The 56,524-nt window shown below is 61.2% G+C and carries 56 protein-coding genes and 1 tRNA gene (1 of these 57 only partly in view); 14 read left to right on the forward strand and 43 right to left on the reverse strand.

The window, feature by feature from the left end; all coding sequences use genetic code 11:
* Both B3M53_RS13780 and B3M53_RS13785 read left to right on the forward strand, forming a co-directional pair.
* On the forward strand, positions 1 to 1,245 hold a 1,245-nt coding region (locus tag B3M53_RS13780), incomplete at its 5' end, for a zinc-dependent metalloprotease (protein WP_286800716.1).
* A 173-nt stretch (positions 1,246 to 1,418) separates the two neighbouring features.
* Positions 1,419 to 2,912, forward strand: coding sequence for a S10 family peptidase (locus B3M53_RS13785; RefSeq protein WP_286800718.1), 1,494 nt, complete (start codon positions 1,419 to 1,421; stop codon positions 2,910 to 2,912).
* Positions 2,913 to 2,987: 75 nt separating this feature from the next.
* Here the strand turns inward: B3M53_RS13785 and B3M53_RS13790 are convergent, their stop codons facing one another.
* The 9 genes from B3M53_RS13790 to B3M53_RS13830 form a co-directional block, all read right to left on the reverse strand.
* Entirely contained in the window at positions 2,988 to 3,518 is a 531-nt protein-coding gene (locus B3M53_RS13790) for an adenine phosphoribosyltransferase (protein ID WP_028284521.1), read from the reverse strand.
* Positions 3,519 to 3,693: 175 nt separating this feature from the next.
* Entirely contained in the window at positions 3,694 to 4,023 is a 330-nt protein-coding gene (locus tag B3M53_RS13795; protein ID WP_286800720.1) for a UrcA family protein, read from the reverse strand.
* 575 nt (positions 4,024 to 4,598) lie between these two features.
* Positions 4,599 to 6,188, reverse strand: coding sequence for a lysine--tRNA ligase (locus B3M53_RS13800; RefSeq protein ID WP_286800723.1), 1,590 nt, complete (start codon positions 6,186 to 6,188; stop codon positions 4,599 to 4,601).
* A 118-nt stretch (positions 6,189 to 6,306) separates the two neighbouring features.
* On the reverse strand, positions 6,307 to 6,999 hold the full coding sequence (locus B3M53_RS13805) for a hypothetical protein (protein WP_286800725.1): 693 nt from the start codon (positions 6,997 to 6,999) through the stop codon (positions 6,307 to 6,309).
* Positions 6,983 to 7,180: a helix-turn-helix transcriptional regulator gene (locus B3M53_RS13810; protein ID WP_286800729.1), complete on the reverse strand. Its 198-nt coding sequence runs from the start codon at positions 7,178 to 7,180 to the stop codon at positions 6,983 to 6,985. The genes B3M53_RS13805 and B3M53_RS13810 overlap by 17 nt, the downstream gene beginning before the upstream one ends.
* A complete protein-coding gene (locus B3M53_RS13815; RefSeq protein ID WP_286800731.1) occupies positions 7,177 to 7,584 on the reverse strand; it encodes a hypothetical protein in 408 nt (135 codons plus the stop codon). The genes B3M53_RS13810 and B3M53_RS13815 overlap by 4 nt, the downstream gene beginning before the upstream one ends.
* 33 nt (positions 7,585 to 7,617) lie before the next feature.
* Complete coding sequence (locus B3M53_RS13820) at positions 7,618 to 7,860, reverse strand: hypothetical protein (protein WP_286800733.1); 243 nt, start codon at positions 7,858 to 7,860, stop codon at positions 7,618 to 7,620.
* 328 nt (positions 7,861 to 8,188) lie between these two features.
* A complete protein-coding gene (locus tag B3M53_RS13825; RefSeq protein ID WP_286800735.1) occupies positions 8,189 to 9,658 on the reverse strand; it encodes an amidohydrolase family protein in 1,470 nt (489 codons plus the stop codon).
* A gap of 142 nt (positions 9,659 to 9,800) precedes the next feature.
* Positions 9,801 to 10,436, reverse strand: a complete 636-nt coding sequence (locus tag B3M53_RS13830) for a peroxiredoxin (RefSeq protein WP_286800736.1) — start codon at positions 10,434 to 10,436, stop codon at positions 9,801 to 9,803.
* Between the two features lie 117 nt (positions 10,437 to 10,553).
* Between B3M53_RS13830 and B3M53_RS13835 the strand changes: the two genes are divergently transcribed.
* Positions 10,554 to 11,051 carry a SixA phosphatase family protein gene (locus B3M53_RS13835; RefSeq protein WP_286800737.1) on the forward strand — a complete coding sequence of 166 codons (498 nt, stop codon included), beginning with the start codon at positions 10,554 to 10,556 and terminating at the stop codon, positions 11,049 to 11,051.
* Positions 11,052 to 11,110: 59 nt separating this feature from the next.
* Complete coding sequence (locus B3M53_RS13840; RefSeq protein WP_286800738.1) at positions 11,111 to 12,682, forward strand: glycosyltransferase; 1,572 nt, start codon at positions 11,111 to 11,113, stop codon at positions 12,680 to 12,682.
* 68 nt (positions 12,683 to 12,750) lie between these two features.
* On the opposite strand, the gene B3M53_RS13845 is transcribed toward B3M53_RS13840, so the two are convergent.
* The 5 genes from B3M53_RS13845 to B3M53_RS13865 all read right to left on the reverse strand — a co-directional run bounded on the left by B3M53_RS13845 (position 12,751) and on the right by B3M53_RS13865 (position 16,498).
* On the reverse strand, positions 12,751 to 13,413 hold the full coding sequence (locus B3M53_RS13845; protein WP_286800739.1) for a YqaA family protein: 663 nt from the start codon (positions 13,411 to 13,413) through the stop codon (positions 12,751 to 12,753).
* A 385-nt stretch (positions 13,414 to 13,798) separates the two neighbouring features.
* Complete coding sequence (locus B3M53_RS13850; protein ID WP_286800740.1) at positions 13,799 to 14,239, reverse strand: hypothetical protein; 441 nt, start codon at positions 14,237 to 14,239, stop codon at positions 13,799 to 13,801.
* 314 nt (positions 14,240 to 14,553) lie between these two features.
* The gene (locus B3M53_RS13855) at positions 14,554 to 15,165 is read right to left on the reverse strand and encodes an RHS repeat-associated core domain-containing protein (protein ID WP_349678854.1); all 612 of its coding nucleotides are present in this window, start codon (positions 15,163 to 15,165) and stop codon (positions 14,554 to 14,556) included.
* 166 nt (positions 15,166 to 15,331) lie between these two features.
* Positions 15,332 to 15,405: transfer RNA gene (locus B3M53_RS13860), tRNA-Gly, on the reverse strand.
* A gap of 70 nt (positions 15,406 to 15,475) precedes the next feature.
* Positions 15,476 to 16,498, reverse strand: a complete 1,023-nt coding sequence (locus tag B3M53_RS13865) for a 2'-deoxycytidine 5'-triphosphate deaminase domain-containing protein (RefSeq protein ID WP_286800741.1) — start codon at positions 16,496 to 16,498, stop codon at positions 15,476 to 15,478.
* Positions 16,499 to 16,677: 179 nt separating this feature from the next.
* On the opposite strand from B3M53_RS13865, the gene apaG reads away from it, so the two are divergent.
* Positions 16,678 to 17,070 carry a Co2+/Mg2+ efflux protein ApaG gene (gene apaG, locus B3M53_RS13870; protein ID WP_286800743.1) on the forward strand — a complete coding sequence of 131 codons (393 nt, stop codon included), beginning with the start codon at positions 16,678 to 16,680 and terminating at the stop codon, positions 17,068 to 17,070.
* Between the two features lie 19 nt (positions 17,071 to 17,089).
* The gene (locus B3M53_RS13875) at positions 17,090 to 18,547 is read left to right on the forward strand and encodes a TrkH family potassium uptake protein (RefSeq protein ID WP_286800744.1); all 1,458 of its coding nucleotides are present in this window, start codon (positions 17,090 to 17,092) and stop codon (positions 18,545 to 18,547) included.
* On the opposite strand, the gene B3M53_RS13880 is transcribed toward B3M53_RS13875, so the two are convergent.
* The 8 genes from B3M53_RS13880 to B3M53_RS13915 form a co-directional block, all read right to left on the reverse strand.
* A complete protein-coding gene (locus B3M53_RS13880) occupies positions 18,544 to 19,296 on the reverse strand; it encodes an ABC transporter ATP-binding protein (protein ID WP_286800745.1) in 753 nt (250 codons plus the stop codon). The genes B3M53_RS13875 and B3M53_RS13880 overlap by 4 nt on opposite strands.
* Before the next feature lie 4 nt (positions 19,297 to 19,300).
* Positions 19,301 to 20,119: an ABC transporter permease gene (locus B3M53_RS13885; protein ID WP_286800747.1), complete on the reverse strand. Its 819-nt coding sequence runs from the start codon at positions 20,117 to 20,119 to the stop codon at positions 19,301 to 19,303.
* Between the two features lie 53 nt (positions 20,120 to 20,172).
* Complete coding sequence (locus tag B3M53_RS13890; RefSeq protein WP_286800748.1) at positions 20,173 to 21,435, reverse strand: hypothetical protein; 1,263 nt, start codon at positions 21,433 to 21,435, stop codon at positions 20,173 to 20,175.
* A gap of 14 nt (positions 21,436 to 21,449) precedes the next feature.
* A complete protein-coding gene (locus tag B3M53_RS13895; protein ID WP_286800749.1) occupies positions 21,450 to 22,040 on the reverse strand; it encodes a hypothetical protein in 591 nt (196 codons plus the stop codon).
* 114 nt (positions 22,041 to 22,154) lie between these two features.
* A complete protein-coding gene (locus B3M53_RS13900) occupies positions 22,155 to 22,652 on the reverse strand; it encodes a GrpB family protein (protein ID WP_286800750.1) in 498 nt (165 codons plus the stop codon).
* Complete coding sequence (locus tag B3M53_RS13905; RefSeq protein WP_286800751.1) at positions 22,652 to 23,635, reverse strand: Hsp33 family molecular chaperone; 984 nt, start codon at positions 23,633 to 23,635, stop codon at positions 22,652 to 22,654. The genes B3M53_RS13900 and B3M53_RS13905 overlap by 1 nt, the downstream gene beginning before the upstream one ends.
* A 22-nt stretch (positions 23,636 to 23,657) precedes the next feature.
* Entirely contained in the window at positions 23,658 to 24,842 is a 1,185-nt protein-coding gene (locus B3M53_RS13910) for an aspartate aminotransferase family protein (protein WP_273145382.1), read from the reverse strand.
* 64 nt (positions 24,843 to 24,906) lie between these two features.
* Entirely contained in the window at positions 24,907 to 25,743 is an 837-nt protein-coding gene (locus B3M53_RS13915) for an ABC transporter permease (protein ID WP_160092496.1), read from the reverse strand.
* A gap of 232 nt (positions 25,744 to 25,975) precedes the next feature.
* Here B3M53_RS13915 and B3M53_RS13920 point away from each other — a divergent pair, with 232 nt between their 5' ends.
* Positions 25,976 to 26,533, forward strand: coding sequence for a GcrA family cell cycle regulator (locus B3M53_RS13920; protein ID WP_022700268.1), 558 nt, complete (start codon positions 25,976 to 25,978; stop codon positions 26,531 to 26,533).
* Positions 26,534 to 26,689: 156 nt separating this feature from the next.
* Here the strand turns inward: B3M53_RS13920 and B3M53_RS13925 are convergent, their stop codons facing one another.
* The 5 genes from B3M53_RS13925 to putA form a co-directional block, all read right to left on the reverse strand.
* The gene (locus B3M53_RS13925; protein WP_286800752.1) at positions 26,690 to 27,736 is read right to left on the reverse strand and encodes a ribonucleotide-diphosphate reductase subunit beta; all 1,047 of its coding nucleotides are present in this window, start codon (positions 27,734 to 27,736) and stop codon (positions 26,690 to 26,692) included.
* Positions 27,737 to 27,923: 187 nt separating this feature from the next.
* Positions 27,924 to 28,943 (reverse strand): lipid A deacylase LpxR family protein, encoded by a 1,020-nt coding sequence (locus B3M53_RS13930; protein ID WP_414690724.1) that lies wholly within the window; start codon positions 28,941 to 28,943, stop codon positions 27,924 to 27,926.
* A gap of 50 nt (positions 28,944 to 28,993) precedes the next feature.
* Entirely contained in the window at positions 28,994 to 29,800 is an 807-nt protein-coding gene (locus tag B3M53_RS13935) for a lipid A-modifier LpxR family protein (protein WP_286800755.1), read from the reverse strand.
* A 341-nt stretch (positions 29,801 to 30,141) separates the two neighbouring features.
* Positions 30,142 to 32,022, reverse strand: coding sequence for a ribonucleoside-diphosphate reductase subunit alpha (locus B3M53_RS13940; protein ID WP_286800756.1), 1,881 nt, complete (start codon positions 32,020 to 32,022; stop codon positions 30,142 to 30,144).
* Positions 32,023 to 32,319: 297 nt separating this feature from the next.
* The gene (gene putA, locus B3M53_RS13945; protein ID WP_286800757.1) at positions 32,320 to 35,463 is read right to left on the reverse strand and encodes a bifunctional proline dehydrogenase/L-glutamate gamma-semialdehyde dehydrogenase PutA; all 3,144 of its coding nucleotides are present in this window, start codon (positions 35,461 to 35,463) and stop codon (positions 32,320 to 32,322) included.
* Positions 35,464 to 36,133: 670 nt separating this feature from the next.
* Between putA and B3M53_RS13950 the strand changes: the two genes are divergently transcribed.
* A complete protein-coding gene (locus B3M53_RS13950; protein WP_349678855.1) occupies positions 36,134 to 37,210 on the forward strand; it encodes a glycosyltransferase family 1 protein in 1,077 nt (358 codons plus the stop codon).
* Positions 37,211 to 37,287: 77 nt separating this feature from the next.
* Here B3M53_RS13950 and B3M53_RS13955 read toward each other — a convergent pair whose 3' ends face one another.
* The 3 genes from B3M53_RS13955 to prfA all read right to left on the reverse strand — a co-directional run bounded on the left by B3M53_RS13955 (position 37,288) and on the right by prfA (position 40,084).
* Positions 37,288 to 37,941 carry a DUF4167 domain-containing protein gene (locus tag B3M53_RS13955; protein WP_349678845.1) on the reverse strand — a complete coding sequence of 218 codons (654 nt, stop codon included), beginning with the start codon at positions 37,939 to 37,941 and terminating at the stop codon, positions 37,288 to 37,290.
* Between the two features lie 215 nt (positions 37,942 to 38,156).
* Positions 38,157 to 39,014, reverse strand: coding sequence for a peptide chain release factor N(5)-glutamine methyltransferase (gene prmC / locus B3M53_RS13960; protein WP_286800761.1), 858 nt, complete (start codon positions 39,012 to 39,014; stop codon positions 38,157 to 38,159).
* On the reverse strand, positions 39,011 to 40,084 hold the full coding sequence (prfA, locus tag B3M53_RS13965; RefSeq protein WP_286800763.1) for a peptide chain release factor 1: 1,074 nt from the start codon (positions 40,082 to 40,084) through the stop codon (positions 39,011 to 39,013). The genes prmC and prfA overlap by 4 nt, the downstream gene beginning before the upstream one ends.
* 131 nt (positions 40,085 to 40,215) lie before the next feature.
* Here prfA and B3M53_RS13970 point away from each other — a divergent pair, with 131 nt between their 5' ends.
* Complete coding sequence (locus B3M53_RS13970; protein ID WP_286800765.1) at positions 40,216 to 41,148, forward strand: tetratricopeptide repeat protein; 933 nt, start codon at positions 40,216 to 40,218, stop codon at positions 41,146 to 41,148.
* Here B3M53_RS13970 and B3M53_RS13975 read toward each other — a convergent pair.
* Positions 41,145 to 41,729, reverse strand: coding sequence for a TIGR00730 family Rossman fold protein (locus B3M53_RS13975; protein WP_286800766.1), 585 nt, complete (start codon positions 41,727 to 41,729; stop codon positions 41,145 to 41,147). The two genes, B3M53_RS13970 and B3M53_RS13975, sit on opposite strands and share 4 nt — an antisense overlap.
* Before the next feature lie 182 nt (positions 41,730 to 41,911).
* Here B3M53_RS13975 and B3M53_RS13980 point away from each other — a divergent pair, with 182 nt between their 5' ends.
* On the forward strand, positions 41,912 to 43,048 hold the full coding sequence (locus B3M53_RS13980; RefSeq protein ID WP_286800768.1) for a hypothetical protein: 1,137 nt from the start codon (positions 41,912 to 41,914) through the stop codon (positions 43,046 to 43,048).
* Positions 43,049 to 43,072: 24 nt separating this feature from the next.
* On the opposite strand, the gene B3M53_RS13985 is transcribed toward B3M53_RS13980, so the two are convergent.
* Entirely contained in the window at positions 43,073 to 43,417 is a 345-nt protein-coding gene (locus tag B3M53_RS13985) for an ArsC/Spx/MgsR family protein (protein ID WP_286800769.1), read from the reverse strand.
* A gap of 97 nt (positions 43,418 to 43,514) precedes the next feature.
* Between B3M53_RS13985 and B3M53_RS13990 the strand changes: the two genes are divergently transcribed.
* Positions 43,515 to 44,765 carry a serine hydrolase domain-containing protein gene (locus tag B3M53_RS13990; RefSeq protein WP_286800770.1) on the forward strand — a complete coding sequence of 417 codons (1,251 nt, stop codon included), beginning with the start codon at positions 43,515 to 43,517 and terminating at the stop codon, positions 44,763 to 44,765.
* On the opposite strand, the gene B3M53_RS13995 is transcribed toward B3M53_RS13990, so the two are convergent.
* From B3M53_RS13995 to B3M53_RS14015, 5 genes are all read right to left on the reverse strand, one after another.
* Complete coding sequence (locus tag B3M53_RS13995; RefSeq protein WP_286800771.1) at positions 44,762 to 45,181, reverse strand: MAPEG family protein; 420 nt, start codon at positions 45,179 to 45,181, stop codon at positions 44,762 to 44,764. The two genes, B3M53_RS13990 and B3M53_RS13995, sit on opposite strands and share 4 nt — an antisense overlap.
* A 96-nt stretch (positions 45,182 to 45,277) precedes the next feature.
* Positions 45,278 to 46,420, reverse strand: a complete 1,143-nt coding sequence (gene ispG, locus B3M53_RS14000; RefSeq protein ID WP_286800772.1) for a flavodoxin-dependent (E)-4-hydroxy-3-methylbut-2-enyl-diphosphate synthase — start codon at positions 46,418 to 46,420, stop codon at positions 45,278 to 45,280.
* Positions 46,421 to 46,525: 105 nt separating this feature from the next.
* Complete coding sequence (locus tag B3M53_RS14005; RefSeq protein WP_022700286.1) at positions 46,526 to 47,401, reverse strand: helix-turn-helix domain-containing protein; 876 nt, start codon at positions 47,399 to 47,401, stop codon at positions 46,526 to 46,528.
* 75 nt (positions 47,402 to 47,476) lie between these two features.
* Complete coding sequence (gene ptsP / locus B3M53_RS14010; RefSeq protein WP_286800773.1) at positions 47,477 to 49,783, reverse strand: phosphoenolpyruvate--protein phosphotransferase; 2,307 nt, start codon at positions 49,781 to 49,783, stop codon at positions 47,477 to 47,479.
* Between the two features lie 100 nt (positions 49,784 to 49,883).
* Positions 49,884 to 51,119, reverse strand: a complete 1,236-nt coding sequence (locus B3M53_RS14015) for an aspartate kinase (protein ID WP_286800774.1) — start codon at positions 51,117 to 51,119, stop codon at positions 49,884 to 49,886.
* Between the two features lie 169 nt (positions 51,120 to 51,288).
* Here B3M53_RS14015 and ubiG point away from each other — a divergent pair, with 169 nt between their 5' ends.
* Positions 51,289 to 52,053, forward strand: a complete 765-nt coding sequence (gene ubiG, locus B3M53_RS14020; RefSeq protein ID WP_286800776.1) for a bifunctional 2-polyprenyl-6-hydroxyphenol methylase/3-demethylubiquinol 3-O-methyltransferase UbiG — start codon at positions 51,289 to 51,291, stop codon at positions 52,051 to 52,053.
* Between the two features lie 10 nt (positions 52,054 to 52,063).
* Positions 52,064 to 52,777: a ZIP family metal transporter gene (locus tag B3M53_RS14025; RefSeq protein ID WP_286800778.1), complete on the forward strand. Its 714-nt coding sequence runs from the start codon at positions 52,064 to 52,066 to the stop codon at positions 52,775 to 52,777.
* A 3-nt stretch (positions 52,778 to 52,780) separates the two neighbouring features.
* Here the strand turns inward: B3M53_RS14025 and B3M53_RS14030 are convergent, their stop codons facing one another.
* Genes B3M53_RS14030 through B3M53_RS14045 form a run of 4 tightly spaced genes read right to left on the reverse strand, consistent with a single transcriptional unit; the run spans position 52,781 to position 55,105 of the window.
* The gene (locus B3M53_RS14030) at positions 52,781 to 53,209 is read right to left on the reverse strand and encodes a DUF1178 family protein (protein WP_286800780.1); all 429 of its coding nucleotides are present in this window, start codon (positions 53,207 to 53,209) and stop codon (positions 52,781 to 52,783) included.
* Entirely contained in the window at positions 53,206 to 54,048 is an 843-nt protein-coding gene (locus B3M53_RS14035; protein WP_286800782.1) for a carbon-nitrogen hydrolase family protein, read from the reverse strand. The genes B3M53_RS14030 and B3M53_RS14035 overlap by 4 nt, the downstream gene beginning before the upstream one ends.
* Complete coding sequence (grxC, locus tag B3M53_RS14040) at positions 54,045 to 54,311, reverse strand: glutaredoxin 3 (RefSeq protein WP_286800783.1); 267 nt, start codon at positions 54,309 to 54,311, stop codon at positions 54,045 to 54,047. Before grxC ends, B3M53_RS14035 begins: the two co-directional genes overlap by 4 nt.
* Positions 54,312 to 54,370: 59 nt before the next feature.
* Positions 54,371 to 55,105, reverse strand: a complete 735-nt coding sequence (locus B3M53_RS14045; RefSeq protein ID WP_286800784.1) for a ComF family protein — start codon at positions 55,103 to 55,105, stop codon at positions 54,371 to 54,373.
* A gap of 38 nt (positions 55,106 to 55,143) precedes the next feature.
* Between B3M53_RS14045 and B3M53_RS14050 the strand changes: the two genes are divergently transcribed.
* A complete protein-coding gene (locus B3M53_RS14050; protein ID WP_286800785.1) occupies positions 55,144 to 56,094 on the forward strand; it encodes a methyltransferase domain-containing protein in 951 nt (316 codons plus the stop codon).
* Positions 56,095 to 56,098: 4 nt separating this feature from the next.
* Here B3M53_RS14050 and B3M53_RS14715 read toward each other — a convergent pair whose 3' ends face one another.
* The gene (locus B3M53_RS14715; protein ID WP_349678856.1) at positions 56,099 to 56,272 is read right to left on the reverse strand and encodes a Flp family type IVb pilin; all 174 of its coding nucleotides are present in this window, start codon (positions 56,270 to 56,272) and stop codon (positions 56,099 to 56,101) included.
* A protein-coding gene (locus B3M53_RS14060; RefSeq protein WP_022700297.1) for a (deoxy)nucleoside triphosphate pyrophosphohydrolase crosses the window boundary here: on the reverse strand, positions 56,269 to 56,524 show its 3' portion. 170 nt of this gene lie beyond the right edge of the window; 256 of the gene's 426 nt are visible here — the last part of the coding sequence; its start codon lies beyond the right edge, outside the window; its stop codon occupies positions 56,269 to 56,271. The genes B3M53_RS14715 and B3M53_RS14060 overlap by 4 nt, the downstream gene beginning before the upstream one ends.

Genomic DNA, 56,524 nt, shown 5'->3' on the forward strand with positions numbered 1-56,524 from the left:
ATGTGCAATTTCGCTGAACATCTGCAAATGGAGACGCTGTCCGGCGTCGCCGCCTTGCAGGCGCAAGGCGCATCCACGGTCGAAGTTGACGAACTGATCCGTCAGTCCCTTCACTATCTCGTGATCCACGAGATCGGCCACACACTGGGCCTGATGCATAACATGCGGGCGACTTCGACCATTTCGCTTGAAGACCTGGCGAATGGCGAAACCGTGACCGGCTCCATCATGGATTACCCGGCGCTGAACCTGCCGATGCAAGACGGCGCCAGCGTGCAATACTCCCAGGAAGTCCCGGGACCGTATGACATTTGGGCGATCAGCTATGGCTACACCCCGGATGCGGACGCCCTGCCCGCACTTTTAGAGCAATCGACGGATCCGGCGCTGGCTTTCGGCAATGACGCCGACGACCTGCGTTCGCCGGGCCGCCACTCTGACCCGCGCGTGATGATCAATGACCTGTCGTCCGACCCTGTGACCTGGGCCGGCCAGCGCGTTGAGCTGATCAACGACACCCTGCGTACACTGCCGGAAAACTTCGAGATTGAAGGGGAAACGTATCAGCCTCTTCTGACGAGCTATCTGGTGCTCTCTGGCCAGCGCTTCGGCGCCGCCAATGTGGCCAGCCGTCATATCGGCGGGATCTACAACAACCGCTCGGTGGTGGGTCAACCCGGCGCCGAGACGCCGTTCATCCCGGTTCCTCGCGACACGCAGGAACAAGCGCTCGACGTACTCGACGCCGCTCTGTTCGGTCCGGACGCGTTCGCAGCGGAAGAAGCCTATCTGGATCATCTGCAACGTCAGCGGCGCTTCTTTGATCATTTCGGCAGCGATGAAGACCCGGCGCTTCATGAGCGTGCGTTCAACCAGCAACGCGCCGTCATGGCGCATCTGCTGCATCCCAACATGCTCGAGCGTATGAATGATGCGCGCCAGTATGGCGGGGAGTATCCGGTGGCCGATTATCTGCAGGACCTGACGCAAGTGGTGTACGCCGCCGACATTCGCGGTGAACCGAACACCTATCGCCAGAACCTGCAGGTGGAGTATCTGCGCCAGCTGATCTCGATCGTCGGAAACGGCGATTATTCGCCGGTGGCCCGGTCGGCCGCTCTCGCCGCCATCAACGACGTCAAAGGCTGGGTCGGCCCCGACTGGATGCCCGACCTGATGGGCTCGCGCGAAGCCAAAGCGCACCGCGCCCATTTGCGCACGCTGATCAACGCCTTCGAAGGTTAAGATCAACGCCTTGCGCCGCCCCCGTCCTCTGGACGGGGGCGGTTTGCGTTTGGGCTCGCCCTTATGTCTGGACTTGACCTGACAAGCGCCAAGACCGCACAACGTACTATTATAACACCGGCCCTGACGGCGACGTCGAAAAGCCGGGAAAATACGGGGAAAAGGAGACGGATATGATCCGCACCGCCGCCGCCGCGCTCAGCGCGGCGCTCATGCTCGCCAGCCCGCTCATGGCTCAGGACGAGACGCCCGACATTCCAGAACCCAAACGCTGGGAATCCACCGGCCAGATCACCGCTGATGGCGAGCGTATCCGCTACAGCGTCATTGCTGGCGAGACGTATCTGGAAAACGACGAAGGCGAGCCCACCGGCTCGATCTTCTCCACCACCTATCTGCGCGACGGCGTGTCTGATCCGCGCACCCGCCCGGTGGCCTTCATTTTCAATGGCGGACCCGGCTCGGCCTCGCTCTGGCTGCATATGGGCATGTTCGGCCCGCAACGCGTGGTGCTGCCCAGCGACGCCCGCGATGACGGCGCCGCGCCGTTCGACCTGCGCGAAAACCCTGAAACGCTTCTGGATGAGGCCGATCTCGTCTTCATCGACCCCGTCGGCACCGGCTGGAGCCGCGCGCTTGGCGACACCGACCCGGCTGAAGAGTTTTGGGGCGTGGATGAAGACGCGGCTTCCGTCGCAGCCTTCATCCGCAAATGGCTGACCGAGCATCAGCGCTGGAATTCGCCGAAATACCTGCTCGGCGAAAGCTATGGCACCACCCGCATCGGCGCGCTGATGCGTCAGCTCGAAGCAGGCTGGAATGACGTCTCCATCAATGGCGTCGTGCTCATCTCCGTGGTGCTCGACTTCCGTCTGGACGCCACCGATCCCGGCAATGAAATCGGCTATGTGGGCCTGATCCCCGGCTACGCCGCCACCGCCTGGCATCACAATCTGGTGGACCGCTCCGCCTGGAACAATGATCGTGACGCCTTCCTGGATGACGCCCGCGCCTTCGCCACCGATGAATACCTGCCGGCGCTGGTGCGTGGTCATGACATCGACGCCGCCCGCAAGGCTGACGTCATCTCCCGCATGAGCGCGCTGACCGGCCTGTCAGAACAATATATCGAACGTTCCGACATGCGTGTGACGCTGTCGCGCTTCCGCACTGAATTGCTGCGCGATCAGGGCCTGTCCGTGGGACGCTTTGACTCGCGCTTCACGGGCGTGGAGCCGATCGGCGTGGCCGACAGCCCGGAGGGCGACCCGTCCGGCTATGGCATTGACGGCGCCTATACCTCCGCAATGATGGATTACTACACCCGCGTTCTGGGCGTGGATGAAACCCGCCCCTACACCACGCTGGGCGGCGTGCGCGAGTGGAACTGGGACGCTGGCCCCGCCGGCGGCAACAATAATTACGTCAACACCTCGGTCTGGCTCGAGCGCGCCATGCGCCAGAACCAGGATCTGCGGGTGCTCGCCACCAACGGCATCTATGATCTGGCGACGCCGTTCTTCGCCACCGAGATGACGTTCAACCGTCCCGGCTATTACGATCAGGACCGCATCGAGCTGACCTATTATCCGGCCGGCCACATGATGTATCTGCACCAGCCCTCCATTGAGCAGCTGGCGCAAGACGTGCGTGACTTCATCGAATAGGCGTGAGGCCTACCGAAAACGAGAAAGCCCCGGAGCGCTGCTCCGGGGCTTTTTTGTACGGAGTGAGTGGAGAGCCTACTCGCCTTCGAACGCCACCAGGCTCGCGACTTTCACGCCGTGAGCCTCAATCTTTTTCGCGCCGCCAATGTCCGGCAGGTCGATAACGAAGGAGCAGCCCACCACCTCGCCGCCGGCCGAACGGATCAGCTTGATCGCGGCTTCCGCCGTACCGCCCGTGGCGATCAGGTCATCCACGATCAGCACCGTTTCGCCCGGCTTGATGGCGTCGGTATGGATCTCCACCTCGTCCGTGCCGTATTCGAGCTCATAGCTCTGGCTGAGCGTGGAATGCGGCAGCTTGCCCTTCTTGCGGATCGGCACGAACCCGACGCTCAGCTGGTGCGCAACCGCGCCGCCCAGAATAAAGCCGCGCGCCTCGATCCCGGCGACCTTGTCAATCTTCTTGCCCGCATGGGGAAACACCATCGCATCCACCGCAGCGCGGAACGCGCCGGCGTCGCCCAGCAGCGTGGTGACATCGCGGAACATGATGCCCGGCTTGGGATAATCGGGGATCGTGCGAATAGCGGACTTGATGTGGTCCATAGGGCGCTCCGGCTGGATAAAAAAAGGCAGGCGCACCCTGCCCGTGTCAGGCCGAGCATTGAAGAGGGCGCATGCAGCGTCAAGCGCTCAAGCCGCAAAACAAACGGGCCCGCCAGCGTTTGCTGATGAGCCCGTTTTGATCCGTGCCGCAGATACGGTATCGGCGATCGGCGTTCTAGCCGCGGTCAGCCACGTAACGTGCTTCACGGGTGCGCTCCACATGAAGCGTCTGAAGACCGTCATGGGACACGGCGCTGATCACATGCTCGACCACATCAGCCCGGCAATAGGCCATCTCGGTGTCAGACTGCAGCGGCAGCGAACCGCAATAGCGTTCGGCTTCCGCGTTCAGGCGCTGATAGGCCACGCGTACAGCGGACTGGGAGGTCAGCTCGGCGCGATCCACCGCAAAGGTGAATTCTTCAGATTGCTGCGCGGAGGCCGCGAACAGGCCAGCAGACGCCAGGACAGAGGCCGCCGCTACGGTTTTGATAAAATGCTTCATTGGGTTCACTCCTCATTCTGACACGATCCGCCGCGCCTCTCGGCATTGCGCATCGCTATATGGACGGAGCCGGTTCAGACCTTCATCAGGGGGGTGAAGCCTGCGCGCTGAAACATCGACGACCGTCTCGGTTATTGTTCTGTCACCCAACAGTCATATTAATGTAATACATCTGGATACGGATGAAAAGTGGGGAGGAATTACAAGCTTCACGCTTTCCTAATGCGCCCCAAGCCATTGTTAAATATAATATTTCAGCATCGCGCACGGACAATGCGGGCAGCGAAGGACATGCGGCAGGATAAAATTTCCAAGGTTTTATAACGACTTAGAAAAAACTGATGTTTTTCAGTTTTATGTCAGGCTAAGCGCCAGCCTGTGGATATCTTTAATTATGATTATAATTCAGTAATTTGATTATAATTCAGCTTGATTCATAACCGCTACTTCATGCCGCTCGGCCTCGGAAGTTGTCATCAATGAGCAGCCCCCTGAACCCATAATGAAAAATGCGCCAGGCTCAGGCCCGGCGCATTTTATCAATGCGTTTGAGACGCGAAGACTGGCCTTTATCCCTAGGACAAATCGTCACCCTCCAGAGCCCGTTCGATCAACTCAATCGCGCCCGGCAGACCATAGAGCGCCGCCAGACCGCCAAAGCGCGGCCCCTGGCTTTGCCCGAGCAGCACTTCATAGAGCGCCTGGAACCAGTCGCGCAGGTTTTCAAAGTCCTGGCTCTTGCCCGCGGCGTAAACCTCGGTCTGGATGACTTCCGGATCGGTCTCGCCCGGATCAAGCGCCTTCAGGCGCTGCACCAGATCCTCCATGGCCGCCCGCTCCATATCGGTAGGCGCGCGATAAACCTTGTTCGGCTTCACCTGGTCTTCGTAATAGGCCAAGGCGTACCCGGCGAGCCGGTCCAGGAAGGGATCGGTTTCCGGCGTCAGGTCGGGCGCATATTTGGCGATGAACCCCCACAGCGTCGCCTTGTCATGAGCGTTCGCCGCCGAGACGAGATTGAGCAGCAAGGCATATCCGATATCAGAGCCCGCCTTGGGCGGCTCACCCGAATGGATGTGATAGACCGGATTTTCAATCTGCTTGGCCGGTTCCTGATCCGGATAGGCGCGCAAATGCTGGCGATACTCATCGATCGCCTTGGGGATCACGTCGAAATACAGACGCTTGGCCGTGCGCGGCTTCTGGAACATGTATTGCGACAGGCTCTCCTGCGGCGCGTAGCGCAGCCAGTCTTCCACCGCCAGACCATTGCCTTTGGATTTGGAAATCTTCTCGCCCTGATCGTCCAGGAACAGCTCGTAGACATATTGCACCGGCGGCTCGACGCCCAGGATGCGGCAGATCTTGGAATAGACTGGCGCATTGGCCTGGTGATCCTTGCCGAACATCTCGAAATCTACGCCCAGCGCGGCCCAGCGCATGCCGAAATCGGGCTTCCATTGCAGCTTGGTGTTGCCCCCCGTCACCGGCAGGGTGATGTCGGTCCCGTCCTCATCCTCAAAGGTGATCGTGCCGGCCTTGGCGTCGATGGCCTTCATCGGCACATAGAGCACCCGGCCCGTGGTCGGCGAGATCGGCAGGAAGGGCGAATAGGTCGCCTGCCGCTCCGCGCCCAGCGTGGGCAGCATCACCGCCATGATGTCATCGAATTTCTCGAGCGCGCGGATCAACGCCTCGTCAAACGCGCCTGAGCGATATTCGTGGGTGGCGGAGCGGAATTCGTACTCGAAACCGAAGCTGTCGAGGAAGGCGCGCAGGCGCGCATTGTTATGCTGCGCAAAACCCTCATGGGTGCCGAACGGATCGGGCACGTCGGACAGCGGCTTGCCCAGATGCGCCGTCAGCATGTCCTGATTAGGCAAGTTTGACGGCACTTTGCGCATGCCGTCCATGTCATCGGAAAAGGCGATGAGCTTGGTGGGATACTGATCGTCTGTCAGCACCCGAAAGGCATGGCGCACCATGGCGGTGCGCGCCACTTCGCCGAAGGTGCCGATATGGGGCAGGCCGGACGGGCCGTAGCCGGTCTCGAAAATGACCGCGCCGCCCTTCATCCCGCTTTTCTCCACCCGTTTCTTCACCAGGCGGGCCTGCTCAAAGGGCCAGGCCTTGGCGTTCTGGGCGAGCGCGGCGAAATCGGTCATCGCGGGTCTCTTTTCCTGCTACGAGTCGGATTGAAGCAGGGCAAGTAGAACCGCCAGCGGGTTTGGTCAACTGTGCGGGCGCTGAGCGACACGCGATGGCGAAGAACGCGCACGCGGATCAGGCGAAGAATCCCGGCAAGGCATTCAGATCCAGCCCCTGCGCCTGCATATAGGCGGTGAAGCTCCCAGGCTGACCAGCGGCGCGCCATGCGTCGAGGCCCGCCAGCACCTCTTGAAAGAGGTTCAGCTCTTCCAGTACGGCCTGTGTGAAGTCCGGCGCTTGAAGCTGTTCGCACAGAGTGGCGAGAGCCTGCATGGCGGCGCGCACATCAGGTTCGGGTTCTGACAGGGCGCCGCGCTCGACAGTATGAAACGCGTTGGAAACCCGCCTCAACAGATCAAGAATGCGTCCGCGCAGGGCCGCCGGATGACAGGGGTCGCGCTCCAACGCCTGTGCGAACAGGTCTGGGTTCCACTCAAATCCGGCTCTGAACACCAGCGGATCCGCCGCTGCGGCGTCTTCCTCTTCCCATGTCTGGCAGACCCGGCTCGCCGCCATCGCCACCGGATAGGGCATGAAGCCAGGGATAGCGCCAAACAGACGCCTTGCTTCATCAAGCATGCGCACCAAGGAGATCGCCTCCGTCAGCGGGGCTTGCTCCAGCTGGGCCGCGAAGGTGTCGCCGGCCTGTTCGGCCGCCGCCTTCAGGCCGGCCTGTTTCGCGTTGAAATACGCCGAAAAGGCTTGCAGCTCCGGCTTGGCCGCGAGCCAGGTCGCCGCCGTCTCGAGGAGGTCAGCTGTGCTCGTCATCAAAGATCGCTTCGATCGGCTGGCCGAACACCCGCGCGATCTTGAACGCCAGCGGCAGAGACGGATCATATTTGCCGTTCTCGATGGAGATGATGGTCTGGCGCGAGACGTCGAGCTTGTCCGCCAGCGCCGCCTGGCTCCAGCCGAGGTCAGCCCGGATATCTTTCAGACGGTTCTTCATGCGTAGCGGCGACTTTGAAATGAGAGAACGACCCAATACAGCACGACAAACATAGGCAATGCGACCACAGAATTGAGTTCCGGGAGAGGCAAGACCAGCCCGGCGATCGCCCAGTTTGTGAGCACAAAAGCCGTTCCGCCACCGGCGCATGCCAGCGCCGTCAAATGAATGCGCTGTTGCAGCTCGTCGAGCGAGCGAACCAGCAGGACAAACTCCCAGGCCAGCCAAACAAGTCCCACGACAGCGCCCAACAAGACGAGATCAGGCGCCGCGCCGAAATGAAAAAGCAATATGGAGCAAACTTCGATCAGGCCCGCCAGCGCACCTGCAATCGTATAGCGCGTTCGAGCTCTAACGGGCGCAGAGGCCGTTTCGGGCAACAAAAAGTCCAACCAGTGTTCCATTCACTCTCTCCTGAACATCTGCCTCTTAACTTCCTAAACTGATCCAGTCAGCTTCCTCCAGAGGCGGGCGCGGTTCGCAAACGCGGTCCATCCCAACAGCGCGCCGCCGCCCCAGATCATGGCTTCGGTGGAAAACGCCGCGGCGATGACGGCCGAGATCATCAATGCGCGAGGGGCGTCAAACAGGATCGTCAGGCCCAAAGCGGCCCAGGAGGCCGCACACAACCCGATCAAAGCGAAGGCGGCGATGCGGCGGATGGTTTGTCCCTGTTTCATGATGGGTCCTTTCTATGCGCCATGAGGCGGGGCGTTCATATGCCCGGTTGCTGTGTCGCTTCACTGTGCAACCTGTCCTGAGCGAGCGGCTCTTGCGAAGGAGGCGCTTCGGCTGCTGGCTGAGTCAGGAAGGCGAGCGCATAGAGCGCTAGCCAGGGCAGAGCTTTCAAACTATCAGCAGACATGACGCCCTTCCCTTCATGTAAAGCGTACTTCACATATGATGTAAAGCTCACTTCACGTCAAGCACCCTTTACTCATTTTTGTAAAAAAAAGACCGCCTCGATAGACGGGACGGTCGATTCATCAAGTCAGACTGGCGGCTCTATCAATCCGACTGCAGCGCAGCAGGCTGAAGCTGCACATCCCAGGTCAGATCCTCGAAACTGTGCAAGCTCCCGTCCGTCATAACCCAGGCCGCATTGCGGGCGTGCGTGATGGCCTCAAGCGGATTATTACGCAAGAAAACAAGGTCAGCGTCCAGGCCGACGGCCCAACGCCCCGTCTCATTCTCCAGCCCCATAACGGTCGCGCCGCCTACCGTGGCCAGCTCCAGTATGCGCCAGGACGAAAACCCGGCGTCAGCCAGCAAGCCAAGCTCGGTTGCATAAGCAGGTCCGCCGCCCGGGCCATCCGTCCCGATGCCAAGGGGAATGCCCGCCGCGTCCAGACGCTGTGCAAACTCGAAGCTTCGCAACAAGGCCGCCTGGGAACGGCGGGTATCCTCATCGGTCCAGTCGCCGCCATTCATGGCGAGCATCTGCTGCAGGCCCGACAGAGTGCGAGGGTGGAAATAGGGCTGATCCTCAGGCGGATAAACCCGCTCGAACCCTTCAGGCCCGGTGACCAGTGCATTGACCTGCAAGGTCAGGTCCACATTGGCGCCTGTTTCAGCCAGGGTCGAGAACAGCTCCTGCATCAGTGGGCCATCAAATTCGACACGCTCGAACCATTGATACATGAAGCGCGCATCCATCCCGCGCACATTGATGTAGTCCTCCCGCGCGCCCGGCTCGAGCAGGTCTGCGCTGGTCGGCATGGCGTGCAGGAAGCCTGTTACGCCCAGTTCCGCCGCTCGCGTCCAGCTCACCTGATCCAGATGCGCAATCGGCTCCAGACCATGCTCGCGCGCCACACGTGCGCCCGTTTCAAGCTGCGCCTCGGTCAGGCTGTGATAGAGCTTGAAATAGGTCATCCCCAGCGCCGCCTGGCGCGCAGCTTCTGCCTGCCATTCCTCTTCGGTCCGGGGATAGGCGAAGGCCGATCCGCCATAGGGCGGCGGCTGGATGACCGAGCCCGCATGATAGGTCCGCGGGCCCAGCCATTCTCCCGTGCTGACGCGTTGGTCATAAGCCGCGCTGGCTTCCGGGTCAGAGCCGGGATTGCGTACCGTCGTGACGCCGAACGCCAGCGCCATGCGGGCATGAAACTCCGTGATCTCATCCACACTTTCGATGGTCAGCACGGGTTGGCCATCAACGAATTCGATCGCATGCGGGCCTGCGGTCAGATGCCCATGCACATCAATGAATCCCGGCAAAGCGTACAAGCCGGTCATGTCCTGCACAGCGGAAAAGGCGCCCCGCGGCGGCTCGTCGGAGCCAAAAGCTGCGATCCGGCCTTCTTGAACCACGACCCAGCTGTCTTCGGCGACGCTGCGCGCCACGGGATCAATCCGTGTGAAACCGGTATAGAGCGTGCCCGTCAGAAGCATGGCGGATGTGGAGCCGCCTGCGCACCCGCCCAGCACAAGGGCCGCGGCGGAGATCGTAGAGGCGAACAGGGTTTTTAGGCGCATGGCGCTCACTCCTTTTGTAAAGCGTGCTTCACATATTGTGTAAAGCTCGCTTAACGTCAAGTATCCTTTACTACCTTGTATCAAAAAAACGGCCGCCCCGGGTTCCGGAGCGGCCGCATTCACATATAAACCTCTGAGAGGCTTACTTGTCCGGCTGCGGCGTGGTGCGCAGATACGGCTTGATCTTGGTGTAGCCTTTGGGGAAGAGCTTGTCGGCCTCTTCGTCGGAAATGGACGGCACCACGATCACGTCCTGGCCATCTTCCCAGTTCACCGGGGTGGCCACTTTGTAGCCATCGGTCAGCCGCAGGGAGTCGATCAGGCGCAGCACTTCGTTGAAGTTCCGGCCCGCGCTCGGCGGATAGGTGAAGGTGGCGCGGATCTTCTTGTTCGGGTCGATGATGTAGACGGCCCGCACAGTCACTTTCGGATCGGCGTTGGGGTGGATCATCGTATAGAGCTCGGACACCGAGCGATCCGTGTCGGCGATGATCGGGAAGTTCATCTTAACGCCTTGGGTCTCTTCAATGTCCTTGACCCAGCCATGGTGGTCCGCAATCGGGTCCACAGACAGCGCGATCGCCTTGGCGCCGCGCTTGGCGAATTCGTCTTTCAGCCGGGCGGTGTAGCCGAGCTCCGTGGTGCAAACCGGGGTGTAGTCGGCGGGGTGAGAGAAGAACACCACCCAGTCATCACCGATCCAGTCGTGGAACTTGATCTTGCCTTCGGTGGTTTCCGCTTCAAAGTTCGGGGCGATATCGCCAAGCAGCAGACCCATTATTCATCTCCATCAGAGCATTTGCGAGGGGCGTCAAACACCGCTTTACTTGGCGCGGGCTGCCGTGCAACGCAACCCGTAAGCCGTGTAATTGCCCTTGCATGAGGATTCGCCCCTATGCCCCTCCTGATCGCCATGCGCCACGCCAAGGCCGTCGACCGTATGATGGCTGAAGACGATTTCGACCGTGGCCTGACCGAGCGGGGCGTCGCCGACGCCGACCGGGCGGCCGAAGCCTTGAACCGGGCGGGCGTTAAGGCCACGCACGCTCTTGTGAGCCCGGCCCGACGGACCCGCGAGACCTGGAAACGCCTCAGCGCCATACTGGGCGAGCTGCCCGTCACCGATCCCATGGCGCTCTATCACGCCTCGCCGGACATGCTGGAGCGCGCCGTCGCCGAACAGCTCGATCAGGGCGCAGAGGCGATCATGCTGGTGGGTCACAATCCCGGCATCGGCGCCCTGGTGCATACGCTCGCCGGTCAGGCCGAAGCCGCCTCCGACCTGCCCTATGGCTGGCCGACCAGCGCCTTCGCCGCCTTTGACGTCTTGCTGGACGGCAAGCGTCTGACCGCAAACCGGCGCCGCTTGTATTTCAACCCCAAAGAGTCTTGATTCTCTTATTAAGGGAATATTAACTACGCCCCGGCTGGTACTCAACGGGGGAGCGCGGCATGCCGTCTGTGATCAGACCGGCTTTTTCAGGACGCTTGCGCTCCGCTCGAAGCGGACGGCCGCTTGATCTGCACGCCGCCGCCTATGGCCTGCGTGATCTCAATCCTCTGGCCAGCGCCGGACACGCCTTGAGCCCACCTATTCCGCTGGTGCTCGGCCCGCTCGCTTTCCTTCTGGTCTGCGTCGTCCTTCTGAAGGGTTTTGTGCTCCTTGCGCTGTTCTGGATCGCCGCATCCGGCGTGATCGTGATGAGCGCCTTGCGGCTCGCCGCGGCCCTCACCCCGGCGCGCCATGCGCCGCGCATGCGTCTCTCAAACCATGAGCTGCCCACAATCAGCGTCATCATCGCGCTTTATGACGAGGCGGAGGTGTTGCCCGGTCTGATCGCCGCCCTGTCACGCCTCGACTATCCGCGGCGCAAGCTCGACATTATCCTGGCGCTGGAAGCCCATGACACAGCCACACGCGCCACAGCCCGCGCGCTGGCGGCCCGGCAGGCCTTGTGCGTCGTCGTCCTGCCCCCGCTGGGGCCGATGACGAAACCGCGCGCGCTCAACATGGCGCTGCAGGCGGCGCGCGGTGAGTTGATCGCGGTGTATGACGCCGAAGACTCGCCCCACCCCCAGCAATTGCGTCACGCCGCCGAGGCCTTTGCGGCGAATCCGGGCTTGGGCGTCGTTCAGGCCCCACTGGGTTGGTATAATCGTGAAGACAACTGGCTAACGGCCCAATTCGCGCTGGAATACGCCACCCAGTTTCACGCCCTGCTGCCGCTGTTATCACGGCTGGGCTGGCCGCTGCCGCTTGGGGGGACCAGCAATGTGTTCCGCCGATCCGCGCTTTTGCAATGCGGCGCCTGGGATCCGTTCAATGTCACTGAGGACGCGGATCTGGGCTTTCGGTTGGGTCGCCAGGGTTGGCGCGCCGGGCTGATCGAGCCGGGCACGCTGGAAGAAGCGCCGCTCACCCCCCGCGCCTGGACCAATCAGCGCAGCCGCTGGCTCAAAGGCCATTTCGTCACCTGGCTGGTGCATATGCGCGATCCGCGCGGCCTGATCGATAGCTTGGGCTGGGGCGGCGTGTTCAGCCTCAGCTTCACCGTGCTCGCCAATATGTTGAGCGCGCTGATTCACGCGCCGACCGTGCTGGCGATGGCGCTCGGCGCGATCCTTCTGGGGCTTGTTCCGGGTTGGGGCGCGCTGTGGACGTTCGGGGCGTTGTTGATGGGCGTCGCCTATGGCTCGGCCATGGTCTGCGCGATCACCGGCGCGCGCCGGGCGGGCTTCCACCCGACACTCAGCTCTGTGCTCAGCATGCCCGCCTATTGGCTGTTGCAGGCGCCCGCCGCGCTCAAGGCCTTGCGCGAGCTGCCCCGCCACCCCTATCTGTGGGACAAGACCCAACACGGCGTTTCCCGCGCCCGCAGAGAAACGCCTGATGACGCTGCCGATCACACTCTTGCTCATGCTCGCCACCGCCGGCCTGTTCGCGCTCGCCGCCTGGCGCAGCGGCAGGCCCTCAAATCCGCTCAAGCCGCGTCTTATTCCCTGGACTCTGCTCAGCATCGCTAGCGGCGTCTTTTTCATGATGCTGCTGGCGCATGTGTTCAGCCATTTCGGCTTTGAAACCGGTCAGCGCTTCATGCCGCGCTAGCGCCGCCCGCGACCAGTATGATCGCCGCCCCCATCATCAGGGCGAACAGCGCCACCACCCCGACGCGCACCGCAAGGCGCAGCCCGCTTGGCAGGCGCGCCCACAGCCAGAGCACGCGGCGGCCAAAGAGGAACAGTAGAACGCCCATGGCGCCATAGCGCACCAGCCGCCCCGAAAACGCCGCCAGCACAAACAGGGGCGCCGGGATCAACGCCGCGCCGGCGGCGAAGGAGCTCAGCTGCACCGGCACCGGCGTCAGCATGGACACCCCCACTGCCCACGCGCCATAGGCGTCGATCCGCGCCCGCGCGCCCTCTAGCGACAATGCAAGATCGGGCCGCGCGCTGATGAACGCCTCCGCCAGATCAAGCGCCAGACGACCCGCCCAATAACTCAGCACACAGCCCAGCACCGAGCCGAGCGTGACCACCAGCGTCGCCTCGACCACCTGTCGTCGGCCGCGCAACATGTACGCCAGAAGCGGAAACTCGATCGGCCAGGGTAAAAGCGTGCTTTCCAACACCGAGCCTGCAAACAAAGCCAGCAAAGCCAAAGGCCCCCGCGCCATCCGGTCGAGCCGGGCGCGCCAGAGCCTCAGCCGGCGCCGCCAGCGTATCGTTCGTTTGAAAGGCGCGCGGGTCTCGCTCATGAGACGGACTTACACCGGAAGGGTTAACCGCACACCCGGCGTGTCGCCGCAGGGGGGCATCAAGGCACCTCGACTCCCGTCCGGCTGTCAACGTGCGCGTGACCGCACCCGTCTCAGTGATGTCGATGATCTGGTTGAGCGCATTATGGTCATAGATCGAGGTCTGATCGGTATGGCCCGCAAAGGCGAAGCTGCCGCCCGTATCGGTCCGCTCTGTGATCTGTCCCGCTGGGTTATAGTCAAAGCCCAAAGTGCGGATGTCAGACGGCGTGGAGCCCTCAAGCTCAGTCGCGAGGTTCTTCAAGGCGTGAGGCGGCGTCGCAACCTCACAAAATTTCTGCGTTTCCACTGCAGAATCTCAAATCAAATTCAAACAATATGAATATTATTCGGCTTCATTAATTTGCGCAAACAGTCCCTCTCCTGATATGTGCGTATAGTTCGCACTATCTTCATTGATAACAACATAGGACTGAAGCCCACACTCTGGACTGTAATTATAAATTCTAATAAAATTCGAGGCTTGGTTCTTCGGCTCAGCCAAAAGAATCTGACTCGTCGACGCAACGCCACTATGGCATGTAATTTCAAATTCGCTAATTACAGACCAAATATACATCTCTCCATCATGCGTCCAATCTTCGTGATATAATGCAGACGGTGCAATAAACTCAAAAACTGGGGATGTATAGCACAATACACCTCCATAAGAACAACTCTTAAGAGGCACTATAAAAACACCTGTATTTATAGCATACTCCCCATACTCCATGTACACCTCTGCAACAACAGTTCGATTTTCATTTAAGAGCTCAAAAGTCTCCATATTACCCCTCCTTTATTCAATTATACAGTTAGCAAACTGGCTCACTTTACTTTTATATCTATTCGAAGAACTTTCGAAATTGCGTATATCTCTAAAATAGGCATCAAAATCACCTGCATAATTATTACTTAACGTTGCAGTGAACTCGGAATATGTCAACGAATGCCCAATTTCATGTAGCAATGTAAATGCGACATCTCCAGCCCCACCATACCGCACATGATTGGCATCCACATTAATATCAGGACCTCTAGGGTCATAGGATCCATTATGGTCCACTAACCCAGGCATTATATTAAAATCTTGAATTCTAATCAGTTTTGTATTGCCGATTGGTGATCAGAATTGTTCAAATAACGGGCTGCCAGATTTACTGCCGATTGCAATTTTCTTTGGTTTGGCGTCACGTCTCCCCACATATCAGGCTCTCCAACTTGGTGGCGAACCGCTCTCTCTTGGCCAGGACGATCCGGAATAATACCATCACAATCACTTTCCTCCCCATCGCTATCATCCCCCCAGTCCACAATCGCATGAGCAGATTTCATTTTTGACAGAAACTCATTGAGCGCCGTTCGGTCTTGTATGGAAATGAACCTTTGTCCGTAAACGGTGATGCAGTCCTTTCCCGGCTTACACGCTCGCAACCCCCACGGATCCGTCGCGTTCACCGGATCCCCGCCCACATAGGCGTAGAGATTGATGCCGCCGCTATGCCCGATCGGGTCGGACTGCATGAAGACCCCGAGCTCGGCGTGATAGGCGCGGGCCTTGTAATGATAGAGCCCCGCTTCGGCGAGCCAGATCTGGCCCGTATAGCCGAACCGGCCCTGGTTTGAGTCCCCCGGACGACCATATTCGTCATAGGTATTGGTCTGAACAATCGCGCCCGCCCCATCGGCATGGGCGTAGCTTCGAAGGATCAGCCAAAGGCGCCGGGGGCGCGTTTGGCCCGGAGAAGGCCGCGTTCATCGGCCAGAAGCCAGCGGCGGCCCTCGAGCGCGCCCACGCTGGTATAGTCATAGCGCACCAGCGGGGCGTCACATTGCCCGAGCTGCCGCAGGTGATCATCCCAAATTGTCAGGAAAAACGTGGAGCGGGTGAAGGGAATCGAACCCTCGTCTGGAGCTTGGGAAGCTCTCGCTCTACCATTGAGCTACACCCGCTTGAGCGCGTTGTTTTTATCAGATTGAACAAACCCGGCAAGCAAGCAGACGCAGGACGTGTCTGCGCGCGTCAGCCCTGCTTGAAATGCTTGGCGAGCTTCAGGCCCTGGGCCTGATAGTTCGAACCGGCGACGCCATAGGGCGTTTTCACGTCTGACGACATGGGTTCATAGACCAGCCGGGCCACGGCCTGGCCATGATCGAGGATGAAGGGCACGTCGCGGCCGCGCACTTCCAGCACGGCGCGAGAGCCCGCGCCGCCCGCCGCATCCACGCCGAAACCGGGATCGAAAAAGCCGGCGTAATGGGCGCGAAACTCACCAATTTCGGGCGCGATGGGCGCCATTTCAGCGGCTTGGTCCACCGGCACGCTGACGGCTTCGCGCGAACACAGAATGTAGAATTCACCCGGATCGAGCACGATCCGGCCATTGGGGGCGTAGAGCGGCTCCCAGAAGCGCTCGGGATCATGCGCGCCGACTTTCATCAGGTCCACCAGCGGGCTGTGGCGCTTGGCGCGATAGCCCACGGGCTGGCCGTCCCCGGCCTTGAGGTCGACGGACAGGGTCACCGCGTCAAGCGCTGTCATCTCGCCCGCGCGCAGACGCACCTGCACCAGCCGGTCGCCGGGCCGCGCCAGCACCGAGAAGGTGCGCGGGGAAATCTCCACATAAAGCGGGCCTTGATAGCCTGCCTGCACCTGATCAAAGGCGCTCGACTGATCGCCAATAACGCGGGTGAAGACATCAAGGCGCCCGGTGGAGCTTTTGGGATTGGCGAAGGCGGCGACCGCGTCGGGCAGGCTGAGACTTTCCTGGATCTCGGCCAGATAGACGCAGCCCGTCTCCAGCACCGCCCCGCCCTCAAGGTCGAGCTCGTGCATGACCACGTCCTCATCGAGGCACTCCATGACCGTGCGAGACGGCCCCGGCAGGAAGCTCGCCCGCAAGCGCCAGGCCCGTCGCGCCAGTCGCAGATCAAGGCTGGCAGGCTGGATCTGACCGGTTTCCAGCGGCGTGTCAGACGCGATCCAGCCCTGAGCGACGGCTTCGGTCAGGGCGCGGTCAGGCAGAATGCCGGGGGAAGGAGTCATCAGATCAGGGCTTCACAACAGAATCATTTGAGGGTTCTAAGTGTCCGCGTTTGAGGCCCGCCTTGTCCAGCAAGCGACACCGCCGCACAAGCGCCGCGCTGCGTGCGGTACTATTTTGCTTGAGCCATGGACGCTATCTGGGTCTGATACGCGTTTGCGCTGTAAGGGAAGGCCCGCCCATGTATGAAGAAGTCACTCGGGACATTCTGATCCGTGTGCGCCCGGCTTTTCGGGACGAGGAGTCCGAACCCGATGAGGGGCGCTATGTCTGGTCCTACACCATCGAGATCGAGAACAAGGGCCAGGCGGTCGTTCAATTGATGAGCCGGGAATGGCGCATCACTGACGCCTTCAATCAGATCGAGATCGTTCAAGGGCCGGGCGTGGTCGGCGAGCAACCCCGGATCAAGCCGGGCGAAGTGTTCGCCTATACCTCCGGCGCGCCCTTGCGCACCCCGTCAGGGTTCATGCGCGGCGCCTACACCATGCGCACCGAGGACGGCGAGAAGTTTGACGCGGTCATTCCCGGTTTTGCGCTGGACTCGCCTTACAACACCGTGACCTTGCACTAGAGCCGCTTCGGGAAATCCTGTGAACGCTTCGGGCCGCACCGTTCTTTTTGTGCTGGGCGTCATGCTCGCCAGCCTGTCCGCCGCCATGTTCGCGCCGGCGATCGCGGACCTGAATGACGATGCGCAGGCCGCCCACGCCTTTTTCGGCGCGGGCGGGCTGGGGCTGGCGCTCGGCGGGATCATGACCTTGATGGGCCGCGGCTCGACCAAGGATCTCAGCGCACGCGGCGCGATTCTGCTGACGGGCGGCGCGTGGATCGTATTGTCTGTCGCCGCCGCCATTCCGCTGAAACTCTCAGGCCTCGACATCAGCTGGACGGACGCGCTGTTTGAAGCCACCTCCGGCATCACCACCACCGGCGCAACGGTGCTGACGGGCTTGCAGGACATGCCCGCGGGCATCTTGCTATGGCGCTCGATCCTGCAATGGATCGGCGGGGTCGGCATCATCGTCACCGCCATGGCGATCTGGCCGCTCCTCGGGATTGGCGGCATGCAGCTCTTCCGGCTTGAAAGCTCTGACAACTCAGAGAAGGCCCTGCCGCGCGCCGGTCAGATCGCGGCCGCGGTCGGCCTGGTCTATCTGGTGCTGACCTTCCTGTGCTTTCTCGCCTATCTGGGCGCGGAGATGACGCCGTTTGAAGCGATCAATCACGCCATGACCACAGTGGCGACGGGCGGCTTCTCCACCCATGACGGCTCCATCGGGGCCTTTGTCGACGGCGGCGCGGACCTGGTCGCTCTGGTGTTCATGGTGCTGGCGGCCTTGCCGTTCGTGCTGTTCCTGCGCGCCGCCCAGGGGCGGCCGGATTTGTTGGTGTTCGATCCGCAGGCTCGCGCCTTTCTGATGGTGGCGCTGACAGCGTCCGTGCTGCTGACGCTATGGCTGGTGGTCCATGACCCCCATGATCACGGGCATCTGCCCGCCTGGCGGATCGCAGCGGTCAACGGCGTCTCCGTGCTGACCGGGACCGGGTACGCCTCGGTGGATTTCTGGCTCTGGGGCGGGGGCGCGGCGGGCATTTTCTTCGTTCTGATGTTCATTGGCGGCTGCGCGGGCTCGACCACATGCTCGGTGAAGATCTTCCGCTATCAGATCGCGGCCTCGGCCATGAACGCCTATATCGCCCAATACGCGCGGCCCAACGCCGTCAAACCCATCCGCTACCGCAACCAGACCGTTCCCGACGAGACGGTGCGCTCGGTGCTGGGGTTCTTCTTCTTGTTCTTCCTGACCTTCGGGATCAGCGCCTCGATCCTGAGCCTGATCGGACTCGATCCTGTGACCGCCGTCAGCGGCGCGGCCACCACGCTCGCCAATGTGGGGCCGGGGCTGGGCGAGATCATCGGACCCGCCGGCTCATTCCAGGGTCTGCCAGCCCCAGCGAAATGGGTGATGACGGCCAATATGATCATTGGCCGGCTGGAGATCATGGTGATTTTCGTGATGCTGGCGCCGCGCTTCTGGCGCGGCTAGGCGTTCAGGGCCTTGGAGCGCTCGATCACCTCATCCACATCGCCGCGATGGGTGATCACGCCTTCCTGCATCAAGATCGCCTGATTGCAGACCGACTTCATCAGTTTGACGTTATGGGTCGCCAGCACGAGGATGCGTGAGCGTTTGACCATGTCGTCCAGCCGCTCCTTGGCGCGCGCCTGAAAGGCCGCGTCGCCGGCGCCCAGCCATTCGTCAAACAGCAAGATATCCGCATCAAACGCCGTGGCGCAGGCGAATTTGAGCCGCATGGCCATGCCTTGCGAATAGGTGCGGATCGGCAGGTCCAGATAATCACCCAGCCCGGTAAACCGGATGATGTCTTCCTGCATGCCCTCGATTTCGCGCTGGCTCTTGCCCGCCACGATGCCGGCCAGACGGATGTTCTCATATCCGCTGGCGTCCATGTTCATGCCCAGGCCGATGTTGAACATGGTCGCGATATGCCCATCCACGGCCACCATGCCGCGCTTGGGCGGATAGATGCCGGCGATGGTGCGCAACAATGTGGTTTTGCCGGCGCCGTTGCGGCCGACGACGCCCAGCCGGTCTCCCGGCTTGAGCAAAAGCGACATGTTGCGGATGGCGTGGACGTTCAGGGTCGAGCCCTGACGCTCGATCAGGCCGCCGGACACCCGCTCTTCTGTGGCCGTGTCCGTCTCCGCGTTCTTACGCTTCACCCGGCGCGAGGTGAAGGTGACGTCGACATTTCTGAGAAGAACTCGAGCCATGGCGTTACAACCAGAAAATCAGATCGCGACGAAAGCGCGCGAACACGGCGAACGTGACCAGTGAGCCGACCACTGTCATCGCCAGCACCACCCACCAGTGAAACATCACCACCTGACCGTTGAGCAGCGGCTCCCGGACAATGGCGATGAAATGGGTCAGCGGATTGATATTGGCGAACTTGCCGCGCGTCCCCAACTCGTCCGCGACCCACAAAACCGGTGTCATCAGAAAGGCGAACCGCATGATGGTGGCGACGATGTGCTGCAAATCACGGAACCGCGCCGTCAGGAAGCCCAAGAGCAGGCTGACCCAGACCGAGGTGTAGACGATCACCACCAGCGCCGGGATCGCCCATAGCGCACCCCAGGTGAGCGGGTGGCGCAGAAAAGCCAGCGCCATGGCCACCGACAATCCCGTCAAAGCCAGGTTGAAGACGTTGCGAAAGGTTAGCTTGTAAGCAAACAGGCTCATCGGCAAACGTTGCGACCGCAACCAGCCTTCAGCAGCGATAAAGACGGTGCAGGCCCCGGTGATCGCGGTCGAGATATACTGGAAAACCCACAATCCGATCAGAAGGTAGGCGGCGAACCAGCGCGCATCGCTGGAGCTGAGCGCCCCGAAAAACCAGATCAGCCCCGCGCCGAACATCAAGAAGGACACAACGATCCAGGCCGCCCCCAGCAAGGAGCCGCGATAAAGCTGTTTGACTTCCTGAAGGCCTAGATTGATCCACAGGCTGTGCCGCTCCAGCCCCTCCTTGAGATCAAAGAGGGCGTCTGAAACCGCGTTCGAGTTGGATCGGTAGGAATAAGGCGCAGACACTCAGACACACTAAAGGTTGTTGGCGATGCTTAGGCGGTACAGGCGCACGACATTCATGAAAGCCTGTCGAGATGGACCGGATTTCCGGCGTCGGCGGCTCCGGGGCGGCCCTTGCCGCGCCACGCATCAAACACGGAACCCACATCCAGAGCGACAGCGCCCTGCAGCTTGGCGAGGCGCACATACTGTTTTCCGTAAATGCCCGCCCCCACCAGGACGAGTACGCCGCGCAAATCCCCCAGCGCCTTGATGCGCTGTTCGACGTGATGATGTAGGAAGGGATACTGACCGAACCCTTCCTCATCCGCCCATGTATGGTGGTGCGGCACTTCCACATGCGAGATATTGGGTTGGCCCAGGCGGCTGGACAATTCGTCACTGAGATCCCACGGCCCCACCAGAATCACGCGCTCAGCAGCCTGCATGGTGGCGGCGAAGAAGTCTCTCGACAGCGCCAATTGCTGGAACACATTGGTTCCGATCCGGTCTTCCGGCGGCGTCCAGGGCGTCTTCGACAAGCCGAAGAACAAGGCTTGGGCATAAGCTGTCATGCCGATGGTGTGCGTGTCCTCTGTGAGCGGCCTGAAATAATCAAAAACCGGCAGGCCGATCTCATCCGCCGACACGCAGGCCTCGACCAGCATGGTGCGCAATTGCGTCGCCGCCGTCTGAACCCAGTTGCGGTCCACATCTCGCCGCATGTGCATGGAGAGCGGACCAAACTGGTAGTACAGGACCTGGCTGAGCACTTCTGACGCGGTGAAGACGTCGTCATATCCAAGAAGCCGCCCTTCCCCGTCACCCAACCTGATGACGCCATAGGGGCGCTTCTCGGTCAGAGCGTTCAGGATTCGCGCCGTGAAGCGCGCGGCGCGCTCGCCTTTCATGTAGACATTGCGCAAGCTTAGGCGTTCGGCGATGTCGCGAGCGCCATAGGCAAGAAATCCGCGTGCGCCAATCGCGTCCTCAATGATCTCAGCGCCTTTGAAATCGATCTGCGCCACGCTCTGCGAAACGTGATTCTGATTGAGCGCGAATCCGTCGGGAACCGTCAGAATATTCAGGTCCAGAAAGATCTCGTGCGCAGGATTGAGGTCCTGAATTCGGAACTCCAGTTGCGATACGCCATAGCGTGCAGGCTCGAACGTATCGATCACGACGGATCCGTGCACGATCTGCACGCGGGCTTCGACCCCGTCGAACGCATCGAGAAAACTGAACCCGAACTTCAACAGCGTATGCGCCGACGGCGCGCCCGAGCCGACAAGCTCACTGGCCTTCAGCTTATTGCGGCCTGCTTTTAATGTGTAGGACATGAAAGGCCGTTCCGTCAGTTGTCGTCATAGAACGCTGCGGTATGGCGATAGGCGATCGCCCCCCAGTCCAGTGAAGGGTCGCGTTCAAACACCGCCGCCCGACCGATAAAGCGGACAGGTTTCGCGTACTCTTCGATGAAATGGTAGAATTCACGCTCTTTGTAATCGTCAAAGATGATCTCAAGCGGACCGCGAGCAAACGCCATGGAGATCAGAAAACACGCTGCCCGGAAACGTCCGTCGACCAGCACCAGGGAAAAGTCCGGGTCGTTTTGAGACCGCGACACCCAAGGCGACAGAGCGTACCAGGGAAACAGGTGATAGTGGGAATGATCGAGCGGACGCCCCCACGGACCTGTGGGGCCCACATTCACCGGGATCAACCGCGGTTCTGAGCGCGTTTTTGGACTGCCTTTAAGATAGGCCTGCATGTCGAGGGTCCATCGCGCATCACTTTCCACGGAGACGACATGCTTGCCCTCAAGCTCTGAGGCGAGAACAGTCGAACCGCCGCTGCCGTATTCCAGAATGCTGTCATGGCGCTCGTAGGCCTCGGTGACATACTTCGCCACATCGTCCGGGAAAGTCAGTTTGGGACGCTGCATCAGAACCACTTTACTTGATAATTAAGCCCTTCGAGAGTTGGCATTAATGGACCTGAAGCCGCTGGATGTCCACCATAGGCCTGCACCGCTCTTAACGGGTGCAAACGCTGTCCCTCACACGCCGAGCACTGTCTTTATGAACTCCGCCTTGGCGTCGCGATACTGCGCCATCGAACGCCCCCGATAGGCGCGCTTGAGCGCGTTATAGCGCGCCACCAAAACCTTGTCCGCGATCAAGGCGTCACGAAACGCACTGAATTGATCCAGCTTATCGCCGCGCACGACGAGTTGAACGCCGACTTCGAGGGCGTAGCCGGTTGCGATGAAGGCCGCAAACCCTTCGCGCCGGGCCGAGCGCACATTGGATTGGTGGCTTGAGTCCAGATACGCCAACGCTGCAGGGAAATCCGCCGAGGCGACACGCACTGCGACGTCGAGATCACCCTTGGTTTCACAACCTGGAACAGCGGTCGCGCCCACATGCTCGATCAGCGCCTCGGCGGGCAAGGCGCGCGCATGCTGGCGACACCATTTCTCAAACGCGATCTGCGCCTGACGGCGGCATTCGTCTAGATCAGGACTGAGCTGAAAGAGCGTTTCATCATCAGACATCAGTCGTTTGCAACGGCCGCAGCATCGATCTCTTCAGCCGTGAAGCGCCACTCGCTCTTGCAGTACTCACAGGTCATCTCGACCGAGCCGTCTTCCTTGCTCATATGCTCACGATCATCAGCCGGAAAGCGCGCCAGCATTTTAGCGAGGCGCGCCCGTCCGCAGGTGCAATAGCGGTTCACCTCACGCTCGGCCTGAACCCGCACGCCGTCCTCGTGGAACAGACGGTAAAGCACGCGCCCCGCCGTCAGCTCCGGATCCAGCAGCTCGTCATCCTCAATGGTGTTGAACAGGGCGAGCGCATGATCAAACTCGGCGTCTTCCGCGGGTCGGCTGTCATCGGCGGCGATTTTCTGGATCAGTGCGCCGCCTGCGCGCCAGACGGTTTTGCCGCCATCCATGACTTGCTGGCCGACAGCCAGACGCAACCTTGTGGGCACTTGTTCTGATTGCGCGAAATAGTGCTCGGCGCTGGCGGCCAGAGTGTCACCCTCGATAGCGGTGACGCCCTGATAGCGTTCCATGCTCTCGCCGGGATCAATCGTCATGACGAAATTGCCCTTGCCCAGAAGGTCGAGCGGCCCCAACGGGCCGCTGGCCTGGGCTTCCAGAGCCTGCACGCGATCGGCGTCATATTTGGCGTAGGCCCGCACACCTTTTCCGGGCACGAAATCCGCGACGACAAAGCCGACCGCGCCATTGCCTTCCACAGCCTGTCCTGTCGCGCCGGGGCCGCTGGCCTGAACGATCAGACGACCGTCAAACTTCAGCGAATCCCCGATCAGGATAGCGACCAGCGCACATTCTCCGACGAGACGGGCGACGGAAGGAGGGTAGTTATGCGCGGCCAGCATCGTGTCCATCGTCTCTCCGAGACGGACGAAACGACCGCGCACGCTCAAACCTTCGAGCTGGAACGTCAGGACGATATTGTCGCCTGCCCCCAAGGAGTCCGGGCCAGGTGTAGAGGTCATATCAGTCATACGTCCGTCTCGTTCCGCTTAACTACTCAGGCTGCAGCTCGCCGAGCGCCTTGTCGAGGGCGCTGACTGCTTCACGCACATGATCTTCATTGATGATCAGCGGCGGGGCCATCCGGGCCACATTGTCGCCAGCCGCGCCCATCAGCAAATGGTGCTCGCGGGCCTTGCCGACAAGCGTGCGGTTGCCAAAGCCGTCCTTGAGCTTCAGTCCGACCAGCAATCCGCGCCCGCGCAGCTCTTCGACCTTGTCGGAATGCGCGTCCACGACGCCTGACAGCGATTGGCGCAAAGTGTTGGAAATGGAGACCACATGCTCCATGAAGCCGGGCTTTGAGAGCTCGTCATAGACCACATTGCCGACCGCCATCGCCAGCGGGTTGCCGCCAAAGGTCGAGCCATGGGTGCCCACCACCATGTGCGCGCCAGCCGCATCCGTGGTCAGGCAAGCTCCCATCGGGAAGCCGCCGCCCACGCCTTTGGCCACGGCCATGATGTCCGGCTTTGCCGTCTCGGCCCATTCATGCGCCCATATCTTGCCGGTCCGGCCGGCGCCGCACTGCACTTCATCATAAATCAGCAGCAGGCCGTGTTCGTCACAGAGCTCACGCAAGCCGCGCAGGCAGACATCGGGAATGGCGCGCACGCCGCCTTCGCCCTGCACCGGCTCGACCAGAATGGCGGCGGTTTCTTCGGTCACCGCAGCCTTCAGCGCCTCATGGTCCCCGAACTCGACCTGGTCAAAGCCTTCCATGGCTGGACCGAAACCTTCGAGATATTTCGGATTGCCGCCCGCATTGATCCCGCCATAGGAGCGGCCATGGAATGCGCCGGTGAAGGTGATGATGCGGTATTTGTCGGGGCGGCCATTGGCGAAGTGGTAATGCCGCGCCGACTTCAGCGCGCACTCCACCGCTTCAGTGCCTGAATTGGTGAAGAAAACCCGGTCTGCAAAGCTGTCCCGGCAATACTTTTCAGCCAGCTCGATCTGACCCGGCACCCGGAACATGTTGGAGGTGTGCCACAGCTTCTCCGCCTGGTCCTTCAGCGCCGCCACAGCCTTGGGATGGGCGTGGCCCAGCGCGTTCACCGCAATGCCCGAGATGAAGTCGAGATACTTCTCACCGCTCTTCTCGATCAGGTAAGCGCCCTCGCCGCGTTCAAAATCAAGATTGGGCGGCGAATAGGTGTCCATCAACGGCTTGGGCATAAAAGGCTCCCTGGGTGGAAAGGGGTGAGAAAAATATGAGTGTGCTGATCTAGAACCAGACGCGTCAGCTCTTCAAGCGCCAGCCTGAGCGCAGCAGCAGATAGGATGCGGCGAGAAGCGCCGCATTGATCGCTGCGATGACCAGACCGCCGATCAGAAGCGGGCTGTCATGACTGCCGATAAAGCCGTAACGGAAGCCGTCGATCAGGAAAAAGACCGGGTTTACATGGCTGATCGAATAGAACGGCTCAGGCAGGATCTCGACCGAGTAAAAGGTGCCTGACAGGAACGCCAAGGGCATGATGATGAAGTTGGTGATCACCGCCAGATGATCAAACTTCTCAGCCCATAGCCCCGCGATCAGACCAATCATCGCCATCATCGCGGTCGCTGACAGGCCGAAATACGCCATCGCCCAGATATGGCTGATGGTGATGTCCACAAACGGCGCCACGGCCAAGGCGGTCGCCGTGCCGACAATCACGCCGCGCGTGACCGCCCCACCGATAAAGGCCGCCGCCAGCTCGGCCGCAGACAGGGGCGGCATCAGGAAGTCGACGGTGTTGCCCTGCACCTTCGCCACGATCAGCGAAGAGGACGAGTTGGCGAAACTGTTGTTGAGCATGCCCAGCATGATCAGGCCGGGGGCCACGAAGGCCGTGAAGTCAACGCCCATCACCTCGCCGCGGCGCGAGCCGATCGCGAGCGAAAACACGATCATGTACAGCAAGGTGGTCGCCACCGGCGCCAGGACGGTCTGGAAGCTGACCTTCAGAAACCGCCGCACTTCCTTCTTGTACAGCGTCCACAGGCCCAGCCAGTTCACCGCACCCAGGCGGCGTGGCCGGGGGCCGTCGGAGACAGCTGTGGATTGCGGCGCCGAAGCGACTTGATCTGACATGAGCGACTCCCCTTAAGGCTCTGTACTCGCATCTAGCACGCTCCCGCCGCCCTGTGCAGGCCATGCGGTGCGGATGAAGTTATCCACGGACGAATCAAGTCGGCATCTTGTGCCTAGCGGCTCAGGAGATACTGTATCTCGTGTTCACACCCAAGATATAGGGCAAGCCAATGACCCTATCACTAGGTGTGGGATATGTGGATGAGCTTAATTGGGCGAGGAGCGCACCGCCATGGCGTGGACCGAAGACCGTGTGGAAACTCTGAAAAAGCTTTGGTCTGACGGCCTGAGCGCCAGCCAGATCGCCAAGCAACTTGGCGGGGTGACCCGAAACGCCGTGATCGGCAAAGTACACCGCCTGGGCCTGTCAGGCCGCGCTGCGCCTTCGCGCCCTGCGCGTCGCCCTGCGCCCCGGCCCGCGCCGCGTCCGGCTGCGAAACCCGTGGTCGCAAAAGCCAGCCCGCAGGCCGCCGCCCCGTCAAAGGCGAAGCCTGTCGCGGCTGAGGCCAAGCCCGCAGCCCTGGTCGCGCCGCAAGACGCCGCCCGTCTGCCCAATGGCGAATACGCCACGGTGCTGACTTTGCGCGAGGGTATGTGCAAATGGCCGATCGGCGATCCGACCGACACTGAATTCCGCTTTTGCGGCCGCCATTCCGGCGTCGGCAACGCCTATTGCGAAGCCCACGCCCAGCTGGCCTACCAGCCGCAGGCCAAGCGTAAGCGCAAGCCGGGCGACGACGCAAAGGCCGTGCTCGACAGCCTGCAATCAGCACGCCGCGTCAATCTCTAGACGTTTCGCATCTGATCTGAAGAACCCCGGCCTCGCGCCGGGGTTTTTTTATGGATGGCGCACGGCTGGCAGCGCTGATCTTGGCGTGACTTTCACGGCAAAAGGCCCCGGCGATAGCGCCGGGGCCTTTTTAGTCAGGGTCTTATAGGCGAAAGCCTATTCGGCCGGCGTCGCCGCGCCGTGTACGGACCGCTTCAGCATCATGTTGTCGAAGTTCGACCAGACGCCGGCATCGCCATGCCAATCACCCTGGGTCGCGCCCTTGGAGTATTCGGTCGCGCGCGCTTCAAAGAAGTTGGCGTGCTCGACCCCGTTCAGGATTTCGGACAGCCACGGAAGCGGGTGCTCTTTGACACCGTAAATCGTGGGCAGCTTCATCTGCTTCATCCGCCAGTCGGCGATGTAGCGGATATATGTCTTGATGTCCTCAGGCGTCATGCCTTCGACTTCACCCGCTTCAAACGCCAGATCGATGAACTTGTCTTCAAGCTTGACCACGGTCTGGCAGCAATCGGCGATGTCGTCCTTGACCGATTGGGTCAGTGCGCCGGTTTCTTCGGCGAAGGTGTGGAACAGCTTCATCATGCCTTCGCAGTGCAGCGATTCATCGCGCACCGACCAGGACACGATCTGCCCCATGCCCTTCATCTTGTTGAAGCGCGGGAAATTCATCAGCATCGCGAAGCTGGCGAACAATTGCAGGCCTTCGGTAAAGCCGCCGAACACCGCCATCGACGTGAGAATATCTTTCTCGGTGTCGCAGCCGAACTTGCCCAGATAGTCATGCTTGGCCGCCATTTCCTCATACTCCATGAAGGCGGAGAATTCGGTGTCGGGCATGCCGATGGTTTCCAGCAGCAGCGCATAGGCGGCGATATGGATCGTCTCCATATTGGAGAAGGAGGCGAGCATCATGCGCACTTCAACCGGCTTGAAGAGCGGCATGTAGTTTTCCATGTAGTTCGCGCCGACTTCCACGTCTGACTGGGTGAAGAAGCGGAAGATCTGCGTCAGCAGATTGCGCTCCTTGTCGGTCAGCTTGGTCGCCCAGTCCTTGCAGTCCTCGCCCAGCGGCACTTCTTCAGGCAGCCAGTGAACCTGGGACTGAATTTTCCAGAAGTCATACGCCCACGGATAGCGGAACGGCTTGTAGGTCAGGCTGGGAGACAAAAGGCCCGGACGGTCTGAAGCGACGGATAGCATGGCGATTTCTTTCTCGGCTCTGGCGATCATTCAAGAGGCTACATAGCGCTGCAGGCACGACAGATAGCGCTTTAGCCCCTCAGGTCCACTAGATATTGTGTCACAACGAGTCTGGTTTCCAGTGTATTAATCGGGTTTTCCACGCTGGAAGAAACTTGACCCCAAACGACTCAAGTGACCGCGTCGGCTAGAAGGCGCGTGAGAGCGCGATCGCGCCGAACCGTTGCGGCCCGTTCTGGCCGGCATACTGCTCGCTTCGCACCACATAGGTAAAGGCCAGTCGGTAGTGATTGATATGGAGCGCTGCGCCCGCTTGCACATCCCCGACCCAGATTTTGCGCGCCACAGAGGCTGAGTCGCGGAACGTATTGCCGTCGAGGAAAACATCGCGCCCCACAGCATATCCGCCCACGCTCGCGAACACATAGGCGGACACCGGCTGGTTCGGCGTGAAGATGCTGGAGGGCGACAAGGCTGGGCGCATACGTGGCGGCGCGAAAGAGTCCTGCAGATCCGTTCCGAATCGCACGGTCGCGCCCACAGACAGATCCGTGCGCAATGTGCCCAAGGTCAAACCGCCATGGCCCATCAGATCCGCCCGATAGGCGCCCATCTCCCATTGATGCAGACGTTCGGTTCGCTGACCGGAAATGGCGAACACCAGCTCATCATGCAATTGCGCGCCCCAGCCCCGCGGCTCCTTGCCGTCGATCAGCTGGTGCCAGCGCGACTGAACAAACTCGCCCTGCGCGCTTGGCCCGATCAGGCCCACATCGATGAGAATGGTGTGTTCGCTATTGGCCGTTCGGGCAGACGCAAACCAGTTCAGACTGAGATGGGCGGCGTAAGGGTGATCATCGAGCGGCGGGGTCTCCACCGTAATATCACTAGCTGTGTAGAGCGTATGCGCCAGCGCATAGCCTTCACGCAGGGTCGCGCCCTTGAGCTGGACGAAAGGCTGGGTGCGAGCGGCTTGCAACAGCCAAGGGCTCACCGCCTCTGCAGCGGACACCCATTCAAGCCGCAGGCCGTTGGTGTAATGCCGATCCGTGCCGCCAAACATGTCGTTTTCAATGACGACAGTCAGCACCTCACCGTCTTCAGGCTGAAAGAGTTCCGGAAAGTCGGGAAAGTCCGAGGCGCGCGCTGCGCTGGCTCCAACGACCAAACACCAACACAGGGTGAGCAGAGCCGCAAACCTAGACACTCTCAATGCACGCCCCTCTGACACACGCCGAAAGACGCATGCGTTCAGCCTTACCGCCGCAGCGTCAATGAGAACGCCGCAAATCCTTCAGATGTTTCCCAGGATTCATTGGGCAAGGCATAGCGTGTTTCGCGCTGGATATAGGCGAAGGACAGATCCGCGCCGCCAAACCGCGCCGCAACACCGGCCTGCGCGTCGCCCACAGTCGCGTAAGGCCCCATGGCGAACGCATTGCGCATGTTAAATCCGGCGCCCGGATCATACATCAGGGCTTGCTGGTCAGCGCCGGCGAAGAACCACCAGGCGGGACGATCCGCCCCAAAGCCTTCATCAAGATATTGCCCAAGCCGGACGGTCGCGCCCGCTTCTGCGGCAGGGCCGTCCTGACCGATGGAGACGCCGGCGCGAGGCGCAACGCCAACATCCAGCCCGTCCAGACCGCCGCGGGCGTCAAACGTATTTTCATAGCGCAAGGTCATGCGGCTCGCTGACCGGCCTGCGGGATCAAGCGTGCTGCCTGCAATGTCGGCATAGGATTCAGAGAGCGCTGACAGAGCGGCATCCGGCGCTCGTCCGTCAAACAGAGAGACAGAAATACGCCCCCCCTGCGGTGTTTGCATCAAAGTCGTTCCAGCTTGATAGAGCGCTGAAAACCCTTCCATGGCGGCGCTGTCTGAGCGAACGCTGAGTGCGACCCCGGCCAGACGCGCCGCATCCGGCAATGCAGACTGCGAATCAGAACCGATGAAATCGGTATAGCTCGGTGACCAGCCCAGGGTCTGAGAAGACGTATAGCGCGAACCGCCAGGATTGGCTCGAGGCTGCGACAACTCGGCTTGAAGCGGTCCTAAAATCATCGCGCGCATTTCCTGGGACGCCTGCACCTGCTGGGCGAAAGCGCTTGCGCCGAAAGAAGATAGAGAGACCAGGCACGCCGCCGCGCACCCACCCACCAGAGCTGCATAGCTCTGAGTCGGTTTTAGCACTCTGCTTGCGTTAGGCGTGGTCATACCGGTCCCCATCGGCTTCAACCTGAGATGCTCAAATCATAGCATGAACAATGGCCATATTGAGATCAAGGAGGCTTCTTTAGGGTTAACAGATCATAAAATATATAAGCTCAATTCTTTCATGCAGATACAATGAAAAACCCCGGCGCGAGGCCGGGGTTCTTACAATATTCACAAAAAACCTGATGCTACTGACAGGCGAGGCACTCGTCATAATCCTTGGGAGCGGCGTCCCCCATGGCCTTGGACATCTCGTCTTTCTCGCCCGACCCCGCATAAGCGGCCCGTTGCACGGATTTGGAGCGGCAATAGTAGAGCGATTTGACGCCCTTCTCCCAAGCCGACCAATGCAGCATGTGCAGATCCCATTTATTGACATCACCTGGCAGGAACAGATTCAGCGATTGAGCCTGACAGATATAGGGCGAACGATCAGCGGCGTGCTCGATGACCCAGCGCTGATCGAGCTCGAACGCGGTCTTGAACACGTCTTTTTCAAGCTCATCGAGGCAATCCAGATGCTGGACCGAGCCTTCATGCTCGAGAATGGAAGACCAGATGGTCGGCGTGTTCTGGCCCTTCTCCTCCAGCACCTGTTCGAGATACGGGTTCTTGACGGTGAAGGAGCCTGACAAGGTCTTGTGCGTGTAGACATTGGCCGGGATCGGCTCAATGCCTGCAGACGTGCCGCCGCAAATGATGGAGATCGACGCGGTCGGCGCGATCGCCAGCTTGTGAGAGAAGCGCGCCTTGACGCCGTTCTCGCCCGCATCGGGACAGGCGCCGCGCTCTTCAGCCAGCTTGACCGAGGCTTTATCCGCGCCTTGGCGGATATGCTGGAACATGCGCTTGTTCCAGGACTGGGCCATGGCGGATTCAAACGGCACGTTCAAGCGCTGCAGGAAGGAGTGGAACCCCATCAACCCCAGACCGACGGAGCGTTCACGCGCGGCGGAGTATTTCGCGCGCTCCATCTCATCGGGCGCACGCTCGATGAAGTCCTGCAAGATATTGTCGAGGAAACGGAAGATATCCTCGAGGAAACGCGGATCGTCTTTCCACTCGAGGAATTTCTCCGCGTTCAGAGAGGACAGGCAGCACACGGCCGTGCGGTCATTGCCCAGATGATCCACACCGGTTGGCAAGGTGATTTCCGAACACAGGTTGGACTGGCGCACCTTCAAGCCCAGCTTGCGCTGGTGGGCGGGCATATTGTTGTTCACGGTGTCGGAGAACAGGATGTACGGCTCGCCGGTCTGCAGGCGGACTTCCAGGATCTTCTGCCACAGCTTGCGGGCGTTGACGGTTTTCACCACCTCGCCGGACCGCGGGGAGATCAGCTCGAAGTCCTCATCCTTGGCGACGGCCTCCATGAACGCGTCAGACACGTTGAGGCCATGGTGAAGGTTGAGACTCTTGCGGTTGAAGTCGCCCGAGGGTTTGCGGATTTCGAGGAATTCCTCGATTTCCGGGTGGTGAATGTCCAGATACACCGCCGCCGAACCGCGCCGCAGCGAGCCTTGGGAGATCGCCAGCGTCAGCGAGTCCATGACGCGGATAAAGGGAATGATGCCCGAGGTCTGACCGTTCTGACCGACCTTCTCACCGATTGAGCGAACGCTGCCCCAGTAAGTGCCGATGCCGCCGCCATTGGAAGCGAGCCAGACATTCTCGGTCCAGGTCGACACGATATCGCCCAGCGAATCATCCACCGAGTTCAGAAAGCAGGAAATGGGCAGGCCGCGATCGGCGCCGCCATTGGACAGCACGGGCGTCGACGGCATGAACCACAGATTGGACATGTAATCGTAGAGACGCTGCGCATGCTCAAGATCGTCAGCATAAGACGTCGAAACGCGCGCAAACATGTCCTGGTAGGATTCGCCGGGCAGCAGGTAACGGTCGACCAGAGTCTTCTTGCCGAAATCAGTCAGAAGCGCATCGCGCGAGGGGTCGATCTTAACCTTATCAACCAGTCGAAGCTGAACAGCTTTGGGCTTGCCGCGCAGGCTGGAAGCGGACTCCTGTGCGCGAGCTCCGGTAGCGTGGGCTTGGTCGAAAGGCGTCATCTCTACCCGCTCCATTTCAGCATCGCACATCTGACCTGCGAGAGGCCGTTTTCCCGCGCGCTGCTTAAGAAAAACCTATACATGGTGTGCGGCTTCCCCCGGAAACCGCAACATATAGTGCTTGGGTCAGGTCAGACCGTCAACGGGTCAAACCGGCCCCAAGCCGCTTTTTTAGTAAACAAAGTCCTACCAGAAAACGCTCCGGGCCCGGACTCGTTAAGGAGTCCGGGCCCGGGGATAAATGCGGTTTCTTGTGGATATCTGGCGAGAGCGCCGATGCCCCTATTAGGGGTCGGGTTAACCCAAGGACAGAAGTTCGGGGTCCCCGCCCTGCGCCGCCACGTTAATGGTGACCGTATGCTCGGATGCGAACCGATAGATATAGTGGGGGCCGCCCGCCTTGGGCCCGGTGCCAGACAGGCCTTCGCCGCCGAAAGGCTGCACGCCCACCACCGCGCCGGTGATGTTGCGATTCACATAGCAATTGCCCGCCGGAACGATCGCGCGCACGCGCTCGGCGAATCGATCGAGTCGGCTGTGCACGCCCAAGGTCAGCCCATAGCCCTTGTCGGCGAGCTGACGCGCCACGGCCTCAAGCTCTGACCGCTTGTAGCGCAACACATGCATGATCGGTCCGAACTTCTCATCCGTCAGCTGATCCATGGAGCTGATCTCGACAAGAGCCGGAGAGAAGAATCGCCCCTTGGCCGCCAGCTCATCGCTCAGCGGCGCACGGTGGAGCACCGTCGCCTCTGACGCCATGCGCTCCACATGGCTTTCGAGCATGGAATAGGCGTCCGCATCGATCACCGGGCCGATATCCGTGGCCGGATCCGCCGGATCGCCCAGTTTGAGCATATCCATCGCGCCCTTCAGGCCCTCGATCAGAAGATCGCCGATCTCGTCAGGGATCAGCAACAGGCGCAGCGCCGAGCAGCGCTGCCCGGCAGACCCGAAAGCGGAGAGAATCGCATCATCGATCACCTGTTCGTGCAAGGCTGACGTATCAACGAACAGACCGTTGAGGCCGCCCGTCTCGGCGATCAGCGGCACGATCGGGCCGTCCTTGGCCGCCAGCGTCCGGTTGATGATGCGCGCCACATCGGTGGAGCCGGTGAAGGCCACGCCATCCACACCCGGCAGTCCGGTCAGCGCCGCGCCGATCTTGCCGTCGCCGGGAATCAGATGCAGCACGCCTTCCGGCAAGCCAGCCTCGAGATAGAGTTTGACCGCTTCAAACGCGATCAGCGGGCTTTGCTCGGCAGGTTTGGCCAGCACGCTATTGCCCGCCGCCAGAGCCGCCGCCACCTGACCGGTGAAGATCGCCAGCGGGAAATTCCACGGACTGATGCAGACAAAGACGCCGCGACCGCCCAGGCCCAGATGGTTGGTCTCGCCCGCCGGACCCGGCATGCGCACAGGCTCACCGAACTTGGTCTCCGCCTCGACAGCGTAGTAACGCAGGAAGTCTACGGCTTCGCGCACTTCCGCGACGCCGTCCAGCAAGGTCTTGCCGGTTTCCCGCGCCATCAGGGCGAGCAGGCGATCCGTATTCGCTTCCAGCGCATCAGCCATATCGCGCAAGATTGTCGCGCGCGCTGGTCCGCCCTTGGCGTTCCAGCCCGGTTGGGCCTCACGCGCGGCCTTATACGCGCGCTCCACATCCTCTTCCGTGGATTCATGCAAGGTCGCGACCTGAAAGCTCTCATCGGCCGGGCTCGTCATCGGCGCGCCCCAATCGGTCAGCGCCTGGCCATTGATGATCGGCCCACACGGATAGGGCGCATCGGCGTCAAACGCCTCCTGGGCGTCCGCCAAGCGGTCCCGCACCGCCGACTGCGTCAGATCCATGCCCTTGGAGTTCAAGCGCGCCGGACCATAGAGCTTGGGCGGAATGGAGATGAACGGGTGCCGGTCCAGAGTCGGAGCCGCCTTGAACGGGCCGCCGGCCACATCCGCTGCAGGCACGTCTTCATCCAGGAACGCGTTGACGAACGAGGTGTTCGCCCCGTTTTCCAGAAGGCGCCGCACCAGATACGGCAACAGGTCTTCGTGACTGCCCACCGGCGCATAGACCCGCACATTGCCCAAATCAGGGAACGCTTGGGCGGCGGCAGCGTAAAGCGGCTCGCCCATGCCGTGCAGACGCTGGAACTCATAAGGTGGGTTGCCAGTCTCGGCTGCAATCTGACGCACCGCGCACAGGGTGTGAGCGTTATGCGTGGCGAATTGCGAGAAGATGGCGTCCGGCGCCGCCAACATCAGACGCGCGCAGGCCAGATAGTTGAGATCGGTCGCCGGCTTGGTCGTCCAGACCGGGAAGTCAGGCTGTCCGTTCATCTGGGCGAATTTGATCTCGGTATCCCAATAGGCGCCTTTCACCAGACGCACCATGAAACGGCGCCCGCAATCCTGGCCGAGCTCGATCAGCTTCTGCAGCACTGCGGAGGCGCGCTTTTGATAGGCCTGGATCACAATGCCGAGGCCATCCCAGCCCGCCAGGGACGGATCGCGCGCCAGCCGGTCGAATATCTTCAGCTGAATGACCAGACGATCACTCTCTTCCGCGTCCAGGCTGAAGCCCAGATCAGCGGCTTTCGCCGCTTGCGCCAGCTCCAGCGCGCGCGGATAGAGCTCGTCCATCACCTGGTCTTGCTTGACCGCCTGATACCGTGGGTGCAGCGCCGTCAACTTGACGCTCACACCATCCACATCCTCCACGCCGCCGGTCTGACGCTTGGCGGCGACGACCTTGATGGCTTCGCGGTATTTCTGCAGATAACGCTGGGCGTCAGCATCGGTGCGCGCACCTTCACCCAGCATGTCAAAGCTGAAGAGCGGCTTGATCGACCCGTAAGTTTTCCAGTTTCGACCGCGTTTGATCGCGCCCTCGATATTGCGGCCGAGTACAAACTGCTCTCCCAGAATGCCCATAGCGCGACGCGTGGCGGTGCGGATGACCGGCTCTCCGAGCCGGCTGGCCATTTGCTTGAAGTACTCGCCGGGGTTTTTCTGAGCGCCCTTGTCCACCTTCAGGATGGAGCCGGTCATCATCAGACCCAGCGTGGAGGCGTTGACCAGCCAGTTATCGGACTTCCAGGCGTGTTCGACCCAGGCCCCTGATCCGATCTTTTCGGCGATCAAAGCGTCAGCGGTCTCGGCGTCAGGCACGCGCAAAAGGGCTTCGGCCAGGCACATCAGCGCCAGGCCTTCTTTATTGCTGAGACCAAATTCTTGCAGGAAGCTTTCCATCAACCCGCCGCCATGACGGGTGGCGCGGGCGCGCTCGACCAGATCGACCGCCTCGTCGCTCGCCGCCTGGCGCGCTTGCGGGCTGAGGCCCACCGCTTCGTCCAGCAGGCGGGCCGCCTGACGTTCATCAGCGAATTTCTCGCCGTCCAGAACATCCCAATCGATGTTTACATCTGTCCAATCGCGCATGGTCGAAAGCCTCTCGAACCCAGAGCGGCCGGCGCATCCGGCCCTGTCGAAAATGACAATGCTTGCTCAAGCCATAGAATTCAAGCCCCGCTATACGAAATCAGTATAAGTCCGCACAGCACCGCATTGCAGCATGACTGAATAGAATTTATTTTGAGCTGAAAACATGTAAGTTGATTTCAGTAATATCGACTACAGAACACCCTTCAACCCTGAAGTCTCAGCTTTACTTCACCGCAGATTTTAATGGCAGCAATCCTGAACGCGCCACATTTCCCAATCGAAATTTTCTATTTCAATCAATTCGCAAGTCTTTGTATAGTTTGATAAATCTATTTATCTCAACGTATATACAAAGGAATTGCATCCGGTTTTCCGCGCGAAATCTGCAAAGTCTGACTTTTTGACCGGACGCCTCCTGCAGACACATCCTTCTTTGGTGATTTCATCCCTCGCCTGCGCTGCGTTGCGCGAACGCAGACAAAGCTTGCTCACATCACCAACGACCGAACGCAATCATCGTTCCACGACAGAGCCGGAAGCTCGGCTGAAAGGCCCCGAGCAAGAGCGTCTGGCGCCGACAGGACTTCGACAAACGGGTAAAACACGCTAAACCGGCGCGAAGAGTCACATGGTTCTGGAGATCCATCCCATGGAGGAAAGCGCTCCGCTGCGCATACTGCTCGTCACCGATGCGTGGGAGCCTCAGGTCAACGGCGTCGTGCGGACGCTTTCACGCACCGTGGAAGAGTGCCGCGCCATGGGCCATGAGGTGGAGGTGATTCACCCCGGCCTCGGCTTCAAGACCTTCCCCCTGCCGACCTACCCCGAGATCAAAATGGCGGTCGGCGCGCGCAAGGACCTGGAAGCCCGGTTCAAGGCGTTCGAGCCCGAGGCGATTCACATCGCCACCGAAGGCTCGCTGGGCCAGGCCGCACGGGCGATCTGCCTGAAGTGGAAGCTGCCCTTCACCACCAGCTATCACACCAAATTCCCCGAATATGTGAATGCGCGCCTGCCGTTCATTCCAATCTCGGCGGGCTATTGGTTCATGCGGCGCTTCCACAATTCGGGCAACCGGCTGATGGTCGCCACCCCGTCCATGCGCGACATGCTGACCGAGCGCGGCTTCAACAACATCACGCCCTGGGCGCGTGGCGTGGACACCGAACTGTTCCACCCTGACAAGCGCCATATGGGTGGGGAAAGCGTCTATGAGGGACTTCAGGGTCCGATCTTCGTCTATATCGGCCGCGTGGCCGTCGAGAAGAACATCGAATCCTTCCTCGATCTCGACCTGCCCGGCACGAAAGTCATCGTCGGCCCCGGCCCCCAGCTTGAAGAGCTGAAAAAGAAATATCCCGAAGTCGTCTTCACCGGCAACAAGTCCGGCGACGAACTGGCGCGTCACTTTGCAGACGCCGACGTCATGGTCTTCCCCAGCTTCACCGATACCTTCGGACTGGTGATTCTGGAATCCATGGCGACCGGCACCCCGGTGGCCGCCTATGTGGCGAACGGGCCCAAGGACATCATCCCTGACTCCAAGGCGGGGTCAGTCAATGACGATCTGAAAACCGCATGCCTTGAAGCGCTGGAGATGAAGCGCGAAGACTGCCGCGCCTACGCCGAGAAATACTCCTGGCGGTCATGCGCGGAGGAATTCGTGCAGAACCTGAAACCCCAACCCCGCCCCGAGCGTCGCCGGTTCTGGCGACGCCTGCGTCGGCTGGGCCGCCGCGGCTGATCAGCTGGACCAATCCAAGACACAAAAAAGGCTGGAGCGATGCTCCAGCCTTTTTTCGTGCGTCAAACCCCAAAGGTTCAGGCAGCCTCGCCGGCGTCCTTGGATGAGCGTTTCTCACCCTCGTCGTCAGCCGCATCCAGAGCTTTCTGGGCGTCCGCATCCGCTTTCGGGCGGCGTGTGCGCGTGCGCTTTTTCGGCTTCTCTTCGGTCGAAGGCTGGCTGTCGCCCTCTTCAGGCGGCGTTGCAGACGAAGCGCCCGCGTTCTCAGGGTCAACCACCTGCAACGGGTCATCACTGCCGGTCGGTTCGTCCCGGCGACGACGACCGCGCGGACGGCGCTGGCGTGGCGACTCTTCGCTCTGCGCTGCACCTGAATTGTCAGAGCCGGTTTCGTTCTGAGTCTCGGCGGCGTCATCAGCGCCGTCAGCGTCGTCCTGATTGCCGTTAGTGTCCTCACGCTCATCGCGCTTGGGCTGGTTGGCCTGAACGATCCGCAGATAGTGCTCGGCGTGCTGGTAATAGTTTTCAGCCATCACCCGATCCCCGGCGGACGAGGCGTCGCGGGCGAGCTGCATGTATTTGTCGTAGATATGAGAGGGGGCGCCCCGAACTTTTACGTCCGGCCCATTGCTCTCATACGAGCGGTTGCTGGGCGATCCGGGCTTTCGCCCTCGTCCGCGTTGACGCTTCATGTTCAAGAACCTGATCTCTTTTCGGGTTGTTGATACCATTGAGGCCGACACGACACCGCGAAATTCGCGTCTATCGGCGCGAGCGCAACCAAGATTGCGTCCGAACTCGATAGCGTGTGGGCCGATCGGTCAGCGGGGCGCTCGGTAATCGCGTCAGGACAGCCCCTGCCCCGATATGCATCACCCGCTGGACTTGTCCGCACCCTAGACGCAGGTGCAGGCAGATTCCAACACTTTTCTGCACGCACATGCGCTCAGAGTGGAAAGTTCAGGCTGACAACCCGGTCATTTCCGGCCAAATCCTTCAAGATGCTGACCTCTTGGGCGCCGGCTTCACGCGCCGCCTGCAGCGCCATGGCCCCTTGATCGTACCCGATCTCGAACAAAACCAACCCGCCCGGCTTCAATAGTCGCGCGGCCTCGGCGAACAGATGCGGATAAGGTTCGAATCCGGTCACCCCGCCGTCAAGCGCTAACCGAGGCTCGAAAACCCGCACTTCCGGCTCCAGCGTCTCAAGCACATCGGTCGCGATATAGGGCGGGTTTGACACCACCAGATCAAAAGCGCCCGATACGCCATCAACCCAATTGCCCGTTTGAAAACGCACGCGGTCAGTCAATTGCGTGCGCGCGGCATTCTCCGCCGCGACCTTTAACGCCGCTTCGCTGAGATCGGTGGCCAGACCCGAGGCGTTCGGAAATTCGCTCAGCAAAGCCAGAATGATCGCGCCCGACCCCGTCGCAATATCCAGAATCCGCAAGGGCGCAGACCGATCCGGAAAAGCGGCGAGCGCCGCCTCGATCACGGTCTCGGTGTCCGCACGAGGGGTCAGCACGTCGCGGGTGACTTTCAGCTCGAGCGTCCAGAAGGGCTGGGTGCCGAGGATATGCGACAACGGTTCGCGCTGTTCGCGGCGCGCCACCAACGCGTCAAACTGTGCGCGCTCTTCAGCCAGCATGGGCTGCGTCATCTCGGTGAGCAATCGCGCCGGGCTCAGATCGCTGGCCGCCAGCAGCAATCGCCGCGCTTCATCAGCCGCATCATCCAGCCCCGCCGCGCCCAACCGCTCTGCGGCGGCCTGCAGAACGGCAGCCCGGGTCGCCCCGCTCAAGCGTCTTCCATCGCCGCAAGTTTTGCGGCCTGGTCTTCTGCAAGCAGCGCGTCGATCACTTCGTCCAGCGCGTCGCCGGACAGGATCTCGTCGAGCTTGTAGAGCGTCAGATTGATACGGTGATCGCTGACCCGCCCCTGGGGGAAGTTATAGGTGCGAATGCGTTCGGACCGGTCGCCCGACCCCACCTGACCCTTGCGCTCGGCGGCGCGGGCCTCGTCCTTCTCGCGGCGCTCTTTTTCATACAGGCGAGTCTTGAGCACCTGCATGGCGATGGCGCGGTTCTGGTGCTGGGATTTCTCGGAGCTGACCACGACGATGCCTGTCGGGATGTGCGTCATGCGCACCGCAGATTCGGTTTTGTTCACGTGCTGACCGCCCGCGCCGGAGGCCCGCATGGTGTCGATGCGCAGATCTTCGTCCTTGATCTCGATCTCGACATTTTCAGGTTCAGGCAGCACGGCGACCGTCGCGGCGGAGGTATGAATCCGGCCGCCGGATTCGGTGACCGGGACGCGCTGAACCCGATGGACGCCGGATTCAAACTTCATCTTGCCGAACACGCCCCGACCTTTCACCGAAGCGATGATTTCCTTGTAGCCGCCGACTTCCGCCTCGCTGGCCTCAACCACTTCGACCTTCCAGCCCTGGTTGGAGGCATAGCGCTCGTACATGCGAAACAGATCGCCCGCGAACAGCGCCGCTTCATCGCCGCCCGTGCCAGCGCGAATCTCGATCATGATAGAAGCGTCGTCATCGCGATCCTTGGGGATCAACAAAAGCTGCAAGTCCCGCTCAAGCGCGGGCAGGCGCTTTCTGAGATCCTGACGCTCTTCTTCAGCCAGCTCGACCATATCCTTGTCCGAGCCGTCCTCGATGATCGCTTCGGCTTCCGCCAGGCTGTCTCGCGCGGTTTTCAACTCGCGCGCCTTCTCGGCCACCGTTTTGAGTTCGGCGTGCTCCTTGGAAAGCGAAACGATCTCTTCTGGATCAGCGGCGGCGCCCAAACGCGCCTCGACCTGATCGAACCGGTCGATGACCTGGTCCAGTTTTGCGTCCTGAATACTCATGCTTGATCAGTTACGCCCGGCGCGGCGTTTTGGAAAGGGGTTGGGGCTGCACTGCTGATCAGATTTCCCTTGATGGGCGCACGAGGTTCAGGAGAATGCGCACGAGGGGAATTTCCGGGGGAGAGATGAGAGTGCGTACCTTGCTGGCGCTATGCGGGCTGCTTCTGGCTGCGATCATCATGATCGGCATCTTCGCGCCCCGGCATGAGCAAATGAAGACACCCGAGCCCGGCCGCAGCACATTTCCTCAGGTGCTGGAGCGTATGTACTGCCGAGCCATTGGCGGCTGTTACTCGTATGAAGGCCATGGTCTGCCCCCGTATTTGGCCCAGAACAGGATAGAGACCTTCATCCCCAGCAATCCCGGTTTCATAACCCCTCCATGGGCGGAACCAGAGCCCACTCAGGAACGGCAGGCAAGGGTCCAAAATCTTCTGCTTTGCACCAATGAGGCGCTCGCTGACGTCAGTGAGTATGATTGGCCGACTGAACGCAGCCTCTATTGGAATGGGGGGGAGGCGGCGCCAATCGCACTGGTCGAGCGGGCCGACAATGGAGACGCTGACTCCATGTTCGATCTCGCCTACGGATATTTATCCGGCCATAGCGACCTAAGTGCGGAGGCGAGCGATCAGACAGGTTTTGAATGGCTGCTCGCAGCTGCTGAGAACGGCCACGTTGTCGCAAATTCAGAAGTCGGCGCTGCATACGCATTCGGATACTTCGGACAGAATATCGACTATCCGGCCGCCCGCAGATTTCTAAACCTGGCTGTCGAGGCTGAAGACCCCGTCGCAATGCTGACTCTCGCCCTCCTGCCCCCAGCTCCAGGTGAGGACTTGTCCAACTATGCGGACAACAGGCTCGAGCTGCAACTTCGGAGCGCCGAGCTTTGCTACATTGAAGGCTTGGCTCATATCAGCCGTCGCTTGCAATCATCGACAAGCGGGTTTGAAACAGACGCCCTGCTCGCAAACAGAATAGCGCGGCGTGCGACTGGCATTGATGTGGTCGGAGAACCGAACGTCAGTTACGAAAAACAACCGAATGCCGAGGCGGACTAGACCTGCCCTGCCGCCAGCGTGGCGATCATGCCGGGATGTTCGAAGGCTTCAAATTGCTCAAGCAGCTCTTCAATGCTCTCGCCGCGCATGAGCATGGCGCGATGCTTGCCCATCAAGAAGCCTTCCCCGGTCATGTGATCGATGAACTCGAGCAGCTTGTCATAATAGCCGTTCACATTGAGCACGCCGACCGGCTTTTCATGGCGTCCCAGTTGTGACCAGGTCCAGACCTCAAACAATTCCTCCATGGTGCCAATACCGCCCGGCATGGCGATGAAGGCGTCTGAGGCGTCCGCCATCTTCAGCTTTCGCTCGTGCATGGACGGGACAATATGCATGTCCTGCACGCGCGGATGCGCGATTTCTTTTTGATGCAGGAAGTCGGGAATGACCCCATAGACCTGGCCGCCCGCATCAATGCAGGCGTCCGCCACAAGGCCCATCAGCCCCACCTGACCGCCGCCATAGACCAGACGAATGTCGTTTTGAGCCAGTTTCACGCCCACCGCTTGCGCGGCCTGGGCATATTCGGGTGCAGCGCCCGGATTGGAGCCGCAATACACACAGATTGATTTTTTCATATCTAGTGATTTAGCGCCGTGATCAGGGCGCGGAAAGTCTTTTGTACGCATAGCCGACATCACGAACTGCTGACACAATAAAATTCCCTTTGGAGGGGATTTTCTCGCTTATTAATTGTTAATCGCGGCCCAAAGATATACGACTCCTGATAGCGCAAAATGCGCGCACAGGGAGCAATAATATGAAAATTGAGAACCATGAGGGCCTGCAACCGGCCGAACTCGCCATGCAGGTCATAGAGCGCCTGAACGCCCGATACGGGATCAGGCTTGACCTGGTCTTGACCAACCCGGCGCTCAGCCTCTCCGAAAGACGTCGCATGGCTCAAGCCATGTTGATTGAAGCAGCGGTGGAACAAGTTTCGCGCGCCGAGGAAGACAGCAATGAAGAGCCGTCGACGCTGGCGCCCGAATTTGAAGAATTGCTGAAAGCCAAAGGCGACGCCGTCGAGATTGAACCCAATTACATCGTCTCCGAACACAACGCCGAAGTCATCGCCACATATCGCGGCCAGGATCTTTATGACTATGTCTTCACGCTGACCAAGCGGTTCGAGAACATGTCGGCCGCCAAAAGCGAAGGCGCTCTGGCCATTGAAATTGTCTCGGGCGGCCTGGTCTCGGTGGGCGTGCCCATGGCGTTCTACACGATCAAGGCTCTGCGCGCCGGCTCTGCGCTTCTCAGTGCGGTGAAGATCGGCGTGACTTCACTGGGGATGAAAACAGCCATCGCGACCATTGTGATTATTCTGGTCGCGTTCCTGCTTTACCTGCTGCTTGAGAACCCGAAGAAGATCCTGGGCATTGTTCTGAACAACACCGACCAGAATTTCGTCGTCAACAATTGGCGCAAAGGGCTGGACGGCGATGAAGGCTCTGATCTCTACATGGCTCATGGCGAGATGAAGTCGTTCATGCAGGACAATGAGACCGGAAACCTGGATTCTCCCAAAGTCCAGCTCAAATCGCGCTTCTTCTTCGCGCCGGGCGATCCGGACAATTCAGTGTGCGCCGGCGTCTTTTTCGCGGACCGCAATTTCGGGTTCCGCGGGTCAGAGGGCGTGATGGTCTTTTCGTCCAAGGAAAAGTCTGATCTCAGGATCGCGCTTCAGTTTGCGGTCCCCTATACCAACGACAACGGCACCAACATCAAGACGCTGGACAAGGCTCCGAGCGACATGGATGCCCTGTTCCGGGACATGTACAATGCACGCAAAGTTCATATCGCCCGGACCGAGAAGGATCTGCGGCTTGAATCCACCGTCAATGACGCCCGCGGCGGCGTGGTGGCGCTCATAAGCTGCATCACTCAGCTCTAAAGACCGAGCCTGTGCGGGCTGGCGTCAGCGTGACGTCAGCCCCTGCTCGATCACATCAGACCATCCAACCCTCACCGCTTCGCCAGCTTCGATAACCGGGCGTTTGATCAGGGTCGGGTTCTCGACCAGAAGCGCCGCCGGATCAGTATCGGCGCGTCCGCGCTGACCCTCGTCAAGGCTGCGCCAGGTTGTGGAGCGGCTATTGATCAGGGCTTTTGCGCCCACAGCCTCAAGCCAGACCGGGACGCGATCCGCAAGATCCGCCTCGGCGCGGATATCCACAAACTCATACGCGACGTTGTTCGCCTGCAGGGCTTTTACAGCCTTCTTGCAGGTATCGCAGTTTTTGAGTCCGAAAATGGTGATCATGTCTCGCCCCTAATGTCGTATATGCCCCTGTTCATCGCCGGGTCAGGCCGTACAGGCAAGACTGGCCCTGCAGCAAGGGACTGCACGGGGGACAGACATGCCGTCATCACTCAAACTCGTCTTGAGGCTGGTCTTGGGCCTCGCCGTGATCGCAGGGGTCTGGACCTTTTTCAGCACCCAGTGGGGCTGGAAAGCCCTGCCCGAGACCGCTCCACTGACTTTCGAAGCATATGATGAGCGGTTCGTGCAAGCCGGCGAAGACGCCGCCGCCGTACTGGAAGCCATGCGCGGTGAATACGGTGTCCCGGGCGTGACTGCGGCTGTCGCGATCGATGGCGAGCTGGTCTGGGCGGCGGGCGCGGGCTGGGCGAATCTTGACGCCGAAACTCCCGCATCGCCGGACACCCTGTTTCGCATTGGCTCCACCTCGAAAGCCATGACTGCGACCGTCATCGCCCGGCTGGTGGATCAGGGCGTGCTCGATCCGGACGATACGGTCAGCGCCCATTTCCCCGACGCCCCGAATGAAGACTGGCTGGAGATCGAACTCGACCAGCTTCTGTCCCATACCGCGGGTTTTCCCGGATATGAGAACAATTCTGACTGGCCGGACGCCTATGAAACCCTGCGTATGAAGCGCCAGTATGACCAGGTGGAGGACAGCCTGGAGCTGGTGGATGACGCCCGCCTGCTGTCTGAGCCAAGCGAGGCCTATTACTATACCTCATTTGATGTAGTGCTGGCGGCGGTCATGGCCGAGCGCGCCACGGGTGAAGACTATGCCAGCTTGCTGGACCGCGAGATCCGCACGCCCCTCGATCTTGCCACGCCCATTCGCGCCAATGCGGGGCCGACACCGGAGCATGTGGCGCAATTCTACCAGTCTCGCGGCAACGGGCAGATTCGCCCCCGCGGCGCAGTGAATGTCAGCCAGCGCTGGCCCAGCGGCGGGCTCTATGCGCGCTCAATCGATCTGGTGCAGGTCGCCAGCGCCTGGCTGGATGAGGCCTACATTTCCGAGGTCACGCGCGAGCGGTTCTGGACGCCGATGCGCCTCAATTCCGGCGAGGTGAATGAAGAGGGCTATGCGCTCGGCTGGCGGGTAAACCCGCAAAGCGTCTCCCGCTTTGGCGAGGATGCGCCGGTGCGCATCGTCCATCATGGCGGGGTCAGCCGCGGCGCGATGAGCTGGCTGATCCTCTACCCTGAGCTGGGCATCGCCGCAGCGGTGAACATCAATACCGAAACCGATGAATTCAGTGATTTCTCGAGCGTGGAGCCAGAAATCACGCGCCTGTTCGCCGAGGCGGTCGGCCGGACGCCCGAGAACGCCCGGCCGCCGGACTAGGCCATCAACGCCAGCAGATTGCGCACCGCGATCACGATCAGAACCACACTCGACAGGGCGAAGAGTGCGAACCGGACCGGAATGAAATTGATCGTCGCCTGGAAGATGCTGTGCGCAACGCGCAGGATCACATAGGCCCAGGCCAGGCCCACATTCAGCGGATCCGCCACGCCGACCAGATGGCTGTAGGTGAGAAGTGCGTAGAAGACGACCGGCTGCTCATGCAGGTGATTGTAATTGTCCGCGACCTGCCGCACCGAGCGGGGCAGCACGTCCAGCTGGGACTTTTCTGTCAGCTCGGCGGGTTTGATCCCGGCCTTCTGCATCGCGGGAATGCGAGTGGCGTACATCCACAGCCACATCACCATCGTCCAGCTCGCCAGCATCAGAACCGGCGTCATCATGGATTGAAACATCTTGGAACTCCCCTTGAAGGCCGCTCTTGTGGCGGCTCGGGGGAAAGCTAAGCGCAAGCCGGGCGCTCAGGTAAAGAGGATTTCAGGCGCTTGCGCCTACTCCGCCGCCGCTTCGGACGCCTCGCGTTCGGCGCGCATCTTGGCGGCCTTGTCCTCGACCGCTTCGACGATGCGCTCGATCATGGTGTCGTTGGAGACTTTTTCGTCCGCCTGGCCGGCGAAATAGAGCATGCCTGAGCCCTTGCCGCCGCCGGTGAACCCCAGATCAGTGTAAGCCGCCTCACCCGGCCCGTTCACCACGCAGCCGATAATCGACAGCGAGATAGGCTCGGAAATATGCTCAAGCCGGTGTTCCAGCGCCTCGACGGTCTTGATGACGTCAAAGCCCTGCCGCGCACAGCTTGGGCAGGCGATGATGTTCACGCCGCGGGTGCGTAAACCCAGAGATTTGAGGATGTCATAGCCGACCTTGATCTCTTCGACCGGATCGGCGGACAGGGAGACGCGAATGGTGTCGCCGATCCCGGCCCAGAGCAAAGAGCCCATGCCGATCGAGCTTTTCACGCCGCCCGTACGCAGGCCGCCCGCTTCCGTGACGCCCAAGTGCAAGGGCGCGTCGGTGGCTTCCGCCAGCGCCTGATAGGCCGCAACGGTCAGGAAGACGTCTGACGCTTTCACTGAAATCTTGTATTCGCGGAAATCAAGATCTTCGAGGATGCGCGCATGATTAAGCGCGCTCTCCACCATCGCATCCGGGCAAGGTTCGCCATACTTCTCTAAAAGCTCGCGCTCCAGAGACCCCGCATTCACCCCGATGCGGATGGAGCAGCCATGATCGCGCGCGGCCTGAACCACATCGCGCACCCGGTCCATCGAGCCGATATTGCCCGGATTGATCCGCAGGCAGGCGGCGCCCGCCTCGGCGGCTTCAATGCCGCGCTTGTAGTGAAAATGGATGTCCGCGACGAGCGGGACTTTCGCGGCCTTGGCGATGGTCTTGAAGGCGGCGGTTGAGTCCGTATCCGGGCAGGACACGCGCACGATGTCCGCGCCCGCCTCTTCCAGCGCCCGGATCTGATTGATCGTGGCGTTGGCGTCCGAGGTCAGCGTATTGGTCATGGACTGGACCGAGATCGGCGCGTCGCCGCCTACGGCCACATCGCCCACATGAATTTGTCGGCTTGTACGCCGGTCAATCATCCGCCAGGGCCGGACTTTGGTGTGATCTTCAACCGCCATGATCGCCGCCTCGCCTTGGAGCAGGAGTTCAGTCTGACAGGTGATATAGGCTGTGAGGGACGGTTACGCGAGCCCTGCCAGCCAATGGGGGTGCGTCGACCGCAGCTAGCCCGCGTCGGCTTCGCGCAGCGCCGTCAGAACAAATTCGGCCGCAGAGATATTGTCCACGGCCTGACCCGGCTCGCCCAGCGGTCCCATGGGCCGCCCGGCAGCCCGAACCAGAACAGCCCCGGCGTCATTGGTCGAAATGGTCAAACCCGGCTCGTCCGGCGCGCGATACAGCTCGCCCGGCTCAAGCTCACGCGCGGCGAGGATACGGCCCGACGCATCGCGGACTTCGATATCCACCCGGCCGCCCGCTTCAAGAACCAGCGTATTGCCTGCATGCGCGTCAGGAAGACCCGACCAGATTGCGGCGCGGGTCGGCGCGCCGGAGCTTTCCAGCTCCACAAGCGGGGTTTCAGCGCGCATCAGCGCGTCCATGGGCGCGGCAGCGCCTGCAAAGGCTTCGGCGCGGGTCACGTAATTACCGTACCAGCCCGCGGCGACAATCACGCCGCCCAGAATAAGCACGGCGCCAACCAGGCCGCGCGGCAGCTTGATTTCACGACGTTCCTGAGGCGCGGTCGGCTCGCCGCGGCCCGCGTCACAATCCACTTCTTCTTTGAACTGGCGGACGCAGTCAGCCACGTCCAGCCCGAGAAAAGCCGCATAGGTCCGCAGATAGCCCACAGCATAGGCTTTCGAGGGCAGGCCGCGAGAATCCATCGCCTCAAGAGCGTCCAGATAATCTCGCTTGATGCGGGTGCGGGCGGAAGCGCTGTCGAGGGTCAGACCAGCATGCGTACGGCTCAGCCGCAGGCGCTCGCCCAGACTGACGCCTTCCAGCGCCGGCGCTGGAGCGCTGAACACTGCGTCAACAGGCACATAGCCTGAATCATCTGACGTCGGTTCGTAATCGCGCATCTTCGCGTTCGCCATTTCCTGCGTCACAGTGGACGCTCCCCTCATAAGTGTGGCGCCCCAGCCTCACTCAAGACTATTCAACCAAATGCTTTAGTTTTTATCAACAACTTCTCGCGGCAAACCGATTTCTTTTCCAGCTTGGAGCATCCGCTCCCGCAATGACGGGGCCCCAATTTTCACGGCCTGCTGAATTTCAGCGTCCAGCCAAGGCGTCAAAAGGCTCAGATCACATCCTGCCAACGCCTGCTTGACCGGTCCAATGGATCCCGCCGCCATGGACAGGCTGCGATATCCCAGCGCCGCCAGAACGCACGCCTCAAACGGCTGACCCGCTAGCTCGCCACAGACATTCACAGGTTTGCCGTAAGCGTCACACGCTTGCCGAACATCCTTAAATAACCGTAACGCTGGCGCGCTGATCGGATCATACCGGTCTGAAACGCGCGGATTTTGACGATCCGCTGCAAAGAAATACTGCATCAGATCATTGGCGCCGACCGACACGAAATCCGCCAGCTCCAGACACGCGTCCGGCGCAAACGCCACAGCCGGCGTCTCCAGCATCAGCCCGACGCGCAGCTCATCTGGCGCATCATGTCCGTGCCGACGCGCCAGATCGAGCTCACGCTCTAGCACGTCACGCGCGGCTGCCAGTTCCTCGGCGACCGAGATCATCGGAAAAAGGACATTGAGGGTCCGCCCGCCCGAAGCGCGCACCAGCGCCCGCAGCTGGTATCGGGTCAACGCAGGCCGATCGAGACCCATGCGCAACGCCCGCCAGCCCAAAGCCGGGTTGGGTTCGCGCATGGAAGGGATGAAGGGTGTCACCTTGTCGCCGCCCAGATCGAGGGTGCGGAACACCACCGGCTTGCCGTCCGCAGCGTCATAGACGGCTTTATAAAGTTCGATCTGTGCGCTGAGCCGCGGCAGCGTATCGGCGACCATGAATTGAAACTCGGTGCGGAACAGGCCAACGCCGGACGCGCCTGTATCCTCCAAACGGTTCATTTCAACCAGAAGACCCGCATTCATGCCCAGCGTCATCGCCTGACCGTCTGCGGTCTTAGCGGGCGCATCGCGCAAATGTACGAACGTCCGCTGACGTTCGGCCAGCATGGCGATCCGTTCGCCATAGGCGGTGCTCACCTCTTCGTTCGGACGCACATGCAGAAGGCCGAATTCACCGTCCAGAATGACGCTGTCGCCTTCTTCAACCCGGTCAAGCGCACCCTCGAGCCGCCCCACCATGGGGATGCCCAGAGCCTTGGCGACAATGGCCGCGTGTCCGGTGACCGAGCCTTCCTCGACGGCGATGCCGGCCAGGCGCGACCGGTCAAACTCCAAAAGCTCCGCAGGGCCCACCGATCGCGCCACGATGATCGCGTTCTCGGGCAGGCTGTCCTCTTGCGTCTCTTCGGTGCGCGCCAGGTGACGCAACAGGCGGTTGGCGAGGTCTTCAAGGTCGTGAAGACGTTCCTGGAAATGGGCATCACGCGCTTTCATCAGACGCGCGCGATGCTCGTTCCTGACCCGCTCGACCGCCGCTTCCGCCGTCAGGCCCGCCCGGATCGCCTCGCCCAGCTGATTGAGCCAACCGCGGTCATGGGCGAACATGCGATAGGTTTCCAGCACCTCACGCGACGGCGTGCCGATGGGGACGCGGCCCGAATCCAGAAGCTGGTCCACAGACCGGCGCAAGCGTGTGATCGCCTCGTTCAGGCGCACCTCTTCCGCCGCCGCGTCATCAGCCACCAGACGGGTGGAAAGCACATGCGGCTCATGCTTCACCGCAACGCCGCGCACCACGCCCGAGGACAGGGCCAGCCCCTGAAAGCGTTCAGGCTTGGACAGCCGGACTTCGAGTTCCGAGAAGGCTTCCGCCTGAACCAGCTCGCCCGAGGTGACGATCTCCGCCAGCAGCATGGCGACCGTCTGCAGGGTTTCGATCTCTTCTTCGGTGGTCGGACGCACCGCCACCGTTTGCGCCGTCAGAACGCCCACAAGGCGGCCGCCACGCAGGATCGGCACGCCCACAAAGCTCTTGAACGGCTCCTCGCCGGTTTCCGGTTTATACGAGAAACTGGGATGAGAGGGCGCATCTTCGACCGCGAAAGGCCGCGCCCGACGCGCAACTTCGCCCACCAGGCCTTCACCGGCGCGCAAGCGCACACGGTGTACGGCGGACGCGTCCAGGCCATGGGTGGCCGACAGCTCCAGCGCGCCAGAGGGCCGCATCAGATAGATCGAACACACATCGGCGCCGGTCTCTTCCGCGATGATGTCGGTCAGCCGGTCGAGACGCTTTTGCGCATCCTCCTGGGCCGCCATGAGGTCGCGGATACGGCTGAGCAAACGGCGAGGGCCGCGCACGGTCGTGGACAGGCTTTGAGGCGTCATGGCGATCTGTCAGGCATCCTGTCTGGGTCCGAGGCTGGCGGAGCGCCGCCTGCCTTGAGTCCGGTTTCGGGGGATACAGGCAATGTTTGAGGGGGGTTCGTCAAGCCTTCGACGGCGCCGCCCCCAACCTGTAGGCGCTGTGCAGCGCACGCACCGCGTGTTCGAGAAGGTCTGCATCCACAAGCGCGGAAATCTTGATCTCGCTCGTCGCCGTCATTCGCACGGCGATGCCTTCACGAGCCAGCACGCCATAAAGCGTGCGCGCCACATCCGCCCGTCCCCGCAAGCCCGTACCCACGACCGACACCTTGGCGAGGCCGGTTTCCGAACGCACCTCCAGCCCGTTGGGGCGCGCGGCGTTTTCAGCCGCCGCCAGCGCACGCGGCAGATCCCGCCCCGCCACCGAGCACTCAACAACCGAACCGCCGGACCGGGCGCGCGCCTGCACGATCATGTCCACATCCACATCCGCATCCCCAAGCGCCGCGAACAGGAGTTCCGCGGCCTGCGGCCCCTCCCCGCCATGCAGCGACAAGCGCGCCTGATCGCGCACATAGGCGACGCCCGAGACGATGCGTTTTTCTGCGATCTCCACCTCCGGCGTGACTTCGGTGCCCGCGCTGGTCCCCGCCGGCAAAAAGCTCGACTTGACCCTTAACGTGACGCCCTTCGCCTTGGCGTATTCAACCGAGCGGGTCTGCAGCACTTTCGCACCCATGGCCGCCAGCTCCAGCATGGCGTCATGGCTGATGCGTTCCACCCGGACCGCTTCGGGCGCGATGCGCGGATCGGTGGTGAAAACCCCGTCCACATCGGTGTAGATGTCGCACTCGGCGCCCACCGCCGCCGCGACCGCAGCGGCGCTGAGATCGGTGCCGCCTCGCCCCAGCGTGGCCAGACGCCCCTCGGCATTCAGGCCCTGATAGCCGGCGATCACAGGGATGATCCCGGCTAACATCATCTCATCCAGCGGCTCGCCGCGTATGTCGGTGATTTTGGCGCTGCCCGGCGGTCCCTCCACCAGGATGGGCAGGCTCCAGCCCATGACGGCTTCAGATTCAAAGCCCTCACGCTTTAACGCCAGCGCCATCAACGCCGCGCTCGCCTGCTCGCCCGCCGCCAGAACCGTATCGGTCTCAAGCTCGCCCAGCCCGCCGCCCAGCGCTTCTGCCGCGCTGAGCAAGCGATCAGTTTCGCCCGCCATGGCGGACACCACGACGGCTACCTGTTTGCCTTGCCGCGCCTCGGCGGCGACGATGGAAGCGGAATGCGCAATGCGCTCGGGGTTCGCCATGGAGGTGCCGCCAAATTTCAGCACAAGACGGGGCGTAGCCATTAACATCCTCCAGACACACGGCAATCAGCGGCAGAACGGCGCTCTGCGGCGCAACGGGCTCGATAATCGCGGGAGATGAGACCATATTGCGGCGCAATAGGTACAAAACCGGCGAAACCAGCGCAAATGCGCATCTGCTGTTCTCCGCCGGGATGCGAAGGAGCCCATCATGGCCCAGGCCGAAGCCCCGACCCAATTGTCCACGCCCTCGATTGATCCTGAGGAAGTTGAGAAGTTCTCCCGCATCGCCGGCGAGTGGTGGGATCCGACGTCGAAATTCGCGCCCTTGCACAAATTCAACCCGGCGCGCCTGACCTATATCCGCGACATCCTCAGCCAGCATTTCGGCACGCAAGGCGCAGAGCCGCTGAAAGACCTAAAAGTGCTCGATATCGGCTGTGGCGGCGGACTGGTTTCCGAACCCATCGCCCGACTGGGCGCATCCGTAACTGCAGTGGACGCTGCGGAAGCCAACATCAAGACCGCGCTGGTGCATGCCGAGGAAAATGGCCTCACCATTGATTATCGCCACGGCACCGCCGAGCAATTGCTTGAAGAAGGCGGCCCGGAGCAGTTCGACGTGGTGCTCAATCTCGAAGTGGTCGAGCACGTGGCCAATCCTGAGACCTTCCTGCGCGATTGCGCGAAGATGGTGAAGCCCGGCGGCATGATGATCGTGGGGACGATCAACCGCACGCCGCGCGCCTTCGCCACCGCCATTTTCGGCGCGGAATACGTGCTGGGCTGGCTGCCACGCGGCACTCACCGCTTCAGCAAGCTCGTCAAACCCCAGGAAGTGCGCAAAGCGCTCAAGGCCGAAGGGCTCAAGCTGATGGAACCGGTGGGCGTAAGCTATAACCCGCTGAAAGACCTGTTCTTCATCTCATCGGATTCCGGCGTCAATTATCTGATGGCGTCCGAGAAACCAGCGTAGGACGCCTGGCGTGTTCGAGCCTTTGACCCAGGCCGTCCTTTACGCCCTGCTCGCGGGGGCGACCATTCCGCTCGGCGCGGGTCTGGCGTTGTGGGACAAGATCCACCCCAATTGGATGTCGGGCGAGCTGCGCCATGGCGTCATCGCCTTTGGTGGCGGCGTGCTGATCGCCGCAGTGGCGCTGGTTTTGATCCCTGAAGGCGTCGCGCTGATACCGGGCTGGATGGCGCTGGCGGCCTTCATCTCTGGCGGCGTGAGTTTCTTCCTCATCGACCGCACGCTCGGGCGCAGCGGCCAAAGTATGGGCCAGCTCATGGCCATGCTGGTGGACTATCTGCCCGAAGCGATCGCGCTCGGCGCCATGCTGGCCACCGGGGCGCCGGCGGGCCTGCTGCTGGCGCTGCTGATCGGCTTGCAGAACTTCCCCGAGGCCTTCAACGCCTATCGGGAACGCGCCGCCCGCAGCGACGAACCTGCGATGAAAACCTATGCGCCCTATCTGCTGATGCCGCTGCTCGGGCCTGCCGCGGCGATCCTGGGCGTCTTGATATTCGCCCCCAATCCCATGGTCCTTGGGGTCTTGATGGTGTTCGCTGCAGGCGGAGTGCTGTTCCTGACCTTTCAGGACGTCGCGCCGGAGGTGAAACTCGAACGACGTTGGGCCCCGCCTCTCGGCGCCGTGCTCGGTTTCGCGCTCGGTCTGGCCGGAGATGTGTTTCTCTAGCGCCTAGTTCGCCTTCTTGGGCGGCGTCGGCGTGAACGGTTCAGGCAAAGGCGCGCAGGGCACGCCCTCTTCGCTCAGCTGCTCACGTTCTTCAGCGGTCGTCTCGCCATAGATCAGCCGCTCGGGCGCATCGCCCTTGTGGATAGCGCGGGCTTCGCGCGCAAAGCTCTCGCCCACATAATCAAAATTGGAGCGGATATGCGCCTGCACCTGACGGGCGAGGGTCTGAAAATCAGGCGCGCCGTTGGCGGTCGCCTCTCTCTTGCGCGACGTGCGCACCGACGGCGCCATCAGCTGTTTTGAAATCTCGAGCGAGCCGCAGGTCGGACATTCGACCAGCCCTCGATCATTTTGCAGGTCATAATCGTCTGAATTGCGGAACCAGGCCTCGAACGCATGCCCGTCCGCGCAAGACAAGGCGTAGCGGATCATGGCCCGGTGAACTCCCGGTCATTGCTGAGGGACGGGATACGACTGCGTGCGGAGGCGACTTCGTCAAGGTCGATCTCGGCATGAAGCACGCCCGGTTCATCATGATCGAGATGGGCGATGATCTCGCCCCAGGGCCCGATCACCATGGAATGCCCCCAGGTCTTGCGCCCGTCTTCATGCTTGCCGCCCTGGGCCGGCGCCAGAATGAAACTGCCGGTCTCGATGGCGCGCGCCCGCAACAAGGTCTCCCAGTGCGCGCGGCCCGTGGGACGGGTGAAGGCGCTCGGTACGGAAATCATCTGTGCGCCCGCTTGGGCGAGGCGGCGATAGAGCCCAGCAAAACGCACGTCATAGCAAATGGTCAGCCCCAGCTTTCCGCCCGCCGCTTCAGTCAGCACGGCTCGGTCGCCCGGCGCGTAATTGGTGGATTCTGAATAGGTCTCGCCGCCGCCCAGCGCCACATCGAACATGTGGATCTTGTCATAGCCGACTTTGAGCGCGCCATCGGGGCCAAAAAGATGCGAGCGATTGACCGCGCGGTCGCGACCATCGTCAGATTTCGCGCCGCCTTTGAGCGCCATGGAGCCGATCAGAAGATCAATCCCCAGGGAATCCGCCAGATCCGCGAAGCGCACGATGGCGGGCTCCACATCCGGCGTATGGATCTGGTCAAAGAGGCGTTCGGCGTCCTTCTGCACCAGCGTGGTGGTCTCAGGCGTCAGGACAAACTTCGCGCCAGAAGCCGCCGCTTCGCGGATCAGCGCTTCGGCGTCGTCCAGATTGCGCTCCGGATCCGTACCGGAGCGCATCTGTATCAAAGCAAGTTTAATCGCGCTCATAGCGCTCCTTCAATGCGTAGCAGATCATCGAGTTTGCCCGCGCGCTCCAGCGCCATCATCTCGTCGCAACCGCCCACATGAGTCTCCCCGATGAAGATTTGCGGGAAGGTCCGGGCGCCGTTGGCGCGGTCCACCATTTCCTTTTTCTTCTTCACATCAAAGCCGGCGTCAATCTCTTCAAAGGAGACGCCTTTCTTTTTGAGAAGCGAAACAGCGCGCACGCAATACGGGCACATGGGGCGAGTATAAAGGGTGACGGCCATGTCAGGCCCTCCTTGTTTTCAAGTCAATCTCAGGGGAGCGGGGGTCCGCAATCGCCCTGTTATGTAAGCGGGTCCACAGGTTTAACAACGCGCGCCAGCGTGATCGCGGTCACATCTTCGGCGCCGGCGCGTTTAAGAACCCTTGCACACGCCTGCAGTGTAGCGCCGGTGGTATGCACATCGTCCACAAGGACAAAACGCCGCCCCTCGATGAAAGGTTTCGCATTTTTCTGAATACGGAACGCGCCCGCCACGTTGCGCTGGCGCGCCTTGCCGCTGAGCCCGCCCTGACTGGGCGTGGCGCGCGTGCGCAACACCAGGTTCGGCTCCACAGGCAGTGAGGTGACCTCGGACACCGCGCGCGCCAGGAGAAAAGACTGGTTGAACCGGCGGCGACGCAACCGGCTGGCGTGCAGCGGAATGGGAATCAGCCCGTCCGCCCCGTCCAGCGCATCACGCCCTGCGCGCGCCATCCAGCGGCCAAAGACTTTCAGCCCGTCGGTCCGTCCCGCATGCTTGAGCATCAGGACCAGACGTCGACTCTCGGCGTCATACACAAAGGCCGACCGCATCCGCCGGCACGCCGGCTCTTGCGCCGCACAAGCCCCGCACAGCGCGCCTTTGCCGATGGGATAATCAAACGGCAGCCCGCAGCTCTCACACCAGGGGGCGTCCAGAAAGCGAACCTGAGACCAGGCCCCGGCGGATAATTCACCCGGCGCCGCAACCGGATCGCCGGTGATGGGACACAGCGGCGGCCAGATCAGATTGGCGCACACGCGCCACAGCCCCAAGGCTTTGCCTGATAGCGCATTGGGTCCATATCTGGCCCATGACCCCGGTAACGCTGATTTCATCCAAACCCGCCCCGCAGCCCGAAGACGGACCGCCTGTCCTGTTTGACCGGCGCTTGCTGGCCCGTCGCCGGGATCGCGCCGCCTCTGATTTTACATCATACGACTTTTTACACGCCCGCGCCGCCGATGATCTTCTGGACCGGGTGGAAAGCGTCAGCCGCGATTTTGAAACCTGCCTGGTCCTGGGCGGCGGCGGGGCTGTGGGCCGCGCCTTGAAGGACCGGCCTCAGGCGCGTCGGAAGATCAACCATCTGATTGAGACCGACCTCTCCCCGCGCATGGCGGGGTTGAGCGATCAGACGGCGGTCTGCCTGGATGAGGAACAGCTGCCTATCGCACCTGAAAGCGTGGATCTGGTGCTGGCCTGTCTGAACCTGCACTGGACCAATGACCTGGTCGGCGCCCTGATCCAGATCAATCACGCGCTGAAGCCCGATGGCTTCTTTGCCGGCTCCATTCTGGGCGGAGCAACGCTGACCGAACTGCGCCAATGCCTGAAAACAGTCGATGAGGCAGACCCCGCGCCGCGCCGGGTCTCGCCCTTCGCAGATACGGTGGATATGGCGGGCTTGCTCAGCCGGTCCGGCTTCGCCCTGCCGGTGTCTGACGTGGACCGGGTGAAAGCGCGCTATGGCAATTCGTTCGTGCTAATGCGCGATCTGCGCGCCATGGGCGAAACCAATGCCCTGGTTGAGCGCCCGCGCACGCCCGCCACCAAAAGCTTTTTTGTGAAAACCGCGCAGACCTATTCCGAGCGCTTTGCGGAAGCGGACGGCAAGGTGCCTGCGACGTTCGAGATCATCCATTTCGCCGGCTGGGCGCCGCATCCTGACCAGCCCAAACCCAAACGCCCCGGCTCAGCGAAAGTGCGACTGGCTGACGCCCTGGGGGTAAAGGAACACACATCAGGCGATAGTGTCGGCTAGAGGGTCAGCCCTCGCCGCCTGAACCGCCAGATGCAGTGCTGATCGTCGTGCTGACCATTTGCAAAAGCTGCCACAGCTGATCGCCCAGAAGCGAAACCGCGGTGATCACGACAACGCCCAAAAGGCCGACGATCAAGCCATATTCAATGGCTGTCGCGCCGCGTTCATCGCAGATCAGCCGACGCGCGCACCGACCAGCCTGTCGCGCAATTCCGCCGCCAGCGGCTTGTCGGCGGGTGGCATCGGATACTCGCGAAACTGGTCGGGCCGCGTCCAGACGATCTTTTGACCCTCTGTGGGGTTGATGAACCCGTCCCAGCGTCGACAGACAAATAGCGGCATCAGAAGATGTCCGCCGCCCTCGAGCGTTTCGGATGCAAAGGCGAAAGGCTGCAGGCATTGCTCGCATGGCTCGATCCCCAGCTCTTCA

Origin of the sequence: Oceanicaulis sp. UBA2681, assembly GCF_002354675.1 — a bacterium.
GTDB lineage: Bacteria > Pseudomonadota > Alphaproteobacteria > Caulobacterales > Maricaulaceae > Oceanicaulis > Oceanicaulis alexandrii.

Coding starts and splice junctions, on each gene's coding strand:
- B3M53_RS13785 (WP_286800718.1), top strand. CDS start 1,419: ATGATCCGCACCGCCGCCGCCGCGCTCAGCGCGGCGCTCATGCTCGCC.
- B3M53_RS13790 (WP_028284521.1), bottom strand. CDS start 3,518: ATGGACCACATCAAGTCCGCTATTCGCACGATCCCCGATTATCCCAAG.
- B3M53_RS13795 (WP_286800720.1), bottom strand. CDS start 4,023: ATGAAGCATTTTATCAAAACCGTAGCGGCGGCCTCTGTCCTGGCGTCT.
- B3M53_RS13800 (WP_286800723.1), bottom strand. CDS start 6,188: ATGACCGATTTCGCCGCGCTCGCCCAGAACGCCAAGGCCTGGCCCTTT.
- B3M53_RS13805 (WP_286800725.1), bottom strand. CDS start 6,999: ATGACGAGCACAGCTGACCTCCTCGAGACGGCGGCGACCTGGCTCGCG.
- B3M53_RS13810 (WP_286800729.1), bottom strand. CDS start 7,180: ATGAAGAACCGTCTGAAAGATATCCGGGCTGACCTCGGCTGGAGCCAG.
- B3M53_RS13815 (WP_286800731.1), bottom strand. CDS start 7,584: ATGGAACACTGGTTGGACTTTTTGTTGCCCGAAACGGCCTCTGCGCCC.
- B3M53_RS13820 (WP_286800733.1), bottom strand. CDS start 7,860: ATGAAACAGGGACAAACCATCCGCCGCATCGCCGCCTTCGCTTTGATC.
- B3M53_RS13825 (WP_286800735.1), bottom strand. CDS start 9,658: ATGCGCCTAAAAACCCTGTTCGCCTCTACGATCTCCGCCGCGGCCCTT.
- B3M53_RS13830 (WP_286800736.1), bottom strand. CDS start 10,436: ATGGGTCTGCTGCTTGGCGATATCGCCCCGAACTTTGAAGCGGAAACC.
- B3M53_RS13835 (WP_286800737.1), top strand. CDS start 10,554: ATGCCCCTCCTGATCGCCATGCGCCACGCCAAGGCCGTCGACCGTATG.
- B3M53_RS13840 (WP_286800738.1), top strand. CDS start 11,111: ATGCCGTCTGTGATCAGACCGGCTTTTTCAGGACGCTTGCGCTCCGCT.
- B3M53_RS13845 (WP_286800739.1), bottom strand. CDS start 13,413: ATGAGCGAGACCCGCGCGCCTTTCAAACGAACGATACGCTGGCGGCGC.
- B3M53_RS13850 (WP_286800740.1), bottom strand. CDS start 14,239: ATGGAGACTTTTGAGCTCTTAAATGAAAATCGAACTGTTGTTGCAGAG.
- B3M53_RS13865 (WP_286800741.1), bottom strand. CDS start 16,498: ATGACTCCTTCCCCCGGCATTCTGCCTGACCGCGCCCTGACCGAAGCC.
- apaG (WP_286800743.1), top strand. CDS start 16,678: ATGTATGAAGAAGTCACTCGGGACATTCTGATCCGTGTGCGCCCGGCT.
- B3M53_RS13880 (WP_286800745.1), bottom strand. CDS start 19,296: ATGGCTCGAGTTCTTCTCAGAAATGTCGACGTCACCTTCACCTCGCGC.
- B3M53_RS13890 (WP_286800748.1), bottom strand. CDS start 21,435: ATGTCCTACACATTAAAAGCAGGCCGCAATAAGCTGAAGGCCAGTGAG.
- B3M53_RS13895 (WP_286800749.1), bottom strand. CDS start 22,040: ATGCAGCGTCCCAAACTGACTTTCCCGGACGATGTGGCGAAGTATGTC.
- B3M53_RS13900 (WP_286800750.1), bottom strand. CDS start 22,652: ATGTCTGATGATGAAACGCTCTTTCAGCTCAGTCCTGATCTAGACGAA.
- B3M53_RS13905 (WP_286800751.1), bottom strand. CDS start 23,635: ATGACTGATATGACCTCTACACCTGGCCCGGACTCCTTGGGGGCAGGC.
- B3M53_RS13910 (WP_273145382.1), bottom strand. CDS start 24,842: ATGCCCAAGCCGTTGATGGACACCTATTCGCCGCCCAATCTTGATTTT.
- B3M53_RS13915 (WP_160092496.1), bottom strand. CDS start 25,743: ATGTCAGATCAAGTCGCTTCGGCGCCGCAATCCACAGCTGTCTCCGAC.
- B3M53_RS13920 (WP_022700268.1), top strand. CDS start 25,976: ATGGCGTGGACCGAAGACCGTGTGGAAACTCTGAAAAAGCTTTGGTCT.
- B3M53_RS13925 (WP_286800752.1), bottom strand. CDS start 27,736: ATGCTATCCGTCGCTTCAGACCGTCCGGGCCTTTTGTCTCCCAGCCTG.
- B3M53_RS13935 (WP_286800755.1), bottom strand. CDS start 29,800: ATGATTTTAGGACCGCTTCAAGCCGAGTTGTCGCAGCCTCGAGCCAAT.
- B3M53_RS13940 (WP_286800756.1), bottom strand. CDS start 32,022: ATGACGCCTTTCGACCAAGCCCACGCTACCGGAGCTCGCGCACAGGAG.
- putA (WP_286800757.1), bottom strand. CDS start 35,463: ATGCGCGATTGGACAGATGTAAACATCGATTGGGATGTTCTGGACGGC.
- B3M53_RS13955 (WP_349678845.1), bottom strand. CDS start 37,941: ATGGTATCAACAACCCGAAAAGAGATCAGGTTCTTGAACATGAAGCGT.
- prfA (WP_286800763.1), bottom strand. CDS start 40,084: ATGAGTATTCAGGACGCAAAACTGGACCAGGTCATCGACCGGTTCGAT.
- B3M53_RS13975 (WP_286800766.1), bottom strand. CDS start 41,729: ATGAAAAAATCAATCTGTGTGTATTGCGGCTCCAATCCGGGCGCTGCA.
- B3M53_RS13980 (WP_286800768.1), top strand. CDS start 41,912: ATGAAAATTGAGAACCATGAGGGCCTGCAACCGGCCGAACTCGCCATG.
- B3M53_RS13985 (WP_286800769.1), bottom strand. CDS start 43,417: ATGATCACCATTTTCGGACTCAAAAACTGCGATACCTGCAAGAAGGCT.
- B3M53_RS13990 (WP_286800770.1), top strand. CDS start 43,515: ATGCCGTCATCACTCAAACTCGTCTTGAGGCTGGTCTTGGGCCTCGCC.
- B3M53_RS13995 (WP_286800771.1), bottom strand. CDS start 45,181: ATGTTTCAATCCATGATGACGCCGGTTCTGATGCTGGCGAGCTGGACG.
- ispG (WP_286800772.1), bottom strand. CDS start 46,420: ATGGCGGTTGAAGATCACACCAAAGTCCGGCCCTGGCGGATGATTGAC.
- B3M53_RS14005 (WP_022700286.1), bottom strand. CDS start 47,401: ATGGCGAACGCGAAGATGCGCGATTACGAACCGACGTCAGATGATTCA.
- ptsP (WP_286800773.1), bottom strand. CDS start 49,783: ATGACGCCTCAAAGCCTGTCCACGACCGTGCGCGGCCCTCGCCGTTTG.
- B3M53_RS14015 (WP_286800774.1), bottom strand. CDS start 51,119: ATGGCTACGCCCCGTCTTGTGCTGAAATTTGGCGGCACCTCCATGGCG.
- ubiG (WP_286800776.1), top strand. CDS start 51,289: ATGGCCCAGGCCGAAGCCCCGACCCAATTGTCCACGCCCTCGATTGAT.
- B3M53_RS14030 (WP_286800780.1), bottom strand. CDS start 53,209: ATGATCCGCTACGCCTTGTCTTGCGCGGACGGGCATGCGTTCGAGGCC.
- B3M53_RS14035 (WP_286800782.1), bottom strand. CDS start 54,048: ATGAGCGCGATTAAACTTGCTTTGATACAGATGCGCTCCGGTACGGAT.
- grxC (WP_286800783.1), bottom strand. CDS start 54,311: ATGGCCGTCACCCTTTATACTCGCCCCATGTGCCCGTATTGCGTGCGC.
- B3M53_RS14050 (WP_286800785.1), top strand. CDS start 55,144: ATGACCCCGGTAACGCTGATTTCATCCAAACCCGCCCCGCAGCCCGAA.